Origin of the sequence: Mycobacteroides sp. CBMA 271 (genome assembly GCF_009729205.1) — a bacterium.
In the GTDB taxonomy this organism is placed as follows: domain Bacteria; phylum Actinomycetota; class Actinomycetes; order Mycobacteriales; family Mycobacteriaceae; genus Mycobacterium.
In genome coordinates this window covers 173,014-229,935 of the sequence record NZ_VTHB01000007.1, presented here as the reverse complement: position 1 = coordinate 229,935, position 56,922 = coordinate 173,014, and the positions used below count along the sequence as shown (strand labels likewise).

Here is a 56,922-nt window from a genome sequence, read left to right as displayed (position 1 = left end):
CCCAGAAATATGGCGTGGTGGCCTGGAACCGGGACATGTATGACACCGAAATCGTCGGTTGCCCAGATGAATCGGTGGTGGGCAAGTCGTTCGGGCAGGTGGCCGATGACCGAGGTGTGCAGCCCGTCGATGCCTTCCTTGACCTGGTTGCCGAGTACCCCGGGAAGGTGCGTTGGCATACGACTATCGCCAACGATCGGACCGACGTGCTCAACGAGGCCATCAAGTACCGGCATTTCCAGTTGGGTAACAACGACTCCGGCGCGCACCTGCGCAACATGTCGTTCTACAACGCCGGGCTCCGGCTACTTAAGCGCGTCAAAGACGCCTGCGAGGCGGGCAAGCCGTTCATGCCGTTGGAAGCCGCCGTGCACCGACTGACCGGCGAGCTCGGCGAGTGGTACGGCCTGGATGCCGGGCGGCTGCGTCTCGGCGACACCGCGGACATAACTGTCATCGACCCTGCGGGCCTTGATGATTCGCTTGAGGAGTACCACGAGGAGCATATGGCCGAGTTTGGGGTGTCCCGGCAGGTGTGCCGCAACGACGGGGCAATCGCCGCCACGGTCGTCGGCGGGCAGCGGGTGTACTCCTACGGCACCTTCGTCGACGGCTTCGGTAGCACGGTGAAGGCCGGGCGGTTCCTAGCCCGGTCATGATGCCGAGAAGGCAACCATGTACAGATTTGGGATGATTTGCGTACCTGAGTGCTTTCTCGGCAACTCATCGCGCTAGCTGAGCCAGCCCATGTTCGTGCCAAACGTCTCCGCCGTCGGGGACAACGAGCCGAGTTCTTTGGACCGCTGCACGTAGCCCTGAATGGCCGTCATGAACTGCATGGGGTTGTAGACGTCTTCTTCGCCGGCCCACTGCTTGTCGCCGGCGTAGCGGAATATACTGATATTCGTTGCTTCCCAGATGCTTCCGTCGCCGGGGTCCCTCATCCGGTTGACCAACTCGCAGATGACCCAACCGCGTTCCTCGTCGATCACGTGCCAGTTGGATAGATAGTGGGGCATCTCGACCCCGGGGAACTGCGACATCGTGTCGACCATGCACTCGCGGATCGCCTCGCGGCCCTCGAAGGTCCCGTAGGTGGGTTCGATGTACTTCGCGTCCTCGGCGAACAGGTCGGCGTACTTGGCCCATTCGCCCTTCGGGCTGATCTCGTCGACCACCTTCAGGTGGTGGGCGAACATGTTCTCCAGCTCATCGCGCGACCAGCGTCCCATGGCGGCGACACTAACACCGCGCGCCGTTCCCGATGCGGGCTTTTGCCGGTATCGACTCGTAATTGAAAGCGGGACACAGAAATTCGCGTGACTACAGTAGGCCGAGCTGTTCGAGGTCCTTCGCGTATTTGACGATGAGCTCCCGTGAGAGGTGGGGAATGTCGGTGCTTTGGGTGGTCCGGACGCCTTCCCGGAATCTGATCGCGGGCAGGAAGGCCCCGTTGTGTGCGTGCTGCGGATACCGGTAGGCGTGTAGCAGTGGTAGCAGGGAGTGCTGTTTCTGTTTTTCGGGCAGGCCGCGGATGGCGGTGTCGAAGCGTGCGAACCACTCGCTGTAATTGTCGATGCGCTGGATGGGATATCCGGCGTCGATGAGCCAGTCGACGAAGTTGTCCAACGAGATTCCGTCGGCATGAGGGTTCACCGAATCGTAGGTGTGGATGCCTTCCGAGGCAGCGACCCAGACGCCGAGGGCCGTGATGGCCGATGCCGTGAAATCCGCTGGCAGCCCGTCATAGTGTGAGACTGGGCGCTCGGCGGTCGCCTGTGCTTGGTAGAACGAGCCGGGGGCGATGCCGGTGGCGATCACGCTGAGGATCAGGCGGGTGAATTGGTCGGGGACATTGAGTTGTCCGGTGTAGCGGCTGTGAGCCAGGATCATGTCCGAGCGGAACACCGCGACGGGCAGGCCACAGAGATCGTGTGCCTCGCGCAGCAGCACCTCGCCGGCCCACTTGGCGTTGCCGTATCCATTGGCGTATCCCGCATCGATGGGCCGGACCGCGCTGATGGCGCGGATATCGGCAACCTCGTCAAATACCTTGGGGTCCACGGAGATCGCCACCGCGACAGTGGATAGGTACGTAACGGGCTTGATCTTGGTGGTCAGTGCCAGCTTGATGATCTCGGCGGTGCCCACGACATTCGGCCCGAACAACTGGCTGTAGGGCAGCACGTGATTTACCAGCGCGGCCGGATGGATGATGACATCGACGGTATCGGCCAGCCGCTGCCAGGTGTCGGCGTCCAGACCCAGGTTCGGGTCGCCGATATCGCCGGGAAGCACCTCCAGGTGTTTGTCCGCCAGCGATCGGAAGTGTTGCAGCAGTTCGGAGTCACCGCTGTCGAAGGCGTCTTCGAGCCGTTGATAGGCGGCCTGGGCGTTCTTCCCGCGGATGACGGCGATCAGGGTGCCGCCTGTCTTATCCAGGCGCTCAAGCCATTCGAGCGCCAGGAACCGTCCCAGGTAGCCGTTGGCGCCGGTCAGCAACACCGTCTGCGGAATCCCGACCGCTCGGGGTACCGAGGGTGCGGCTTGGAGGGTGGCCGGGTCGATGAACTTGTCCAGTGTGAGATCTGCGGCACGAATCTCGGTATGACCGATGCCGTGCACCGATTCGGCGGTGGGGCGTAAGGAAAGCGCAGAGTCCGACCCGCGACGTGTCTCGACAATGCGCGCGATGGTGGTCAGATCGTTGGCGGCGCTGACGATATCGCCGACCGGAATCTCAACGGCGAAGATATCGCGGAGTAGGTCCGAGAATGCCAGCGCGGATAACGAATCGCCGCCTAGATCGATGAAGTGGGCGTCCGGGCTCACGTCGCCTGCGGACAGCCCTAAGAGAGCCGTTGCCGCGCGCTGCACGGTATCGACGACGGGCTTGCCTTCGTGTCCTGCCGAGTGCAGGGCCTGCAGTTCGAGGGCCTGGGCGCTCGCGATATCGGAGTACAGCTGCTCCAAGCGGGCACCGTACTTCTCGTGCAGCTTGGGCCGCGCCAGCTTCGCGATCCCGGTGAGTAGACCGTTGGCGGCCGTGAACGGTTCGGTCTCCACCAGGAAGTCGCGCGGCACCTCGTAGGGCTGCAGCTCGGCATCGCGGGCGACCTGCTGTAGCGATTCGGCGATGAGGCGTTTGAGTGATTCGTCGTCGCCGCGGCTCAGTTCGAGTGTCTCGCTGGTCGGTACGACGACCGCCAGCAGGTAGGACCGTTCGCTGCTGCCGTAGACGCAAATCTGTTGCACCAGTGCGCTGTTGGCGTATTCGGCTTCCAGGTTTGCGATCGCCACGAACTCGCCCTGCGACAGCTTGATGACATTGTTGCGGCGGTCGACGATCTGGATCCTGTCAGGCTCGAGCTCGGCGACGATATCCCCGGTCTTGTAGTAGCCGTCGGGATCGAAGACCTCGGCCGTGACATCGGGACGCTTGAAATACCCGGTGAACACCGACTCCGCCTTGACGAGCAACTCGCCGCGCGGATGGGGTTTGTCGGTGGAGAAGTAGCCCAGCTCGGGCACGTCGGCGAGCTTGTAGTCGATGACGGGTGGACGCTGGATCCGGCCGTTGCGCACGATGACGCCGGCCTCGGTGGACCCGTAGCCGTCGGTGATCCGGGCATCCAGGCAGGATTCGATGAACGCGGCGAGCTCGTCGGAGAGGGGAGCCGAGCCGCAGACAATCGTCAAAACACGTCCACCGAAAAGGTTTTCGCGGATGTCGGTCTTAATCTCGGCGTCGAGGGCGGCCGGATCGGCCGCCGAATCCACCGCGGTGCGGCGGTCGACCTCGTTGCGGTAGCGCTGAAAGAGCATGTCGCACACCCTGGGAACAAGGGTGACTACGGTGGGGCGGGTGAGCGTGATGTCCTCGAACAGGGTGGACATGTCGCTGGATGCGGCAAAGTAGGCCAGGCCGCCGCAGGCCAACGCGGTGACCAGGCTGCCGCGTCCCATCACGTGACTCATCGGCATGAAATTCAGGTTGATCAACGGAATTTCGGCCTTGGAACTCAGCGTGTCGGCTCGCAGCCACGGTTTGGCCACCATTGTCTCGGTGTAGGTCGCCCCCTTGGGTGTACCGGTGCTGCCCGAGGTGTAAATCACCAAGGCCAGCGGGTCGGCGCCGTCCTCCGCAGTGAACAGCGGGGCGTCCGGCAGCGCCCGCCCGTGCCCGATGACCGCCGACATCACGTCAACAGAAATGGGCAGGTGGGCCTCGGAAATACGGCGCTGCGCCGATTCGAGGCTTTCCCGTTGACCATCGACTCCGGGGTGATAGTCGAATACCGCGATATGCCGCAGCGACGGTGTGGCAAGTGCCGATTCCAGTGCAGCATCCAATAATTCGGCGCTGACCGCCAGTACCGAGGGTTCAGATTCGGCCAGGATCGCGGTCCAGTTCGATGCAGGAGCACTGGTCTGCAGCGGTACCGCCACCGCCCCTAGATGGATACAGGCCAGATCGATCGCGGTGTAGTCGACGCTGGTGAAGCCGAGCATCGCGACGAAGTCTCCGGCCCGGACCGGATGGGTTGGATCGTGGTACCAAGCCGACGCCAGCGCGCGGGCCATGCCCCACAGCTCCCCGTAGGTGACGGTCTCGAACTCCGGCAGCGGGTGCAACGTCGATTGTCCGTTGTCGTCGGTGACGAGGTCCTGGGCCCGGTGCCCGAGGGCGGGCCGCTCGGCGTACCCGTCCATGATGGTGGCGACCACCTGGGCAAGCCGCAGACCGGGTACCTCGACCGCGGCATCTACCCCGGTATCGGGTTTGGCGGCGCGGAACTGCGGATCCTCGGCGAACAGACGTCTGACTCGATCACCCAACCGCTGGCGGCGGGCGTCCTTGGCGCTGTCCGTACTGGTCATAGGGCGAGCTTACGAAACCGCGGATTGTGTAAGCGCATGGGCTCGCCTGGACCTACAGCAGCCCCAACTGCTCCAGGTCCTTGGCGTATTTGACGATCAACGGTTGGGACAGGTGCGGAATGTCGGTGGTGCCGTCATGGCCCACAGGACCGATGCCCGCGGCCTGCACCGCATGCTGGAACTGCTTGGCCGGAACGACGCCGTGGTCGTCGGCACCCTGGGGCTGCCCGAAGGCGTGTAGCAGCGGCAGCAGTGAGTGTTGCTTCTGTTTTTCGGGCAGGCCGCGGATGGCGGTGTCGAAGCGTGCGAACCACTCGCTGTAATTGTCGATGCGCTGGATGGGATATCCGGCGTCGACGAGCCAGTCGACGAAGTTGTCCAACGAGATTCCGTCGGCATGCGGGTTCACGCAGTCATAGGTCACAAAGCCCTCGGCGCCGTCAGCCACCTGTATGCCCAACGTAGTGATGGCCTCGGAAGTGAAGTCACCGGGCAGCCCGTCATAGTGCGCTCGCGGACGCTCGGCGGTCGCCTGTGCTTGGTAGAACGAGCCGGGGGCGATGCCGGTGGCGATCACGCTGAGGATCAGGCGGGTGAATTGGTCGGGGACATTGAGTTGTCCGGTGTAGCGGCTGTGAGCCAGGATCATGTCCGAGCGGAACACCGCGACGGGCAGGCCACAGAGATCGTGTGCCTCGCGCAGCAGCACCTCGCCGGCCCACTTGCTGTTCCCGTAGCCGTTCGCGTACAGCTCGTCGACAGGGCGCACCGCACTGATGAGCCGGATATCGGACTCTTCGTCGAAGGTCGTCGGATCGACATATGCCGCGACCGCCACCGTCGACAGGTACGTGACGGGCTTGATCTTGGTGGTCAGTGCCAGCTTGATGATCTCGCCGGTACCCACGACGTTCGGCCCGAACAGCTGGTTGTAGGGCAGCACGTGGTTCACGAGCGCGGCCGGGTGCACGATGAAATCGACAGTGTCGGCCAGGCGCTGCCAGGTGTCGGCGTCCAGACCCAGGTTCGGGTCGCCGATATCGCCGGCCAGCACCTCCAGGCGTTTGTCCGCCAGCGACCGGAAGTGCGCAAGTAGTTCAGCGTCACCGGTGTCGAAGGCGTCTTGCAAGCGCCGGTAGGCGGCGTCGGCATCCTTGCCGCGGACGATGACGATCAGCTTGCCGCCGGTCTTGTCCAGGCGCTCAAGCCATTCCAGCGCCAGATAGTGGCCCAGGTAGCCGTTGGACCCGGTAAGCAGCACGGTCTGCGGGACCCCGACCGCCCTGGGTAGTGATGGGGCGGCCTTGAGAGTGGCCTCATCGATGAACTTGTCCAGCGTGAGCTCGGCGGCACGGATCTCGGTGTGCCCGGCGCCGTGCACCGTTTCGGCGGTGGGGCGCGTAGAACCCGAATGACGTTGATTGTCAATGAATGTCGCGATACCGCTCAGGTCGTTTGCGGCGCTGACGATTACGCCGACCGGCACCTCAACACCGAAGATGTCGCGCAGCAGATCCGAGAAAGACAGTGCAGAAAGGGAATCCCCGCCCAGATCGGTAAAATGAGCGTCCTCGGACAGTTCGGCCGACGAGACGCCGAGCAGTGCCTGTGCGGCCTTGAGTACGGTCTCCAGAGCGGGCTTATCGGGGTCGATGCCGTGCAGCGCCTTGAGCTCGGCTGACTGCTGCTCGGCGATATCGGTGTACATCTGCTCTAACCGATCGCCATAGTGCGTCTTGAGATTCGGGCGTGCCAGTTTGGCAATCCCGGTGAGCAGACCATTGCCCTGGGTGAAGGGCTGTGGCTCGACGATGAAGTCGCGCGGGACCTCGTAGGACTGCAGCTGGATCTCTTTAGCGATGTCCTGCAGCGAGTCTGCAATGGCTACCTTGAGTGCCGTTTCGTTACCGTTGGCGGTCGCGACGGCCTCGGGCGTCGGGACCACGACAGCCAATAGATAGGACCGCTCGCTGCTGCCGTACACGTAGATCTGGTGCACCACAGGGCTGTTGGCGTACTCGGCCTCCAGGTTGGCGATCGCCACGAACTCACCTTGGGAGAGCTTCAGGACATTGTTGCGACGGTCGATGACCGCGATGTTGTCGTGGGCGAGCTCGGCGACGATATCGCCCGTCATGTAAAAGCCGTCGGGATCGAAGACGCCGGCGGTCACCTCGGGGCGCTTGTAGTAGCCGAGGAACATGCCGTCGGTCTTCAGGAGCAGCTCGCCGCGCGGATGCGGCTGGTCGGTGGAGAAGTAGCCCAGCTCGGGCACGTCGACGAGCTTGTACTCGATCACCGGCGGGCGCTGCACGATGCCGTCGCGGAACACCATGCCGGCCTCGGTGGACCCGTAGCCGTCGGTGAGGTGTAGCTCGAAACAGGACTCGATGAACTCGCCCAGCTCCTCGGACAGCGGGGCCGAGCCCACCATGACCGCCAGCACCCGGCCACCGAACAGATTGTCGCGAATCTCGGCCTTGACCTGGGCGGCTACCGCATCAGCGTCTGTGTCATCGCCGGCGAGTCGTCGGTCCACCTCGGTCTGGAACCGCTGGAAAACCATGTCGCAGACTCTGGGAACCAGGGCGAGCGCGGTGGGCCGGATCAGCTCCATATCCTCGAAAAGCGTTGACATGTCACTGGATGCGGCGAAGTAGCCCAGGCCACCGGTCGACAGGGTGGAGGTCAGGGTGCCGCGGCCCATGATGTGACTCATCGGCATGAAGTTCAGGCCGATCATCGGCAGGTTCTCGGTCCCGGCCATGACGTCTTCACGAATCCACCAGCGGCGCACGATGTTTTCGCTGTGCATGGCGCCCTTCGGGGCTCCGGTGCTGCCGGAGGTGTAGATGAGCAGCGCCAGCGGATCGTCACCCGGGGCGTACAGCGGGGCCGCGGGAAGTTTTGCACCACGGGCGATCACGGAAGCGAGGGTCTCGATAGCGATGCCGGTTTCCGCGAGATGGGCGCTTGCCGCCTCGAAGGCCTCCCGCTGGTCATCGACCTCGGGGGTGTAATCGAACACCACGACCTGTTTGATCGACGGGGTGGCAAGTACGGATTCCAGTGCGGTACCCAGCAATTCGACGCTGACGGCCAGGGTATTGGGCTGGGCCTCGGCGAGGATGGTGGTCCACTGCGATGTGGGTGCGCTGGTTTGCAACGGTACCGCGACGCCACCGAGAATCATGATCGCCAGATCCAGCACGGTGTAGTCGATGCTGGTGAATCCGAGGGTGGCGACCAGATCTCCGCCCCTAACGGGATGAGCCGGGTCACGGTGCCAGGAGGCGGCGACAGAGGTTGTGCGGGACCATAATTCGCCGTAGGTGATGGTGTCGAAGCGGGGGAGCAGGCGCAGGGTGGCGCGTCCGTCGTCGTCGGCGACCAGTTCGCGCGCACGCTCGCCGAGGGCGGGGCGCTCGGCGTATCCAGTCATGAGGGTCGCGATGGCCTCGGAGAGGTGCAGGCCCGGGCGCAAGACCGCCTGGGCGACGGCGGGATCGGGCCGGGTGTCACGGAACTGTGGATCGCTCTCGCGCAGGGTCTCGATACGCCGGGACAGCCGCTCCAGCTGCGGGTCGGTCACGTTGGTCACGGTCATGGGGCAGCCTCGAATCGACAGGGTGGTCTAGGGGAGTCTGAAAATCAGATTACCTAAACTAACGATATATCTAGATATGGTATTCCTCACACCTGTCAATACAACACGTGCCGCAGTGTGACGAGGTAAATCGGCTCGAAGGCCTCGTCACACGGCTGCGCGATGCGCGCTACGCAGTTTCCGTTCGGGTGAACTCCACGATGTCGCGCCAACGGCTTCCGGCTGCGGACGCGAAGGTGAAGCCCTCCGGTTCGGCGAGTGCACGTAGTTCGGGGATTCCCAGGCGATCGGGGTCGAGGAAGATCTCGTGGAAGACCAGCCTCCCGCCGGGTTTCAGGACCTTGCGCAGCGATTGGATGCATGCCGTCTTATCTGGAACCTCACCGATCACGCTGGAGAGGAAGGCGACGTCAAAGGTGTTGTCGGGGAAGGGAAGCCCGTTGCTGGCATCGCCCGAATGAAATCCCACGGTTCGGTATCCGGCACGGTCGAGCTTGCGTTTGACCTTCTTGAGCATCTCGGGCTGCACGTCAAACAGGTCGAGATGCCCGGAGGGGAGTCGTTGGGCAATCTCCGCACTGAAGGCTCCCGGCCCCGGTCCGATCTCCAGCACTCGTTCGCTACCGCGCAGCGCCAACCGCTCGGCTACCCCGGCGGGATTCGCGAATTTTCGGTGAATCGGATTGTCGAGCAGGAAGGCCGCCTGGTGCGGAAAGGGGAAGTCGCCGACCCGGCGCACCTGGCGTATTGCGGTGTCCATCCATGTTGTAGGCATGAAGTAAGGGTACCCTTACTCGACCTTGGCTGGGGGCCTTGCTAGTGAGAGCCGCGCCCGCTGCCCGGTGACTGCGCGGGTGTGCTGTACGTCGGCGCTTCGCGTGTAGGTGCTTCCCGTGTCGGAGCTTCCTGTTCCCGCGTCGGTCGTTCCCGGGTCACGGGCGCCTCACGTTCCACGGGTGCTTGCTTCACCGGAGCCTCGGCCGTCGGTTGCGGGGCGGGTTCCACGGTCGCGCGCGGCGCGGGTGTCTCGTATGTCGGGGCTTCGTACGTGGGGGTTTGGTACGTCGGGACTTCGTGTGTCGGCGTGGTCCGCTGCTTGGTCGGTTCCGGCGCGACCGACGGCTCGGACGTCTCGACCGGTGGCGTGGTCACGGTCTGATGCGGTGTCGCCGGAGTCACCGGTGTGACGGGCGCCGGGGTGGTGACCGGTGTCGATGGCTCGTCCTTTGGCGTGGGCACCGGGGCTGCCGAGCTGGGTGCCGGGGTCGGCACACTCGTCGCGTCCTTGGGGGGAGCCGCAGGTTCGGACGTCGGGGTCGGCGAGTGTGACGGCGTCGTCGACGGCGCCGGGCCGGTGGTGCTCGTCGTCGCGCGCGGCTCGGTGGAGGGAGCCGGCGTGAGCGGCGGAACCGTAGGAAGTGACGGGGGTGTGAAATCCGCGGGCACTTCCTTGGGTGGCGCCACGGGTGCCGTCACCGTCAATGCCGGTGGGGCGGAAACCTTTTCCTCGACAGGAGTCGTCGAATCCGGCGACTTCTCGGGAGCGGGTGCCTGCTTGGCGAGCTCCTTGCTGAAGTTGCGGGTCGACTTGGTCGACAGCTCCTTGATGAGATCTCCCGACGGGCGGGCCGTCTTGTCCTCGGCCAGGAACTGCGCCAGCGACGCATCCAGGTTCACCACCGGCTCGGTCAGGACCGGGCGATCGGCGACGCGAGCCACGGGGGACCAATCGCGCTCTAACGGGTTGTCCCAGTTGCGATTGAGGTTCCAGTCCCGATATTGGGCGGGGTCGATTCCGTGCGACTGGTCCCAGAGGTTGCGACTGAACACCGGGTTGGTGTTCTGGAACTTCCACTCGTAGTACTGCCGGAACGGGTGGTGCCTGTCGTACCAACCCTGGTCACGGGGGTCGTCGTCGCGGTACTGGCCCCATTCGTTGCGGCCATCCCGGTCGCGGCCGTCGCGGTTGTATCCGCCCCAGTTGTAACCGTCCCAGTTATAGCTCCAGCGGTCATAACCCCAGCGGTCATAACCCCACCGGTCATAACCCCACCGGTCAAATCCCATGAAGTCATAGCCGTACCGGTTGAATCCGGACAGGCCCCAGTTGAACCAGTCCACGACGTTGTATCCATAGAGCAACATCCACGACGGGTCGAACCCGCCGAGATCGCCCAGGTTGGGAGTCAGGGGCGGAGCCATGGGTGCCGGCCAGTCGGCCACCGGGTCGACGGGGATGCCGGGAGGCGGGGGAGCCCAGTATGTCTGCGGAGCGGGGGCGGGTCCGCTGGCAGCGGCGGCGTAACCCCAGCTCGGCGGTGGTGACGGCGCACCTACCGGTGAGGCGTTGGCGGCCAGATTCGCGTCGGCGTTCACGCCCGGGGGTGCGGGCAACGCGGGCAGCTGTTGGGCCTGCTCAGGGGTGTACTGGCGCAGCTGTTGGTTCAGCTGCATGTAGAGGTTCTGCAGCGAGGTGCGCTGATCGGAGGCGGAGACGAACTCCAGTCCCCGCTTAGCTTCGTTCAGTGAGGTGCGGGCCTCGCTGAGCTGATCGGAAGAAGGCTGCTTGCCGTTCCCGAGGATGTCCTGAGCGTTCTTGAGCTGGGAGACCACCGCGCGCACGGCGACGTCTTGGGAATGGGTAGGGAAGGCGGTCCTGTTCAATGCCCACAGTGAACCGCCGGGCTGGGCGCCGTAGGCGGCTCCGAGAACCACCGCGATCAGCAGGCCGACGAGCGTTCCGAAGGCCGCGGCTCGCAGCTGGGACTCGCCCGGGGTGAACTTGCTCCACCGCGTGGGCTGCTCGGGGGCGTCTGTGTCCTCGCCGGGAAAGTCCAATATCCGCATCGACGTGTCTGCTGCGTCGGCAGGCGGAACAGTCGTCATCTCAACCTTCTGTGCTACTGGCTACCACTACTAAATACCCCCCCGACTCTAGGTATTCCATCGCCACCATAGGCGCGACCGTTACCGATTCTCAGGAATCTGGCAGGCCCCTCATCAGGATCTTTGCGGCGCAATCAGTCTCGATACATGGCCCACAGGCTCGGACCGGTGGACGTCGGTTTGATTTCTTCAACCACCTTGAAGCCGAATCGTTCGTACAACGGATTGTTTCGGATGTTGGAACTCTCCAGGTATGCGGGCCCCTCGATCTGATCGATCTGATGTTTGAGGAGCTCGGACCCGATGCCCTTGCCGGGGACCGCGGCCCCGATGGTCGCCAGGTACCAATGCGGGTGCTTGGGGCGCACGGCGGCGGCGGCCCGGGCGACGGCCACGCCGCGGAGGACACCCAACCGGATTGCGCCGAGCAGGATCGGGATGGCCCGCGTTCTCTGGGCGGCGGGCGGTTCCCAGCTCGGTGGATCCCAGTGGGCCGCCCCGACGGCCACGCCGTCCTCGTACAGCAGGTACGCGCCTTGTCCGGATCCATGCAGGGCCAGCGAGATCCCACGGAACATCGCCTCGTCGCGCCGAGGGTCGGCGTTGACCCAGCGGACCACGGGATCCTCGGCGAATGCCGTGGCGATCACGCGGTGGGCCGTGGCCTCGTTGGTGGAGTCGATGTCTCGGATCTCGCGGGTCATACGTGTTCTACGAGTCCGGACCCTCGAAGGTTCCCGCGATCAGTTATCCGCGCGGCGCATCACGAGAGCCGCCGCGATCGCGGTGCCCACGAGCAGGAGCGTCGATAGCCCGGCCACGGCGTGGATGCCATCGGTCCATCCGGTCCTGGCGAGCTCGGCCACGGCCACGCCTGCGTCACCACCAATGTCCTTGGCACGGGTCATGGCTTGCCCGAGCGTCTCGTGCACATGAGTGCGTGTCGTGAAGACCGCCGAGGCGAGCGCGCCGAACAATGCCAGCCCGAACGCGGTCCCGAGCTCGAAGCTCATCTCCGAGATGCCCGTCGCCTGCCCGGCCCGTTCGGTGGGGGCGGCATTGAGCGCGACGGCGGAGACGAAGGTGAACATCACCCCGGCGCCCGCGCCGACGATCACCGTTGCCGCGATGTAGACGCCCACCGGTCCGTGCGGGCCCAGCCCCAGCAGCACTGCATTGCCGACGGCCATCGCCAACAGCGAGACCACGAACGTCCAGCGCTCCCCGAGTAGACGTTCGATGCGCGCCGCGTCCATGGAGAAGTAGGCGACCGTGACCGCCATCGGCACGCCTAGGAAGGCCGCCGCAAGCACATCGAACCCGAGTACCGACTGTAGGTAGAGCCCGGTGAGGTAGGTCGTGGCACCGAAGGTGGCCATCGCGGCGATGGTGCCGACGATCGCCACGCTGAAGGTCCGGTTGCGGAACAAGTCGAGTGCCAGCAGCGGGTGCGGGTTACGCATCTGTTGGCGAGCGAACACCGTGAGGGTGACCACGCCGAGCATGCCGGTGACCGCAACTGATGGCGAGAAACCATGTGTTGCCACGGCTTTCACGGCGTACACCAGCGTCATGATGCCGATCATGGACAGCGCGACGCCGGCGAGGTCGAAGGGCTCCCGCACCGGGTTGCGATACTCGGGGATGAGCGCGTTCGCGGTCAGTAGCAGCACTATCAGTACCGGCACGTTGATGAGGAATACCGAGCCCCACCAGAAGTGGTGCAGCAGCATGCCGCCGATAACCGGTCCGACGGCCGCGCCGAAGGAGAAAGCCGCCGCCCAGATGCCCACCGCGAGCGCCTTCTGGCGGGCGTTCGGGAACATGACGCCGATGAGAGCCAGGCTGGCCGGCAGCAGAGTTGCCCCGCCCACGCCCATCAACGCGCGGGCCGCGATCAGCGCCAGCGGTGTGGGGGCGAAGGCGGCGAGCACCGAGGCGGCGCCGAAAAGAGTTGCACCCCACAGCATGAGGCGGCGACGTCCCCACCGGTCACCCAAATTGCCCATGGTGATGAGCAGTCCGGCGAGCAGGAACCCGTACACGTCGAGGATCCAGAGCTGCTCGGCGGCTGAGGGATTGAGTGACTCGGACAGCCGTGGCATTGCCAAGAACAGGACCGAGACGTCCATGGACACCAGGAACACGGGCAGCAGGAGGGTGGCCAGTCCGAACCACGTGCGGCGTCCGGCGCGGGTGCCCTCGGGGGCGGTCGCGTTTTCGGGCGCAGTGGGCTTGTAGCTGGTCATGGGGTATCGCTCCGGTATATATTTCGCGCGTACGGCGTACGCAGCAGACGGGTACACTGTACGCACATTGGTTCTTCTGGTCAATCGAATTGAGGGGTGAGCGTCGTGACGGAACCGCGCCTAACGCTGGAATCGATTGTCGCCAAGGCGATTGCGATAGCCGATTCGGACGGCCTGGCCGGAGTCTCGATGCGCAAGATCGCCGACGCCCTCGGCGTGGGAGCGATGTCGCTCTACCGCCACGTCGCCGACAAGGACGCGCTTCTGATTGAGATGACGGCGGAAGTGACGCGACGGTTCGCCTATCCCGAGAACATGATGGGCGACCCGGACTGGCGGGCCCGGGTGCGCGTCGCGGTCGACTATGACTTCAACCTCTACAGCACCCATCCCTGGGTGTTGCTGGCCTATGCGGTGCCGCGCGCCGGGATGCAGCCGGACACGCTTGGCTGCTTCGACTGGCTGTTGGAGGCATTCGGTCATCTCGGGGCGCAGCCGCCCGAGGCGGCCGAGCTGGTGTTCCAGGTGTGGTGCTATTCGCAGGGTGTGGGGCTGGGCGCGGTGGGCGGGCAGCTCGTCTCGCCGGGTGCGCGCACCGATTTCTCGGGTTTGTCGGAACTGATCGCGGGCAATGCCGGTGTGCCGGAGTCTCCGCGGTTGGCCGCACTCGTGGGACTGGGCGACCTTCCGCAGGTGACTAATCCGCGCGAGGTGATCATCAGGGGTGTCGAGATCCTGTGCGACGGCATCGCGCGGCGCTACGAAAAGCTATAGGTACGTGGTGAGAACGTCGGCCTCGGCACGCAGCCGCTCGGCGGCCTGCACCTGCCCGAGCGTGCCATAGCGAGCAGCCTCGGTGGCACGGTCGTCGATCTGCGTCTGCAGGATGGCCCGTACGTCGGTGGGGGAGAGTACGCGCCGGGCCGCTTCGGCAGCACCGAGACCCGTTGCCGCGCCTGCGATGTGTGCGTGACTCGGGGTGGTGTTCGATGTCTGGTCCACGGACTCGGCATTGTCGATCGCGGCGATGGCCGTCCGCAGCGCGCTGACGGCGCGGCTGTTGCGAGCCTTCATCGCGACGGCGAGATCGGCGCGCATGGCGGCGCGCACCGTGTGGGGGTCGTGGGTAGATGTCATGGGATATCGAGCGTATCGAAGCGGAACGGCGATGGCCACCGAAAACCGGCGGTGTCAATCGAATACGGGCAGGCCAACGCCGTCGTCGTACTCCACAACGTCCACCTCCGCGACGGTGCCGCCCGGTGTTGCGAGGATCCATCGTTCACCCGATTCGGCGTTCGCATCCTCGACGTCAAAGATCACGCGTTGACGCAGTTCGTCGGCGATGGCTTGCGCCACCGCCTCTTGGGGTCGGGTTACCGGCGAGGTGGGTGGCCAGATGATGCACAGCCCCATCTCGAATCCGTCCGTGTACTGGGTTATTTGGAGGTATCCGTCCGCATCATCGACGGGATGGTCGTCGGACTCCAAGAGGAGGCCGCACGCCGTCGCGCAGGCGCGCAGCACCGACGCAGCGGAGGCCGGCCGCTCCACGAAGAAGTTCATGTAGTTCTGGTCGGTCATGATTCGTCGTCGCGTGCTTGGTCTTCGCCTGCAGGGTTGCGCCACTCGGAGAACCGACGTCGCACGTCTGACGCGACATCGGTGACGCCCTGTCCGACGACGTTCACGACGCCGTCCAGGGTGGATCCGAAGTTGCGCAACGCGGAAATCAGCGGATCGGTCGAGGAATCGAAGTTGTCCTTGTATGACTTTGCCGCGGAACGGAAATCGGCGCCCAGGTCCGTCTGCGCATCGTCCTCGCGCAGCGGATAGCTTCCGCCGAGGATCACTCCATAGTCTCCGCGGTCGATCCATTTGCTCAGTTCGGCGGCCCGCAGCACCGAGAAGGGATGCGACTGAAGTTCGAGATTGAGCAGCTTGAGCACGCCGTCGCGCATGTCGCCGGTGCGCTCGTACTCGGCGGCCTGCGCCAGGAAGCGCTGGGTGTCCATCTCGTCCAGGCGGGAGCCGCCGGCCAGCTTCATCTCCACTCGGATGGCGGTGTCCACGTCCTGCCCGCAGAGCATCCCGGCACGGTCTCCGGAAAGCTCCGACTTGCGCTGCCACTCCATCAGCGCGGCGACGATGGCGCGCACGGCCCATCCGCCGATCGGCATCCAGCCGATGTTCCCGGCGAGGCGCATCAGGTGCATCAGCATGGTGCGGTAGACCGCGTGCCCGGAGAGGGCGTGGCCGAGCTCGTGGCCCACGATGAAGCGCAGTTCCTGTTCGTTCAGCAGATCCAGCAGGGCCGAGGTGAGGACGATGAACGGGCGGTCCATGCCGATGGTGAAGGCATTGGCATACGGCCCCTGAATGACGTACAGCTCCGGAGTCTCCGGGGCATCGAGGATGCGCGCACAGTCGTTGAGGGTGTCGTGCAGCGTGGCGAACTGCCGGTCGTCGACGCGGATCGCGGTGGCCAGATACATCAGCCGGTGCTGACGTTCGCGCAGCAAGGCGGCCAGTGCCTTGAGGACAGTGTCAAAGCCCTTCAGGCTGCGCAGTGTTTGCAGCGCGGCACGATCAGCGGGATGTTCCCAGGCGCGGGTGCTAATTCCGGGAAACTCGACATACGTGCGAGTGGGCAGATCGGACATAAATTCAACCTATCTGGTTACCGTGAATAACGCTCGTGATCGGAGCGGTTCTGGACGGCGACAGGTGTTAGCGGATGCCCTGTGGGCAGTGCCCGTGTCGAAGTCATGGGTCCCCCCCGGTTTTGCTTCTTGCTAGTCAGACGATTGTGCGACCGACTTAGTTCCCGGTGGGGGTGATCGTCGCACCGTGCTCGCGTGCGCGGTGCAGGGACTTCTCCCGAAACCGCTGGCGGGCCTCGTCGCTCCACCGTGTGGTCGGTTCGAACACCAGGGAGTCCACGGTGTACCCCAGCATGGTGAAGACGTACTCCAGGTACGGCTGCTGAAAATCGAGCAATTCGGGACTGCGGCCGTCATAGGCGCTACTGCGGGTGAGGATCAGGTGAACCGGTTTGCCGTTCCCCAGTACGCCGATATGTGTGCCGTTCTCGTCCAGGCTGAAGCTGAGCCGGGGCTGCACGATGACATCGATCCACGCCTTCAGCGGATAGGGCACATTCCAGTTCCACATCGGTGAGGAGATGACAATCCGGTCAAACCGACGTACCCGCTCCACCTCGTCGACGATGTCCTGCCATATCTGAACCTGATTGGCGGTGAGGTCTTTTCCGAACATCGGCGCCAACTTCGCGGTGGCGGCCTCGGCGCCGAATTGTGGGAACTCGGAGTTCCATAGGTTGAATCGCTCCACGTCTCCCGTCGCCGAGGGATCCGCAGCGTCGATGAATTCCGCGGCGAGGGCTGAGGACAGCGAGTTCTCGCCGTTCGGCGAGGCTTCCACCCATAACGTCTTCATCAGATCGCCTCAGCCTGCGGCAATTCCACGGTTGACATGCGCAGACGCTAACATACCTAAAGGTATGGAGATGGCCGGGCGTCGGTCTGGACGGCATGGAGGTTCACGAGACGATGAGTTCCACGCGCCTTTCGGCCGAGGACTGGCTGCACGCCGGGTTCGACATCCTGGCAGCGGAAGGATTGCGCGAACTCAAGATCGAGACGCTGTCGACTCGCCTTGGTGTGACAAAGGGCAGTTTCTATTGGCACTTCTCGGATATCGAGGCCTATCGGTCCGCGTTGATCGGCGCGTGGGGTGACGGACTTACCGAGGATCACCAGGAAATGCAGGCGCTCGCAGACCTGCTTCCGCGAGAACGTCTGACCACGATGATGTCGATGCTTATGCGCCCGCGACAGTGGGCGTTGGAGCGCTCGATGCGAGAGTGGGCGAGGACCAACCAGGCCGCCGCGGAAGGTGTTCGGGCGTCCGATCGACGTGTGCTGCGGGCCGCGCGGTCCGTGTTCACCGACAGCGGTTTCGATCCCGATACGGCGCGGCTTCGTGCCGAATTCGCCTTCGCCGTCGGAGCCGGGTACCTCTATCTGGGGCCTCGCGGATCCGAGCGCGCCTCCGATAGCTATCGCGCGGCACTGGTGGATCTTCTGCTCAAGCCGTAGAGGCGGTTCAGAACCACCCCTGCCGATTCACACTGTCCGTCAGTGACTTTCGACGGGGGTCCGTCCGGTGGCCGTCAGCTCACCGAAGAGCCGTAGACGGGATAACCCGCCATCGGGGTAGATGTCCAGGCGGATGTCGGTGACTGGCTGGTCGCTATCTAGTAGGAAACGGTGCCGGGTGTCGGGCTGCAGTCGAGTACGCGGCAGCAGCGGAACCCAGTCGCCCTGAGCGGTCAAGCCCAATAGCCCCGCCGCATCGGGACTGTTGCCGACGAAGTACGAGGTATCGATCTCGGCCAGCCGGATCACGCCCTCGCCGGCGAGCCGCACCTGTACCCAGTCGTTGGCGCTGTCACGACGGCGGGCGGTCTCCCATCCGTCACCCATCTCGCGGGCGATCCCAGGAAACAGCAAGTTCTGCGGCGAACTGTAGAACCGGTTGGAGCAGTCGGTGACAAGACCTCCGTTTTCGATGGCGGCCAGATCGAAGGGACCGGCATCGAGAAATCGTGAGTCGGGGCGGCCTCGGCCATGGACGCGTAACCGTGCGACCCCGCCGTCCGGGTACATCGTCAGCCGCACGTGTGTCCACCGCTGCGTTGAGCTGACGTCGTAGACGTTGCGGGTGTCGCCGTAGGCCTTCGTGCGTTCGACGATGCTGTGCCAGAAGGTGTCCCGGGCGATGTCCGCTGCTGGGGGATATCCGTCGATCTCCGCCGCATCGACCGAAATCTCCGGCGGGTAGTTGCCTTTGAACCAGGCGGTGTCGACGACCACACCCGCGATCACACCGGGAACGCCCAGCCGAACGATCGCGGAGTCATGGCCGGGATCACCGGCCGGGTCGCGCCGGCGCCGGGTCTCCCATCCGTCGTACACCTGCCCCTTATGGCCGAATGTCGCGGGCCGGTAATCCGCGGGCCCGGGTTTGATCAAGTTCTCCTTTTCGGCGAACAAGTCATCGTTGGTCCAGATCACCGCGCCGCCCAGCGGGCGCAGCGCCAGGTCGGGCAGCATCGTGAAATCGGGCAGCCCCGTAGGTGTATTGCCGGTCATCGCGGGTCGGTTCCTCCTGTCGCGGTCCGTTGTACGAGTTGGTCCAGTACCGCTCGGTCGCATCCGGGAGCAATCGCGGTCACCTCGTCAACCGTGTAGGCGCCGCAGTCCAGACCACGCAGTATTCCGGCCGCCAGCGCTTGCGCGGTCGCGGGCTCGTCGACCACCGCGCCGCCCTGCCGCCGCAGATAGGCATCGATACGTGGCCCGGCGACCGCCAGGGCCTGCGCGTGGAAGCCGTAGGTGGCTAACCACCGGGTGAGTAGATGTCCCGGGTGCATATCCCAGCCTTGCCAGTAGCCACGTTCGAGGGCGCGGGTGACCAACCGGTGGTGCCTGGTGATCGCGGCGGCCTGCTCGTCCGCGGATCCCTCGGGCATGACCTGTGTCGAGCCGTCGCACACCCACACGCCGGTCTGAGCTGCTGCCGCCATCATCACCGCCTTGGCGTGGTCGGCCACGGGATGTTCCAGGGACTGGTGGGTGGCGGCGATCCCGCATGCCGCGCTGTAATCGTAGGTGCCGTAATGCAATGCGACGAGGCGTCCCTGCGCCATGTGGATCGCCTTGGCCAGCGTAGCTGCGCCGTCGGCGCCCAGCACGGCCTGAGGGCTCTCGATCTGAAGCTCGAAACGCAGTGAACCACTGGGCAGTCCGTGCACCCGCTCCAGCTCGTCGAACAGGCGTAGGGCCGCGTCGACCTGAGCCAGCGCGCGGAACTTCGGAATCGTCGTCACGAATCCTCGCGGCACTCCCGACGCGCCGTCCAGCACCAGCTCCAGCGTGCGCACGCTTCGCCGCAAGTGCAGCGAGGTGAGGCCCTTGATCCGGATACCCAGTACCTGAGGTGGATTCGCCGCCGTCGACAGCGAGCGCAACGTGCGCCCGGCCTTGCGTGCGTCCGTGTCCTCGGTGCTATCCGCGCGCCAGCCGTAACCGTCCTCGAAGTCCAGTCGGAGGTCCTGGATGGGAGCGGTGGCGAGCTGCTTTAGGACACGGGGGAGGACGCCCTGGATATCGAGTGTGGCCAGCGTCTGCTCGTGGCGCCCGGCAAGCTCAAGCGCGGATGCCCCCCAGCGCTCGGGTGTCTGAGCGTCGGCTAGTCCCGCACTGACATAGGCGGTATGAACGGGCTGCGGTTGACCGCGGTCCTCGGGATACTTGGTCGCCAGATCAGCATCGGCAGCTGCCAAGAGTTCCGCGATGGGGGCGAGCCAATCGAGACCACTGGTATCTGATGGGTCCGATGATGATGCCGCTGACACGGGTCCCATGCTCGCAGACTCGTTGCGACAGCGCTCAGGCGTGTGCAGGTGCGGATTCCTCGTCGGACTCGTCCGCGACCTGTTCACCGGCGAGAACTCTGCGCATGCGGTCTTTATCGAGCTGGCCTTCCCAATTGGCCACCACTAGCGTCGCCACGCAATTGCCCAGGAGGTTCACCGAGACCCGCATCGAGTCCATGATTCGGTCGGCGCCCAGCAATATGGCCACCGCGGCCACCGGGATGGCGCCGTGACCGATGGCGGCCACCGTCGCCGAAAGCGCCAGAAACGACGAGCCGGGCACGCCCGCCATGCCCTTGGAGGTGAGCATCAGCACCAGCACGGCAGTGATCTGTTCACCGATGCTCAGGTTGACCCCGAGAGCCTGTGCGAGGAACAGCACGCAGATCGAGAGGTACAGGGTGGCGCCGTCCAGGTTGAACGAGTACCCGGTGGGTATCACCAATCCCGTTGTCGTCCTTGAGCATCCGACGTTGTTGAGCTTCGTCATGATGCGCGGCAGCACCACCTCGGTGGAGGCGGTGCCCAGGGCCAGGAACAACTCGTCCTTGATATAGACGATGAACTTCCATAGATTCACCCCGGCGAAGATCCTGGCCGCCGCTGCCAGCACACCGATGAACAGCAGTGCGGCCAGATAACAGGCACCGATGAGCTTTCCGTAACTGCCCAGCGCGCCGATCCCGTATTGGCCCACGATGTAGGCCATCGCCCCGAATGCCCCCAGCGGCGCCAGCCGCATGATCCACCCGATGATGGTGAAGAAGATGTGGCTGAGGTGGTCGATGAACTCGAGTACCACCGGTGGGCCCGACTCCCCGAACTTGGCCAGCGATAGCCCGAAGAGCACGGCGAAAAACAGCACCTGGAGCAGCGCGTTCTCGGCGAAGGCGGAGACGATGGAGGATGGGATGATGCCGAGCAGGAATTCGACGGTGTGCGGCAGCTCGCTGTTGTTGGTCTTCTTCGCGATGGCATCGGCCCCGGTCGCCAGCGTCCCGGCATCGATGTGGAAACCCGAACCCGGCTTGGTCAGGTTGCCCACCAGCAGGCCGAACAGCAGCGCGAAGGTGGTGACCGCCTCAAAGTAGATGAGGGCTTTAACGCCGATTCGCCCGACGGACTTGAGATCCCCGACATGCGCGATACCCAGCACCACCGTGCAGAAGATGATCGGGGCGATCAACATCTTGATCAGTTTGATGAAACCGTCGGCAAGCGGGCGCAGGTCGGCACCGACTCCCGGCCATTGCCACCCGATGATGACGCCGGCGACAATGGCCACCAGCAGCTGGACGAATAGCGACCGATACCAGGGCGGCTTGTTCGCCAGACGCACCATCTCGCTGGCGGGGAGCTCGAACGCGGCCGTCATCTGCGAGACCGTAACGACGGCCTGTTTATCGCATGTAAACGGAAGATTCGGCCCGTATTACGCCGGGCGTCGCCGTGAGGTTCGATAGGAGGATGCGCGCCGCAGAGTCCGATCCCGCTGACGGTGTCGTCGTCGGTGCGGTACTCGCGGCAGGGGCCGGCAGCCGTTTCGGAATGCCAAAGATCCTCGCCGAGAGCGGGCGTTGGCTTGACTTCGCGGTGACGGCTCTGGACCACGGTGGCTGCGGCGAGATCTACGTCACGCAGGGTGCCGCGCGAGCCGAGATACCTTCGCCAGCAAGGGGTATCGAGGTGCCTCGATGGCGCCACGGTGTCTCGGAATCTGTGCGCACGATACTGGACCTGCTGGGGCCGCGAGCGGACGTCGCGGGAGTGGTCTTCCACCTGGTGGACCTGCCTTCTGTCGGGCCGGAGACGGTGCGGCTGGTGCTACAGGCCGCGGGCGGGCGTCGCGAGGCGTTGGCGCGGGCGACATTCGCGGGCAGACCGGGGCACCCGGTCTACATCGGTTCGGAACATTTCGGCCCGGTGCTGGCCACCCTCACGGGCGATCGAGGGGCCGGGCGGTACCTGGCGGGCCGTACCGATGTGATCGATGTGTCGTGTGACCATCTCGGAGACGGCGCCGACCGGGACTACCGGCCGTAGATCAGGTGGGTAGGGGCGTGCCGCATGCCCGGGAGATAGACGCCGAAGCCGATACCCGCGCCCACGAACCAGGTGAAGCTCGCCAGATACGCGCTGCCCCAGAGGACGGTGCCTATAGCGACCAATGCTCCGGCGATGGTCGCGGTCACCGCGACCGGGTTGATGCCGCCGCGGTAGTAGTACGCACCGGAGGGGGAGAGGGTGAAGAGGTCGTCCACGATGATCGTGCGATGGCGCACGAGGTAGAAATCGGCGATCAGGATCCCGAAGAGCGGACCGATTACGGCGCCCAGTATGTCGAGTGTGTAGTGGATCGTGTCCGGGTTGTTGTAGAGGTTCCACGGGGTGATGAGGATCGAGCCGACGGCCGCGATCATCCCGCCGGTTCGCCAGCTGATCCGTGTCGGTGCGAGGTTGGAGAAATCGAAGGCCGGTGAAACAAAGTTGGCCACGATGTTGATGCCGATGGTGGCGATCGCGAAGGTGAGTACGCCCAACACGGCCGCTGTGGTGTTGTCGATCTTGTCCACGATTAGCACCGGGTCGGTGATGATGGCGCCGTCCGCGTCGCGCCCGATCACCGTCGCCCCCGCCGACACCGTGCACACCACCAGGACCGCGAAGAACACGAAGTTCAGTGGCAGCCCGAGGATGTTGCCACGCTTGACCTCGTCGAAGCTACGCCCATACCGCGAGAAATCGCCGAAATTGAGCATGGGGCCCGAGAAGTAGGACACCACCAGGGCTATCGCGCTCAGCACTGCTGCCGCCGCGGCAAATCCGCTCTTGGGCGGTCCCGATGCCAGGCTGAAATGCACATTCTGCCAACCGGCCTCGACAATCAGGTAGGCCGCGAGCGTCAGCATCACCACGTACACCGCGGGCCCGCAGACGTCGATGAACCTGCGGATCGCCTCCATGCCGTTCCAGAAGACGACCGCTTGCAGCACCCACATCAGCAGAAAGCCGCCCCAGCCGAGAACCGACAAACCAAGGAAGCCGTACTCGTCGGCATTGCCATAGCGGCTGAGGGAGGGCTGGAACTTCACCGCCAGGAGCACGAACGCCACTGAGGCCAAATAGGTTTGGATGCCGTACCAGGCCACGGCGATCAGGCCACGGATCACGGCGGGCAGATTGGCGCCCCGCACACCGAATGCGACTCTGGCGGTTACCGGGTACGGCACACCGGTCAGCTGTGAGGGGCGTGCCACCAGATTGCACAACCAGTACACCGCCACGATGCCGACGACCAGGGCCAGTAGCACCTGCCACGCCGAGATTCCCAGCGCGAAAAGACTTCCCGCGAAAACGTAGCCGCCGACGCTATGGACATCGGACATCCAGAATGCGAAAAAGTTGTAGCTGGTCCAACTCTGCGTCCGCAGCGGCGCCAGGTCACCGTTGGTCAATGCCGGGTCGTACCCGGGTTTGATCACGCTGTCCCCGGCGGCACTCCGCCCGGTGGGCGCAGCGATGGCATCGGCCGCGAGTACACCGGTCACAAGAACCTCCAAGGTATGTCGACCGGCAACGATGACGCCGGTGACACCCGAAACTAAGCGGCCGGTGTTGCCGCCGTGTTGCGCGAAGACAATATCTTCGCCGGACCAGAACCAGGTCAGCGGAATCTGATTCGGTGCGGTGATCCGATCGGCCTACTATCGTGCCCACGATGGCTCAATATGATGCCGAATCGGCGATACCCCGCGACATGGTGGGATACGGACGTGTGCCGCCGCATCCGCGGTGGCCCGGCGATGCCCGCATCGCGGTGCAATTTGTGCTCAATTATGAAGAGGGCGCTGAAAATAACGTCCTGGACGGATCGGCGGCCTCGGAGACATTTTTGTCGGAGATGGTGCCGGCCGAGGCGTTCCCCAATCGGCATATGAGCATGGAATCGTTATACGAGTACGGCTCACGTGCCGGGCTCTGGCGCGTTTTGCGGGTGTTCGAACGCCGCCGCCTGCCGCTGACCGTCTTCGCGGTCGCGCGGGCCTTGCAGCGCAACCCGGAGGCGGTGGCGGCGTTTGGTGAGCTCGGGCATGAAATCGCCTGTCACGGCCTGAGCTGGCAGTCCTATCAGCTGGTGTCCCCGGATGTTGAGCGTGAGCATATGGCGCAGGCCGTCCGAATCCTGCGTGATCTGACCGGCGAGGCTCCGGTGGGCTGGTACACCGGACGTGATTCCCCCCAAACCCGGCAGCTGGTGGTCGAGCACGGGGGGTTCGTCTATGACTCCGACTCCTATGCCGATGATCTGCCGTATTGGGTTCGCGTGCCCACCGATGACGGCGGCGCTGACCACCTGGTGGTGCCCTACACCTTGGACACCAACGATATGCGGTTCGCCTCGCCGGCCGGATTTCCCAGCGGGGAAGAGTTTTTCACGCATCTGCGCGATGCGTTCGACTACCTCTATACCGAGGGGGAGGCGGGCAGCCCGAAGATGTTGTCGGTCGGTCTGCACTGCCGGTTGGTGGGCCGTCCGGCCCGGACCGTCGCGCTCGAACGCTTCCTGGACCATGTGCAGTCACGGGAGGGCGTGTGGATCGCCAAACGCGTGGACATCGCCGAGCACTGGCGTCGGGTTCATCCGGCGGGTGTGCCGCCGAATGAATCAAGCAGTCCTGCATAGGATTTAAGTGCCGGCGGGGCGAACTCGCCCTGCCCCGACTTGCGTAGGCCCATCGCGACCAACGATTGCACCAGGTTCACCGCGGCGGCCACTCCGTCGATCACCGGTAACCCCAGCTCTGACGAGATGTCTCGACACAGGCCGGCCATCCCCGCGCAACCCAACACGATCACCTCGCTGCCATCGTTTTTCGCGGCGCTGCGGCAGCGTTCGATAAGAATCTCCTTGGTCTGCGGGTTCTCATCCAGGTCCAGTACTGCGATGTCACAGGCGTGTACACCCCGGCAGAAGCATGACATCCCATAGCGTTCGGCCAGATCCCAGGCGCGCCCCGCGGTGCGTTCCAGCGTGGTGACCACACTGAACCCCCGGCCGAGGTGACTGGCCATATGCATTGCGGCCTCGGCGATACCGAGTACCGGGCCGGCGGCCAGTTCCCGTGCGGCATCGAGGCCGGGATCGCCGAAACAGGCGAGTACGTACCCGTCGGTGCCTTCGGATTCCGCGCGGCGGATCTCGGCGAGCACGCCGGGCACACTCAGCGCCTCGTCGTAGTGGCTCTCGATCGACGCCGGCCCCATTTCCGGGTTCACGGTGGTGATATCGGTTCCCGGCCAGGCCGCCGACTCGGCCACCACCCCGATGCCCTTCGTCATGGCCTCGGTGGTGTTGGGGTTGATCACCCGTATCCGCATGGCCGACAGGGTACGTCGACGCGGTGAGTGGGGCACGGCATTGATGGGCACCACCCGCGCCATGAAACGTTCGCGTTAACTCTGCGTCGCCACCGATGGCGGTGGAGTGCGTCCACTGACAAAATCAGGTCGATGTCGCGCACATTCCGGTACCGAAGGCTGATCAATGAGCTGCGCGCCAACCGGTCCGGGCATAACCAGGGCAACGTGCTTGATGGGCTACGACGTGCCATCCTCGATGGTGCCGCCCCGCCCGGATCGGTGATCCCCATCAACGAGGTCGCCGACACCTATCAAATCAGCCCGATCCCCGTGCGGGAAGCTCTTAAAACCCTTGTGGCCGAGGGGCTTGTCGATCATCGGACCAACGGCGGGTATCGAGTGGCTCAGCTGACCCTTCCGGAGCTGCGTGAGATCTATTTCACTCGAGGCGTTCTCGAGCGTGCCGCGCTGACCCAGTCCGCGGCACTCGCGACGGCCGAGGATCTGGATGTCGCTCTGGCCGAGCACGAACAATTGCAGCGGGCCACTGTCGACGGCGATATGCGTGCGTTTCATCTGCATTCGCGACAATTTCACCGGGCGCTCGTCGCTCCGTGCGGTATGCACCGCCTGTTGCACATGTTCGAGGCCACGTGGAATCTGACCGAGCCGTTCCAGGTGATGCGGGCGGTGCCCGCGTCGGCGCAATTGCAGTTGCACGCCGACCACGAGGCGATGCTCACCGCGGTGGCGCGACGCGATACCGAGGCCCTGCTGGCCGTCGCGGCAGCCCACCATGACCGCCTGGAGTCGGTAATCGTCTCCGCCGCAGGGCAATTAGATGTGATTATCGACACCGAGCTTGGCCCGCCGGTCGGAAAAATATAGATACGCGGCAATATGCCCGCAACACAGCCGACTTAGCGTCGCTTTCGCCGCCGGCAACCGCGCCCGGAACACAGAAGGTTTGGAGGTTCTGCGATGAGTGCCGACACTACGCGAGCGACCTCGCCCGGGGGCAAACGCAGGAGAGTGCATCCTGTGGACGAGGTGCCCTCCGTGGGCAAGCTCGTCACCCTGGGTGTGCAGCACGTGATCGCGTTCTACGCCGGTGCGGTGCTCGTGCCGCTGCTGATCGCGCGCGCTATCGACCTGGACGCCGAGGCGCTGACCATGTTGATCACGGCCGACCTGTTCACCTGCGGTATTGCCTCGATTCTGCAGTCGGTGGGCTTCTGGAAGATCGGTGTGCGACTGCCGCTCCTGCAGGGGGTCACCTTCGCCACCCTCGCTCCGGTGATCAAGATCGCCAACGATCACGGCGGTGGCCGGGTGGGGCTGCTCACCGTCTACGGCGCGGTGATCGCCGCGGGCGCGTTTACCTTTCTTATCGCACCGTTCTTCGCCCGCCTGATTCGCTTCTTCCCGCCGATCGTCACCGGTTCGGTCATCACGATCATCGGGGTATCGCTGCTGCCGGTGGGTATTGGCGACGCCGTCCGCAACCCGCACAGCCCGGTGGCCGCCCACGATCCCGGCAACGGGCGCTGGCTGATGTACGCGGTGGGCACCATCGCGGCGATCGTGTTGATGCAGAGGTTCTTTCGGGGCTTCTGGAGCACGATCGCGGTCCTGCTCGGGCTGGTCGCCGGTACCGCCATCGCGTGGCTGGTCGGGGACACCGACTTCGCTCGCGTCGGCGAGGCGGACTGGATCGGATTCACCTCGCCGTTCGCATTCGGCGCCCCGCGGTTCGATGTCATCGCGGTGGTGTCGCTGATCGTCGTGCTGATGGTCACCGCCGTCGAATCCACCGGGGCGGTCTTCGCCACCGGCGAGATCGTTGGCAAGCGCGTGCGGGGCGCGGATATTGCCGCCACGGTGCGGGCCGACGGCATCGCCACCATGATCGGTGGCACCTTCAACTCCTTCCCGTACACGGCGTTCTCGGAGAATGTGGGGCTGGTGCGCCTCACCGGTGTCAAGAGCCGTTGGGTGGTAGCCGCCGCCGGGGTGATCATGATGGTGTTGGGCGTGCTGCCCAAGACCGCGAAGATCGTGGAGTCGATCCCGGCCCCGGTATTGGGCGGGGCCGCGATGACGCTGTTCGCGACGGTGGCCGTGGTGGGCATCCAAACCCTGGGCAAGGTCGACTTCAACGACCATCGCAACCTGATCATCGCCAGCACCTCCCTTGCGATGGGGATGTACGTGCAGTTCTCCCAGTCCTCGGGCGCGTCAACCGTCCTGGATCACGGCCGGGCCATTGCCGTCCCCGCGCTTCCGGGTATCGATCAGGCCGTTCCGGGACTGCTGCAGATCCCATTCAGCACCGGCATCACCATGGGCGCCATCACCGCGATCGTGCTGAATCTGCTGTTTTTCCACACCGGCAGCCGGGGCGTCGCGGTGGCTGGCGGGGGCTCCATCCGACTCGCGCAGGTCAACGAGATGACTCTTGAGGGATTCCGCGACACCTTCGGCGGCCTGGTGCAGGACGTGGATTGGGTCATCGACCGCGCCTACCGGCAGCGGCCGTTCGCCGACACCCATGATCTTCGCAGCGCCTTTCAGGAGGCGATGCTCACCGGCGATGACGACGAGCAGCTCGAACTCATCAGATCGTTCCCCGATCTGGGCGCCGAGGACGAAGCTGGGGAGATGGCGGCCGTCGATCACACCATCCTGCAGACGCTGGACGAGAACGAGCTGAGCAACGTGGTGAGCCTGGCCGATGCCTATCGCGAGCATTTCGGTTTCCCACTAGTGATTTGCGCACGCGAAACCGAGCGCTACGAGCGTCTGCTGCGCAATGGGTGGAGCCGGATGGAGAATTCCACCACCAGCGAGCGCGCGTTCGCTCTCATCGAGATCGCGAAGATCGCCAATTACCGGTTCGATGATCTGGTGGCCGATGCCAACCCCATCACTGCCGCTCGTTTCGGCCGCTTCGAGGATTTCCATGCGACGCGTTGACTGGCGGGGAATCGAGAGCTTCAACGAGCTCTCCGACAGCCAGGCGATCCATTGGCTCTACGAATGTTGCGCGTCCCGGATATGGGCGGTGCGGGTGGCGGCCGGACGACCGTTCCGCGACGAGCAGGCGCTGTACAACCGGGCGGACCTGATCCTGGCCGAGCTCACCGAGGCGGACTTGGACGAGGCGCTCGACGGGCACCCGAGGATCGGGGAGCGGTCCGACAGCGCGGCCTCCCAGAGTGAGCAGTCGGGCGTGACGGGCGCAGACGATGCTGTGCTGGCCAGGCTCAAGGAATGCAACGCGGAGTACGAGAAGCTTTTCGGCTATGTGTATCTGGTGTTCGCCAACGGTCGGCCCGCCGAGGAGCTGCTGGCGATTCTGGAGGAACGGCTCAAGAACGATCCGCAGAATGAGCGCCGGGTCATGAGAATGGAATTGGGCAAGATCAATCGCGGTCGCCTGGTGCGGATGCTTGGTCCTGCCGGACGGCATGCGGACGAATTCGAGAGGCAAGGCGAGTCATGACGGGATTGAGTACCCACGTGCTGGACGCGGTGTCCGGGCGCCCGGCGCAGGGGGTGCGGGTGACGCTGCTGGGTTCGTCGGGTGAACAACTGGGCAGCGCCACAACCAATCCCGATGGCCGGATCCGCGATCTCGCCGGGTCCGAGCTGGCCGCAGGGCGCTATCGACTGGTGTTCGACACGGGAACGTGGTTCACCGACAACGGGATCGAGGGGTTCTATCCGGAAGTGATCATCAGTTTCGACGCCGACGGCAGCGGGCACCTTCATGTTCCGCTGCTGTTGAGTCCCTACGCCTACTCGACCTACCGCGGCAGCTGAGAAAGGAAGCATCAATGGGAATCGTCCTGGGAGGCAACCAGTACGGCAAGGCCGAGAACCGGGTGGTCCGGATCTACCGCGATACCCCGCGCCACCAGATCAAGGATCTGAACGTGGGTAGCGCGCTGCGCGGTGATTTCGCTGCCGCCTACACCGACGGCGATCAACGCAAGGTGCTGCCCACCGACAGTCAGAAGCAGACCATTTACGCCTATGCCAAGGAAAAGGGTATCGAGACCATCGAGCGGTACGGCCTGGATCTGGCGTATCACTTCGTGGACGAGTATGAGCCGGTGACCGGCGCGCGCATCGAGATCGACGAATATGCCTGGGAGAGAGTTGTTGTCGATGGCCGCGAGCATGACCACACCTGGGCCCGTAAGGGTCAGGAGGTGCGCACCGCCGAGATCACCGTCGACGGCGTCGGCGCGCAACAGCGCACGTGGGTGATCGGTGGTCTCAAGGATCTGGTGGTGCTGAAATCGACGGGTTCGGAGTTCCACGATTTCCTGGAGGACAAGTACACGATCCTGCAGCCGACGACTGATCGGGTGATGGCCACCTCGCTGGTGGCCAAGTGGCGCTTCGTGGGTACCGATGTCGACTGGGATGCAACATATGTCGGGGTGAAGGCGCTTATTCTGGAGCGGTTCGCCACCGTGCACTCGCTGGCCCTGCAGCAGACGTTGTACGAGATCGGCAAGGCGATTCTGCAGACCTATCCGTCGATCGCGGAGGTCCGGCTCTCGGCGCCCAACAAGCACCACTTTGTCTACGACCTATCGCCTTTCGGGCTGGACAATCCCAACGAGGTGTTCCACGCCGACGATCGTCCCTACGGGTTGATCCAGGCCACGGTCGCCCGTGACGACGCCCCGGACGCCGGACCGGCATGGTCCCCGCATCTGTCCTGGTTGCTTTAGCGATCGCCCTCGAGGTAGTCGGTGATATCGCGCCCCCGCACCAGCACGGAGCTGATGGCAGGCTCTCGGAGTCCCATCAGCAGGCGAAACAATGTCTGCTCGGTGGCCAGCTGCTCGTCCTCGGTGCGGACGGCATGGGACAGATTGTCGGCCAGGGGTTCCCATCGTTGCGGATCGATGACCAGGAAATCTGCCTCCTTGCCTACGTCCAGGTTGCCGAACGTGTGCTCCCGATCCAGTGCCCGGGCCCCGGCCAGCGTCGCGGTGAACAGCAGTTCCGCCGGGTGTAGGGACACCGAGGCCGAGGCAGGTTCAGAGATGTGGACCTTGAAACAGTCGTTCAGGACGCGAGCCAACAGCCATTCGTCGCCGGCCCCGACATCGGTGCCGAGCGCGACGTTGACTCCGCTGGCGACGGTGCGTCGCCAGGGCATGGTGCCCGACCCCAGGAACAGCTGGGAGGTGGGGCAGTGCGCGATCGAGCTTCCCGTCTCCGCCATGCGGGCCAATTCCTGGTCCTGGCAGTGCACGCCGTGCGCCAGGATGCTCCTGCGGCCCAACAGGGTTGAGCCGCCTTTGCGAGAGCCTGGTAGGAAATGACCGTCATAGGTATCCAGATAGCTCTCGACGCCGTAGGTGGAGAGAGTGGTATCCACCTCGCCGGTGCCCGGGCGGGCGTTCTCGTTGAGGTGAGAATGGAAGTAGACACCCCCGCCGCGTACGCCGTCGTAGAGCTCGCCGAGTGCTGCGAGGGTTTCGGTGGTGACGGACAGCGAGAACCTAGGCACCAGTGCGACATCGGTGAGGGCATCCCCGTGCCAGGCCTCGATTTCCTGGGCACACAATGCGATCGCGTGTTCCGTCGTGGTGAGCAGCGGCCGGGCGCTCTCGGGCCCGACGGTCTGCACACCGCGCCCGCTGACCATCCGCAGACCCGCGGCACGGGTTGTGGTGAACAACGCCTCCTGCGCTTCCGGGAAGGCGGAGCCCATCACCATCGCGGCAGTGGTGCCGGCGGCGATGCGGCGGCGGCAGAACGCGACGGCCGCGCGCCGCGCCAATCCGGGATCGGACAGGCGGGCCTCAGCCGGAAAGATGCAGTGCTCCAGCCACTCCAGCAGCTGGCCGCCGCTATAGGAATCGGTGCAGTAGGTCTGCGGGAAGTGCATATGGGTGTCCACGAAGCCGGGCAGCAGGAAACCTCCGCGATGGTCACGCACGGTCCACGCGGTGTACGCCTGGGGCAGTTGCGCATACGGTCCGCAGTAGGCGATCACACCGTCGGTGTCCACCGCCAGTGCGCCGTCGGGAATCGACTGCAGGTGCGCGGGGGCATCGGTCACCGTGGGGGAGCCGGTGATGTGGAAGATGTGCCCGCGGTATATGGCAGCGGCGATCGGGTCCATGGCACCATAGTGCACAGTGCGCCTCGGTGGCGCAGCGCGAGGCGCGGCGGCGGGGTATCCCGATGAGTCCAATTCTATTGATCGAGAGCGTATTCGCCGCCACCGTCGATCAGGACAGGCGGGAGATCGACGGCGCGACGGTGGTTATCGAGGACGGCCGGATCTCTGCGGTGCTCGCTAGCGGGGAGCAGAACCCGTGGGCGGCATTGCCGGATGTGGAACGGGTGGATGGCCGCGGCGCCCTGCTGACACCGGGGCTGGTCAATACCCACCACCACCTGTACCAGTGGATAACCCGTGGGCTCGCCGCCGATCACACCCTTTTCCAATGGCTTACCGCGCTGTACCCGATCTGGAAGGGGATCGATGCGGACAACCTGCACGTGGCGGCGCAGGGCGCGCTGAGCTGGCTGGCGCTGTCGGGATGTACCACGAGCACCGATCACCACTACGTATTTCCCTCGGGGGCAGGTGATCTGATGGAAGCGGAGATCGAGGCCGCACGGGAGGTCGGGCTGCGCTTCGATCCCACGCGGGGCTCGATGGATCTGGGGCAGTCGGCGGGCGGCCTACCTCCGGACAGCCTGGTGGAGTCGATCGATGCCGCCCTGGAGGCCAGTGCCGCGGCCATCGCCCGCTGGCACGACCCGACTCCGGGAGCCATGGTGCGCATCGGGATAGCGCCGTGCTCGCCCTTCTCGGTGACTAGCGAGCTGCTGCGTCAGTCGGCGCTGCTGGCCCGCGAGCACGGCGTGCGGCTGCACACCCACCTGGCCGAGACCGTGGACGAAACCGCCTACTGTGCCGAGCGGTTCGGCTGCAGCCCCCTGGAATACATGGAAGAGCTGGGCTGGCTGGGGCCCGATGTGTGGTTCGCGCACGGTATCCACTTCGACGACAGCGCCATCGTCCGACTCGCGGGCACGGGCACCGGTATCGCGCATTGCCCGACCTCCAACGGGCGCCTGGGCGCGGGCATCGCGCGCACCCACGATCTGCTTGCGGCCGGGGTGCCGGTGGGCCTGGGTGTCGACGGCGCCGCCTCCAACGAGTCGGGTCGCATGTTGGAGGAGGCCCACCAGGCGTTGCTGTTCGCCCGTGCGGTCGGCGGGCCCACGGCACTGAGCACCCGCACCGCACTGGAGCTGGCGACACTCGGCGGCGCCCGCCTGTTGGGCCGCGCCGAAGAGATCGGCTCCATTGAGGTGGGCAAGTGTGCCGATCTGGTGCTGTGGGACCTGCGCACGCTGGGACACAGCGGGATCGACGACCCGGTGGCCGCCCTGGTATTGGGCGAGGTGCCGCCCATCAGGTGTTCGTGGGTCGGGGGGAAACAGATCGTCAGGAACGGGGAGATGCTGACCGTCGACACCGACCGGGTCGCCGCCGCGGTGCAGGCGGCGCATCATGGATTGATGAGCAGGGTGCGCTGATGGATCTGCACACCATCGACTCGGTGATGATTCCGCGGGAGCGCGCCGACCTTGGCGGCCTCGGGGAACAGGACGGTGTGCTGGCCGGCGGCACCTGGCTGATGAGCGAGCCGCAGCCGAGACTGCGGCGTCTGGTGGACCTGACAGGTATGCGGTGGCCGGACCTGGTGGTCGATGAGGCCGGTCTGGAGGTCGCGGCCACCTGCAGTATCGAACGCCTCATCACGGCGTCTTACCCGCCCGACTGGAGTGCCACCGTCCTTTTTGGGGAGTGCGCGCGTGCGCTGTTGGCCTCGTTCAAGATCTGGCGTACCGCGACCGTCGGCGGCAACATCTGCCTGGGCCTGCCGGCAGGGGCGATGATCTCGCTATGTGCGGCCCTGGACGCCGAACTGCTGATCTGGCGCCGGGACGGCAGCGACGAACGCTGCGCCGTTACGGAATTCGTGACGGGCATCAACGAGACGGTGTTGCAGCCCGGCGATGTGTTGCGCGCCATCACCTTTCCGGCTGTGGCGCTGGCGCAGCGGGTCGCCATGCGCAAACTTGCCTACTCGGCACTGGGCCGCTCCGGCGCCCTGGTCACCGGCAGGCTCGACGGCGACAGCATCGTGCTGGGGATCAGCGCTGGCACGCGCAGGCCGATCGTGCTGCGGGTCCCGCCGGAACCGGAACTCGCCTACCGCGCCGCCGCGGCGATCCCCGATGGGGAATTTCATACCGACGCGCACGGCACCGCCGATTGGCGTCGTGCGGTGACGGCCCAACTGGCTCGGGAGGTCGCGCAGGAGCTGACGGACGGGCGCCCGTGAAAGTCAACGGCCACCTCGTCGACACCAGCCCGCGGCCCGGGCAGTGCCTGCGCACGTTCCTGCGCGAGCACGGCCATAGCGAGGTCAAGAAGGGCTGTGACGCAGGGGATTGCGGCGCCTGCACGGTGCTGGTGGACGGGGCGTCGCAACACTCGTGCATCGTGCCCGCGCACCGTGTCACCGACGCCGAGATTCTCACCGTCGGAAGCCTCGGCGACGAGCATGGCCTGCATCCCTTGCAGCGCGGTTTCATCGACCACGCCGGGTTCCAGTGCGGCTTCTGTACCGCCGGGATGGTCCTGACCGCAGCGACGCTCACCCAGGACCAGACCGAAGACCTGGGGAATGCGTTGAAGGGCAATCTGTGTCGATGCACCGGCTACCGGCCCATTCGTGCCGCCATCTGCGGTGAAGAGGCGCCGCGCGACACCGTCAGTGCTCCCGCCGCCGCACGCGTGGTCACCGGTGCCGAGCCGTACACCATGGACCAGCTGCCCGCCGATGTGGGACACATTGCGGTACTGGGCAGCCCGCACCCGTCGGCCCGGATCGCCCGGATCGACATCGAGAAGGCGCGCGGCCTGCCGGGAGTGCGCGCGGTGCTGTGTTACCACGACGATCCGGGTGTGCCGTTCTCCACCGCGCGGCATCACGAGCGCACCGATGATCCCGATGACACATTGGTTTTCGACCGCGTGCTGCGGTTCGTAGGGCAGCGGGTGGCCGCGGTGGTGGCGGACTCGCCGACCATCGCCGCGCGAGCACTGGAACACATCGATGTCGAGTACGAGGTGCTGCCCGCGGTCTTCGACCCGGAGCTGGCCCAGCGGCCCGGGGTCCACCTGGTGCATGGCGGAAAGGGGCCCGGCGCCAGGATCGCCGATACGGCACGCAATCTCGTCGCCGAGGTGCACGGTGAGGTCGGCGATATCGCGGCGGCCGTGGCCCGCGCGCAGAAGAATGGCGCGGTGGTCAGCGGCAGCTGGCAGACCGCCCGCGTGCAGCATGTCCACCTGGAGACGCACGGCTGCGTGGGCTGGCGGGACGAGCGTGGACGCTACGTCCTGCGCACCAGCAGCCAGGTTCCGTTCCTGGTGCGCGATGAGCTCTGCCATGTCTTCGACCTTGCCCGCGAACAGGTTCGGGTATTCGCGCCCCGGGTAGGCGGCGGCTTCGGTGCCAAGCAGGAGATGCTCACCGAGGACTTGGTGCTGCTGGCGGTGCGTGCGACTGGGGCGCCCGCCGTCTACGAGTTCAGTCGCAGCGACCAGTTCACCATCGCTCCGTGCCGACATCCGATGCGGGTGAACGTGACCGCGGCGGCAAGGCCGGACGGCGTACTGACCGCGTTGGCCGTTGACGTGCTCTCGGATGCCGGGGCCTACGGCAATCACAGCGTCGGGGTCATGTTCCACGGCTGCAACGAATCCATGGCCCAATACCGGTGCGCTAACAAGAGAGTCGACGCAAAGGCCGTGTACACCAACAACATCCCGTCCGGCGCATTCCGCGGTTACGGGTTGGGGCAGGTGCTCTTCGGGATCGAATCGGCGCTCGATGAGCTGGCCCGCGAGCTGGGTATTGACCCGTTCGAGTTCCGGCGCCGCAACGCCATCGTTCCCGGAGATCGGTTCGTCAGCTGGGAGGTCGAGGAGGACGATCTCGAATTCGGTAGTTACGGCCTGGACCAGTGCTTGGATCTGGCGCAGCATGCCCTGGCGCAGGGTGCTGCTGATCCGGCGCGCAACGGGTCGCCCCTGCCTGCGGGCTGGAAGGTGGGGGAGGGCATGGCTATCGCCATGATCGCGACCGTGCCCCCGCGCGGCCATATGGCCGACGCGCGTGCCGAGCTGGACGCGCGGGGCCGCTACCGGATATCGGTGGGATCGGCCGAATTCGGCAACGGCACCACGACCGTGCACGCGCAGCTCGCCGCTGCCGTGCTCGGGTGTGTACCCGACCAGATCGACATTCATCAGGCCGATACCGATGAGGTGGGCTACGACACCGGGGCCTTTGGCTCGGCCGGGACGACCGTCGCCGGTCTGGCTGTGCACCGGGCAGCAGAGCTATTGCGAGACAAGATCATCCGATTTGTTGCGTCCAAAATGGCGGTGCCCGAAAGCAGATGTGTGCTGGGACGGGGCGGGGTGAAAATCGGCGAGGACCTGCTGGGCCTGACCGATATCGCGGCCTCGACGCCGCAGCCGCTGATGGCGCTGGGGCGTCACGAGGGCACTCCACGATCGGTTGCGTTCAACGTCCAGGCGTTCCGGGTCGGGGTGCATCCGGACACCGGCTCCGTGCGGATCCTGCAATCGGTGCAGTCCGCCGATGCCGGGGTAGTCATCAATCCGCAGCAATGCCGCGGGCAGGTGGAAGGCGGTGTGGCACAGGCCATCGGCTCGGCGCTCTACGAGGAGATCCTGGTGCAGGACGGCATCGTCAGCACGGCGACCTTGCGCAACTACCACATTCCGCAGCTGGTTGACCTGCCTGATACCGAGGTCTACTTCGCGGATACCTACGACACTTTGGGGCCGTTGGGGGCCAAGTCGATGAGTGAGTCTCCGTACAACCCGGTGGCGCCGGCATTGGCCAACGCTATCCGTGATGCCGTCGGTGTCCGGATGTATCGGCTGCCGATGAATGCGGCACGAGTGTGGCAGGCCTTTAACGGATCTGGGGGAGGGGAGCACTCATGAGGGATGTGCTCGGTGACATGCTTGCCTTACTCGAAAGCGGTGACGCGGTCGCACTGGCTCGCGTCGTGGAGGTCAGCGGCGCGGCGCCGCGCGAGCCGGGCGCGGCCATGATCGTGACCGGCGACGGCGCCGTCATCGGGTCACTGTCAGGTGGCTGCGTGGAGGCCGCGGTCATCGAAACCGCGCGCGAAGTGCTGGAGACGGGCCTAAGTGTGAGCGAGCGGTTCGGTATCGACGACGGGATCGCGCCCGGTCTCACCTGCGGTGGCGAGATCGAGGTCGTCACCGAATGCGTTGGCGCCGAACGATTGCCGCTGCTGCTCCGGTTGCATGACTTGGTGCAGTCAGGGCGGCCGATGGCGTTGGTGAGCACGCTGTCGGGAGCTCCCGACTGGGCGCTGGTGAGCCCGGGCGAGCCGGTCCCGTGGCCGCTGATCGACGGCGATATCGCGGCCCTGGTGCGTGCCGGGCGCAGCGCGGTGGCGGGAGCGGACCGCTGCGAGCCCGACCAATCCGCCTTGCCCCGGGTGTTCGTACAGGCATTCGCCGCGCCGCCCCGGATGATCCTGGCAGGGGCCAACGCCTTTGTACGGGCCTTGAGCCGCACCGGTAGTCAGCTCGGCTATCGAGTGACGGTGGTCGATGCCCGCGAGGTGTTCGCGACCCCGGCGCAGTTCCCGCACGCGCAGGAGGTGGTGGTCGACTGGCCGCACCGGTACCTACGTGGCGAGGCGGAGGTCGGGCGCGTCGACGCGCGCACCGTGGTGTGCGTGCTGACCCATGACCCGAAGTTCGACGTGCCGATGCTGGCGGCGGCGCTGACCGTTGGTCCGGTGGCGTTTGTCGGCGCATTGGGCTCGCGGCGCACGCATACCGACCGGGTGGAGCGGCTGCGCGAGCAGGGCCTCACCGAGGATCAACTGCGGCGGCTGCGCAGCCCACTGGGCCTGGACCTCAATGCCCGTACCCCCGAAGAGACCGCCATATCCATTGCCGCGCAGATCATTGCCGAGACATCGGGAGGCTCCGGGCGTGCGTTGAGCGACACCGACGGGCCGATCCACCGGTAGGGCGGACGATGTATCTGAAGGTATGCGTGAACGGCGCGCGGCGCAGGGATCAGCACCCCGCGATCCCGTACACGCCCAGGGAGATCGCAGCGGATGTCGCGGCGTGCCGCGGCGCGGGGGCAACGGCCATCCATGTTCATGCCAAGGACACCAAGGGGTTCGACTCGCTACTGGCGAGTGCTGTCGATCCGGTGATTGCGACCATCCGTGCGCGGTGCCCGGGCCTTCCGGTGGGTGTTACCACGGGCGCCTGGGCGATGCCTGACCCGGCAGCGCGCTGCGCGGCCATCAACTCCTGGGCCGAGCTGCCGGACTTCGCGTCGGTGAATTGGCATGAGGAGGGCGCGGCCGAGGTCGCCGAGGCCCTGCTGAACCGCGGCATCGGCGTGGAAGCGGGGTTATGGAACGAGACGTCCGCGCTGGCGTGGTCGAGCTCGCCGCTGCGTAGGGATTGTTTCCGCGTCCTGCTGGAGCTGCAGGGCGGCGTCGCCGGCACCGAGGTCGAACAGCAGGCAGTGCGGATGCTGACACAGGTTCGGGTGGCCGGTGCTGCAGATGTGCTGCTGCACGGTGAGGACTCGTCAGCATGGCCCATGCTCGACCTCGCGGCGGCGCGCGGTGTGGCCGCACGGATAGGCCTTGAGGACACATTGCGTCTGCCGGATGGATCGCTCGCCGCAAGCAATGCCGAACTCGTGACCGCTGGGAGTGGCCGGATGCGCGCCGCAATTTTAGGAGCTTCGGATGCGTGAGAGCCCCGTATGCCGCAGAGTGATAAGAACGTCGTCACGGCCGGAGGTTTGTCGATTTCCACGAAACTGAGAGTCGCGGGCCTGCAGTCGGCCGGGAACCCCGCGAACCCGGACGCGAACCTTGCCGAACTCGATAAGGTCGCAAAAAGGCTAGCCGGACAAGCAGATCTACTCATCACGCCAGAGCTGTTCGTGACCGGATACGACATCGGGGATCGTTTACCGGAACTGGTGAGTACCGATCATCTTGACGCGGTGCGCTCAATCGCCGAACAGAACAAGATCGCCATTATCGTGGGTCTGGCCGAAAGTGCTACTGCGGGAGCGCTGTACAACAACGCTGTCTTCATCGACGAGCGAGGCGCCGTGCGCGGTCGCCACCAAAAGACACACCTGTTCGGCGAGATCGATCGTGCGTACTTCACGGCGGGAAGCCAACCAGTGACCGTGGTGCAGTATCGCGGCGTCAACATCGGCGTGATGATTTGTTACGACGTCGAGTTTCCCGAGAATGCCCGGATGAGTGCCCTCGCGGGTGCGCACCTGCTCGCGGTGCCGACGGCACAGATGGCACCCTTCGAGTTCGTCGCCGATGTCGTGATTCGGGCCCGCGCCTGGGAGAACCAGATCTATCTGGCCTACATCAACCACGACGGTGTCGAGAACGCGACGACCTACGTTGGTCGGAGCAGCATCGTCGGTCCCGACGGGGATGTGCTCGACCGCATCGAATCGGGGACCGGCACGATCATCGCCGAGGTCGACACGGAGGTCGTGCGCTTAGCGCAGCGCGCCAACCCTTACCTCGCCGATATGCGTCCTGAATTGAATTCAGCCCTCACGGACAGGGGCTCGCGCGTCGTCTGATCTGACGGTCAATGCCTGGATTGGGGAAGCGGGCTAAGTCCTGTCGGCGTTGTCAGCTTGCCGATTGTTAGCCCATACCTGGCCGATGCGCCCCGATTCCAGGGTGGAAAACCATCAACTATCTGCGGTTATGCTGGTGCGCGATACTGGGATTGAACCAGTGACCTCTTCCGTGTCAGGGAAGCGCTCTCCCGCTGAGCTAATCGCGCCTGTCTTGAAACGAGGTGGAGACGGGAATCGAACCCGTGTGCACGGCTTTGCAGGCCGTTGCCTCACCACTCGGCCACTCCACCACAGGGGATGCTTGTCCACCTTCGAGCGGATGACGGGATTCGAACCCGCGACCCCAACCTTGGCAAGGTTGTGCGCTACCAACTGCGCTACATCCGCGCGCAACGGATGAGATCGTCACCCGGTGCGAAGTGAAACAGTAGTCGAACGGGAGGTTTAATCACAAATCCCTTGCGTGAGCGGCCCGTCGGCTGCCGGACTGCGGTCTTTCCGGCACCTCGTGCTAGCCTTTCACCTCGATTGATCAGCCATCACCGATCATCATGCGGTCTCGTAGCTCAGCGGAAGAGCACTCGCCTCACACGCGAGGGGTCGCTGGTTCGAACCCAGCCGGGACCACCATAAAGTTGCAGGCAGAAGAGTTTTTCTGGTTTGCCATACGCCGTGCCAACTAAGTGCCGATTGAGAATTTGACCCAGATCTGACCCAAACCGGACTATCCATCCGGCCTGGTTGGCAGCGCTTAGCGATCAAATGACGTGACGCAGCTGACAAGTCACGCCCCCGGACTCGCGAGAAGTGAGTACGTCCAACCCGGTACTCCGGGATGCTAGGGCGGATTGACGCTAAGCGTCAGAGCATCGTCTTCAGAGGCCATCCTGGGAGCAGATGAAGAGTCGTATGGATGTTGCCTAGCTCTAGCGCCCGTCCAACTCGGCCAAGAAGTCATCGATTGCCGGCCACGTCTCGTTTACACCTGCGGCCAGTGCCACTAGCCCGAGGTGGCTCGCCTCCACCGTGGTGAACCGGACGTCCGCCGACTTGAGCATCGCCACGCCGTTGTGAACACACTGCCACGGCGCGATGGCATCACGGTGGCTGCCGAACAGCTGGATCGGCAGTGTCAGGGCAGTCAGATCGAGGCCGTAGCCGGCCACATTGACCACGCCAGAGGCGATCTCATCGTGATAGATAAATCGGCCCCACATCTGCGATACCGCCCGTCCCGGATAACCGGGGAAGGCATCCTGAAACCGGTCGATCACCTCAGCCTTGGCCAAGGCTTCGGTGTTGTCCAGATTGTTCAGGAGGAACCAGGGGCGCTTGATTTCGCGGTTCCACGAGGTGGCGCGGTAGGCGGCCTGCACCACCGGAGCGGGAATGCCGCCCAAGGCCCGCAGCACCGTGGTGACGGCATAGCCATTGGTGGGCTTGGTGATTCGGCGGGCTTCGGGATATCCCGGGATTTGTCCGTAGTCCAACGGGGTGCCGATCGCGGCGATCGAGCGGATCGGTAATCCGCGGTCGGCCGCGGCGGTCAAGAGGCTCAGGGTGCCGCCCAGGCTCCACCCAATCAGGTCGAGCTGCGCTTTGCCGGAATCGATGAGTACCCGCTCGATGGCCTGCGGAATGATGTCGGCGAAGAAGGCCTCCAGGCCCAGATGCCTATCTGCCCAGCCGATTTCACCGTAGTCGACGACATAGGGCGTACGGCCCTCCTCGAGTAGGTGCGCGACCAGTGACTGACCCGGTGCGAGGTCATAGCATGTCGCCGAGGCTGCCAGCGGCGGAACCAAGAGGACTGGGACAGTGCTGGACTCACGCGGATCGTCAGTGCCGTAACGGCGCAATTGGCGATGCGGCTCGTCGAACAGCACCTCATGGCTGGTCGGCCTGGGTGGGTGCACACCGTCGCCGAGAGTGATGGCGAACAAGTTTCTTGCCGAGACCGGAATCGAGGCCATGATTAGTTCGTGCTCTCCTTCTTGTTGACACTGCCCGGCCTATTCATTGGCCCACCAAAGCCTTTCAGTAGACCGGTTGATATACAACGGTTTGTGGCGCGCACGACACATTGACGACGCGAGAGTATTGACCGGGGCTGGCCGCCTCAATCCGTCCGGCTGGCTTACGGGACCCTGCGCTGTTGAGGGCGAATTGGTCTTTGGCTGAAAGTAATTGGGGTCTCAGTTCGATCGAGAGGCCCACTGTATCTACATGCTCAATAAGTGTTGCTGGGTCGCATCAGGCCGGGTGGTGAATGAGCAAGGGCAGCACCGCTCGCGCACCCGCTTTCCGTAGATGAGCGGCCGCAACGGTGACGGGCCACCGGGTGGAGGTCGAGTCGATCACGAGCAGCACACACCGGCCTTTGATCATTTCTCGGAGCGAGTCGTCCATGCCGATCGCGTCACGCCAGTGGGCGGCCTCCGCCGCGCCGGATGAATTGCGGTCGGGAGCCGTACCCGCAGCCACCGGCATCGCCGCCTGCCGCAAACGACCGATCGTTGCAATTTGGTCGGTCACCGGCTGCACCGGATTGGGCGTACCGGTCAGCTGCAGCGATACCGCGATCTCCGGACGAGCGACCCATTCGTCGCGCCATCGGGCGAGGGTGGAGACTGCGGCCTGGGTCAGCGCCTCGATCGCCTGGGGATCGCCTGCATCTGCAGCGGTAATCACCCCGCTCCATTCGGGTGCGTCGGCGTGGACCAGTACGCGACCGGTCTCGGCAAGCAGGTCCGCTGGAATCTTGCCGCGAGCACCGAACTCTCCGCCGGGCCACATCTTGCGCGTTTCGAGCATCGTGGAGTTTGTACGCAGGGCGGTGGCGACCTTCTGCATTAACTCGGCGGGCGCGTGCAGGCCCAGCCCATCGGGTGTCTGCCCGAGGCAGACCGAGCAGCGTCCACAAGATGCTGCCTGGGGGTCGTCGAGCGATTCTGTGAGCAACTGCATGAGGCAGCGTTCGCTCCGCGTGTAAGCCTTCATGATGTTGGCCTCGCGGCGGCGCGTGGCGATGATGCCGTCATAGTGCGCTGCATCGAAGCGCCAGGGGCTACCAGTGGCTTGCCAACCGCCGTCGACCCGCTCCGCTGCGCCGTCGACGGCGAGCTGTTTGACCATGAGTTCGATTCGTGTGCGTCGAATACCTGTTTTGGCCTCAAGCGCGTTCACCGATGTCGATGCCACACCGTTGCGCGCCTCATCGGCGAGAGCGGTGAGCACTGTCTCCATCTGTTTGGGATCTGGAATCGATGCGGTGGTGAAGTAGTCCCAAATGCCGGCATCGGATTCCGATGGAAGCAGCACCACCGCTGCGTGGTCGATGGCACGGCCAGCGCGGCCAACCTGTTGGTAGTAGCTGACCGGTGACGGCGGCGAGCCAACGTGGATTACGAACCCGAGGTCGGGTTTGTCGAAGCCCATCCCCAGGGCGGAGGTGGCGATCAGAGCTTTGATCTGGTTTTCACGTAGCGCGTCCTCTAACCGAGCTCGCGTGTCCGCATCGAGTTGACCGGTGTACGCAGCGACTTTTGCCTGTGGGTGTACGGCGTGAATGCCGTCCACGAGGCGTTGCGCATCGGCCACGGTGAGCACGTAGACGATGCCCGATCCCGGTAACTCATCCAAGTGGTGAGCGACCCAGGCGTAACGTGCCAGCGGCGACATCGATGGCAGCACATTGAGTTGCAACGAGCGACGGGCTAGCGGTCCGCGCAGAACAAGCGTGGCATCGCCAAGCTGGGTGGCCACGTCATCGGTGACTCGCGTGTTTGCCGTTGCGGTGGTGGCCAGTACCGGCGTCTGCGGGTTCAGCCGGGTGAGCACATCCGACACCCGGCGGTAGTCGGGACGGAAATCGTGTCCCCAGTCAGATACCGCGTGCGCCTCGTCTATGACCAGTAGCCCCATGGAGCCTTCGAGTGCCGAAAGGACCCTGCGGCCAAACGACGGGTTAGCTAACCGTTCCGGTGACACCAGAAGCACATCGATGTCGCCAGCCACGAGCCGCGCTTCGATCGGACTCCAGTCGTCGAAGTTGGACGAGTTGAGAGTTGCGGCTCGCAGCCCTGCTCGGGCGGCAGCGGCGACCTGATCGCGCATCAGGGAGAGCAGCGGCGAGACGATTAGTGCCGGTCCGGCGCCTTCGGCACGTCTGATCGCTGTCGCGACCCAGTACACCGCGGATTTGCCCCAACCTGTGGCTTGGACCACCAGCACCCGGGCCGCAGGCTCCAATAGCGCTGTCACAGCGGTCTCTTGATCTTCCCGCAGCATCGCACCGGGACCGGCCAGCGCTTCTATCACCTCGCGAGCCTGATCCGCCCGGGCCCCGCTCAGTTGGCTCATGGTCCACATCCCTCGCGTTCGATTGCTTGCTGTCGTGGTCGGCTCGCCTTGACCTCACCGACTAGTCGGTGAGACAGCCGGTACGGCGAGAGGTGACCGGCATGGTGATTCGAGCACAGCCCACGACCTCCGGGGGACTGCACGCGGACCCTACTGGACGCTCCTTCTAATTGCGTGTGCGCAGTTGCAATGGGCCAGCGTCCACCAGCGTGAGTAGCTCGGGCTGCCGGATACCTTGGTTTGGTGATCATCTGGCTTAACGGCGGTTTCGGAGCGGGCAAGACGACGCTGGCGCAGGAGCTGCATCGGCGCCTCCCTGACGCGGTCGTCTACGACCCGGAAGACGTCGGCGCCATGCTCTGGAAGTGGTTGTCGCCCAACGACGATTTCCAGCATCTGCCGAGCTGGCGGGAACTGGTGGTCGCGACCGCGATCTCACTGCGCAAGCATCACGCGGACACTCTCATCGTCCCAATGTCGTTGATCCGCCAGGCCTACCGGGACCAGATCCTCCGCGGCTTGGCAGACGCTGGCCAGGACGTCCTGCACATCTTCCTTGAGGCCGACGCCGATGTGCTTCGGGAACGGCTCAACGCCAGGGCCCGCGCGATCGACCCCAGTAACGCTGTGTGGGCCGAGTCGGCGGTGGTGTTCGGACTGACCCGTGTGGATGAGGCCGTCGCTGCCGCCACTTGCCAGCCGGAGGGGACGCTGATGCTGCGCTCGGATCGGCTCACCCCAGCAGAATTGGCCGACGAGGTGCTTGCCAACGTCGGCTAGGGCGACACGCTTGGCGGTGGGATCGGGCAGCCGGCGCCGATCGAGGCGGTCTGGTTGTGGTGGTCGTATCGGGTCTCGTGGATTCCCCCTCGAGCCGCGGCGAATCGGACGACCTTCAGCCATGCGCCGAACATCGCGGAGTCGCTTTCCCGCGCCCTGGCTCGTTGCGCAGCGCGGGGCGTGCGGTCGAGCAGTCTGCGGAATCGGACATTGAGGTTCACGAACACGCTGGCGACGCGTATCCACGGTGCGAAGGTAACCGTGGTCAGGCTGGTGGCGCGAATCAGCGCCTTGGTCATGTCTGTGCCCCCGTAGTAAGCCATCAGCCCGAGTACTGGTGTCATCGCCGCGCGCGTGAGAGGTCCCGCACGCTCACCGTCGATCATTGTGGTGATCATGGTGTCGGTCCACTCGGATGGGCCCCCGGCGTGGGCAAGGGTGAAGTCCATCGCTTCCAGTGCCTGTGCACAGTTCTGGGGGATGAGTTCGTCGGCGACGCCGAATATGTACGCGATGTAACCCCAATACATCAGTACGGCATCGAGATCGCTTGTGGTGCAAGTGCGTCCGTGTGCGTGGTCGATCAACAACGGCTGCAGGCCGAAGGTGAGTGCCGCGGCCATCATCGTGGCATTGGAGATGGGATTGCCGTGATGAGCGAAGTGGTCATCCCCGCAACTGCGGCGCAGTCCGGCACGCACCTGCGCATGCATCAGTCGGACCCGCACGGTGTCCTTGAACGGATCGGAGGTTCGCGACATCGCGCCGCGGTAGGTCATGTTGTGGAACCAGGTCAGTGTTTCGAGATAGCGCCGGAGGGGGTCGTTCACCAGCCGTCCCGTTCGTCCGGTGGCGTTGGAGACCTCGTCGCCGACGAGGGTCCCGAAGCCGTCTCCGATGGCCATTCCGATCTTGCTTGCCAGCGAGGCGTTGTTCCACAACTGCCGTCCTCGCTCCCACATGTCTGGGTCGAACCAGGCGGGGGAATTGTCCAGCTGCTCGAATAGGTCGGTCAGTTCCCGTGGCGGGATATCGACAGAGCCGATGCCATGGTCGAGCGCCTGCTCCAAGATCGTGCGCCCTTCGCCCGCCCCCATGCGGCGGAACCGGTTGACGACGTTGTCCATCAATTCGTCGCCTTGCCATAGGTGATCCGTGTACAGGTCGGTCCACGCTGTCGCCACAGGCACGTCCTTGAAGTCCCTCCACGGCGCCAACTGCAGTCGACGAGGTGGGGACCAGATCGCATCGAATCTCACCCGGGGCGGTGCGGTGCGTAAGGGCATCCCGGGCCGCCAGTAATAGTCGTAGGGGTGGGGGCCGGTCGCTGCCGCGTCATCGACGCGGTTCCCTCGGGTTGACGACGATGTCATGCCAAAATCGTGACACGAGCTTTTACTCGCATACAATTCGCGTGATGACACCAGCGACGAGCGGCCAGCCAGGGATTCCGCGCCGTACCCCGCGGCAGGAACGCTCGCGTTTGATGGTTGAGCGAATCGTCGACGCGGGCCGCCAGGTCTTGATCGAGCACGGATATGAGGGCGCCTCCACCAACCGGATCGCGGAGGCGGCGGGCATCAGTCCGGGCTCGCTGTACCAGTACTTCCCGAACAAGGACGTCATCATCGCGGCCGTTGTCGATGAGTACGCAGACCGCATTACGGCGGCAGTCACCCACGAACTCATGGAGCAGGTCGGGAGGGCCAGTGACCTACACGCCGTCCGCCGAACCCTCGCAGTGCTTTTAGACACTATGAGTGAGCAGCCCGAGCTTCTTCGGGCGATGATCGAGCACACGCCGCGCCTCGGCCTCGGTAGCAAGATTGCGGACTTTGAGCGGCGGGTCGGTGAGCTTGCGGTGATGGATCTACGCGTCCGCTCCTCGACGTCGAAACACGCCAACGCCCGCATCTGGATTGCGATCCGAACCGTCGAAAATTTGACCATCCGATATGTACTCGAAGAACCTGCCATCGACCGCGACGAGTTTCTGGACGAACTCGTCGACCTGGTAGCCGGATACTTCCTGCGCGGCAACGGGTAACGCTGTTTTGCGTGTCCAGCGTCGACGGTGTTGCGATACTTTCCCCTCGGCGGGGCAATAAGGAGAATCATGGCGGCATTCGCGGCCCGCATCACCGCTACGGCTTACATACCTACGCGTGATGCCTTCGCGCGGTGGTGGAATTCGCCCACGCGCTACGACCTGGTGGTGTCGTACCTCTCCGCGCGCTCGCTGGTGGGTGCGTTGCGCCTTGTCGTGGGTGGCTGTGCCGGGGCGTTGGCCATCGTGCCCTTCGTGATGCAGTACTCGCCATTGGGGCCGCAGACGGTGTTCTGGCGATCAATCGACATTGTGGCCGCACTGATTGGCGCATTCTGGATGCTGCGGTGGTGGTTGGGTCCGCTGCCCAGGGAACGGGAATCTGCGGTGTTCGCGGTCACGTCGGTGGCGGCAATATGGATTGGCTGCTTTGCCGACTCCGACCACGTCACCGGCATGTTTGGCTTGGCCGCGTTGTCGCTGATGGCGATCTACATCTGCGCATTCCACGGCGCCCGGCTCATCACTCTCTACTTGGTGACATCGCTCCCGGGACTAGCCATCATGGCGATCATCGTGGCCGTGCAGCACGGCTGGGCGGTCGCCCTGGCGAAGTCGATCATTAGTGCGGCGCTGATGATCGGAGTGCCACCAATCATCCATTTCGCGCAGTTGGTGCTGACCAACGACGCTGCGGCGGCGGGGATCGACCAACTCACCGGGCTGCGCAATCGGCGCGGGTTCGACGATCAATCCACGGCACTGGTCACGGCGGCACGATCTAGAGAGGCCGAACTGAGCGCCATCATGATCGATCTCGATCGGTTCAAGAAGATCAACGACCTGTTCGGCCACACCGTCGGAGACCAGGTGATAGTGGCCACCGCGGCGCGCATCGAGGAGATCGCGGGCGACAGTGCGGTGGTTGGACGTCTTGGGGGAGAAGAGTTTTGCGTAATGGTCATTGCTCCGGCGCCGCAGGCGCAGACGCTTGCCGAGCGGATCCGGGCCGGAGTGGAATCGGTCGTCGCCGCCCCGGTCACCGGAAGTGTGGGTGTCGCGACCGCTCAACCGCTGGCATCGGCCGCGAGGGGCAGCGTCGTAGCATGCCTAGTCACTGACGCCGACCACGCGATGTACTCCGCCAAACGCAACGGCGGTAATCGCGTGGAGATCTGGCAGGGTTAACGCGCCGCGAACGGGTGTGAAACTCCATTCGGGATGGCCGTCACTACGCCAGGATTGAGCCATGGCCGAGATCGACTTCTCGCTACTGGATGTCCCACGACCTACACCGGTGGTCGATCCAGTGGCGTATCTGCGTACCGCGATCGCGTGGCATTTCGGTGACGACACCGGCTCACCGTTCTGGTTGCAGATCGCACGGACGTTGGACTTCAACCCGTTGACCGACGTGAATGGGTTCGAGGATCTTCGGCTGTTCCCTAACGTGGTCAACGAACTGCGGCTTGCGCCGATCGAAGACCTGATCCCGCGCGGCTACGGATTGCCGGCACCCATTCCGAAGATCTTTGAGTCGGGAGGCACTACCGGAGCACCCAAACGCACTGCACAGCTGCCGGACTGGGTTGAACAGGTCACCCAATGGCAGATCGAGGACTTCACCTCCGGCGGCTTCGTGGTGGGCTCGGGTCTGCTGTTCCTGATGCCCACCGGGCCACATGGGGTCGGCCACTTTTCGCGCGCGGTCAGCGAGCGGCTGGGTTCGGTGTTCTATCCGGTGGATCTGGATCCACGCTGGGTCAAGAAGATTGCCGCGCGGGGCGCCGCCGCAGAAGTGTCCGCATACGTAGAGCATGTCCTGGAGCAAGCCCGGTTTGTTCTGCAGACCCAGAAGGTGGGGAACCTGCACACCAGTCCACCGTTGTTGGGCGCGATCGCGCGCGACGACACCTTGGTGGATCTGGTGAATCAGCAGATCCGCTACATCCTGCTCAGCGGTGCCCACGTGGATCTGGACACCCTCGATCTGCTCCGTGAGGTCTTTCCGACTGCGGCCATCGCCATGGCGTTCGGCAGCACGATGATATTGTCCCAGACCAAGACTCGTGTTGACGGCGACGCCTTCGTGTTCGATCCACGCTCGCCCTACGTGGTGTTCTGGGTGATCGATCCGGACACGGGGGAGCGCGTCCCCTATGGCGAGCGCGGCCAGGTGGTGATGAACCACATCAGCAAGGGCATGTTCATCCCCAACAACCTCGAACGCGACAGTGCGATCCGCGTCCGTGGGCTCGACGGTCAGATCGGGGATTCGGTAAGCGAGGTCGCGCCCGTGGCCACCTTCGATGGCGAGGCCGTCATCGAAGGTGTCTACTGAATATGGTCGACGAGAAACCAAGCAGCACAATAGTTCAACTCGACGCGCTCGGACCCATCGGCGGGTACCGCACCCGCGCCCATGAGGTGATTGCGGACGTAATGGGCGTGCCCGTCGCCGAGCTGAGCATCGTGCCCGCGCTGTATGTGCACCGCAGCATCCAGGCGCAGCGCACGGTGAGACCGCTCTCGGCCGCGCACCGCGGCGTCGCTCTGGCAGAGGCCGCAGAGATCTTCGCGACCGCCGAGATCGGTGGCCTGGGCTTCGAGCAGTACGTCGGGATGGTCAGCCGGGTATCGGGCCTGCCGATCGCGGTGGCGCGGTCCAGTGCCCGCGGTGTTGCCGCGGCGGTACGCGGCGCTGTCGAAGCGGCGGCGCCCGCACGGCCGGTGGGCGCCGCCCTCGACTGGCGTGATGAGCCCACCCGGAGGGGAAGCGCGGTGTGGTCACGTCGCGGCGAGGTGCTCGCTGTCCACGCATCGGGAAACAGCCCGGGCGTGCACGGCGCCTGGATACAGGCGCTGGCGCTGGGTTATCGGGTCGCGATTCGTCCGTCGCGACGTGAGCCGTTCACCGGTCACCGGCTCGTCAACGCCTTGCGTCACGCCGGGTTTCGTCCGGAAGACGCGCTGTATCTGCCCACCGACCATGCGGGGGCGGCTGAGATCATCAGCGCCGCCGATCTCGCCGTTGTGTACGGCGGGCAAGGCATCGTCGACAAGTACGCGGCCGATCCGACGGTAATGGTGAACGGACCGGGCCGCACCAAGATCCTGATCACTGCCGAACAGGACTGGCGCGACTACCTGGACGTCATCGTCGAATCGATCAGTGGGCAGGGCGGAATGGCATGCACCAACACCACCGCCGTTCTTTACGAGGGTGATCCGCGCCCACTGGCGCAGGCCATCGCCGCCAGGCTCGCGACAATCGCGCCGCTGCCAGCCGCCGACGAACGCGCGACCCTGCCGACGCAGCCCCTCGATGCGGCCAAGCGCGTTGCCGATCATCTTGCGGTAAAGGCTCATTGCGCCACAGCACTATTGGGCGCAGACCAAGTGGTGGCAGACCTCGGTGACGGTTCGGCGGCCCTGCGGCCGGCGGTGCACCTGCTGGCACGACCCGATGTCGACACGCTGAACACCGAGCTAGCATTCCCTTGCGCGTGGATCTCGCCGTGGTCGCGGGCCGATGGTATTGCCCCGCTGCGGCATTCGTTGGTGATCAACGCGATCACCAGCGACGGGGAGCTGATCGACGCGCTCCTGGACGAGCCGACGGTGGCCAACGTCTACAGCGGCCAGCACCTCACCTCGTACGCCGCGCCCGAGATCCCGCATGACGGCTTCCTCGCCGATTTCCTCATGCGCACCAAGGGCGTCATCCGCGACTGACGATCATGGGCGACAATCTGAGGTAGCCGTAGGGCGATGGGGAGGAATGATGAAGGCGTTCACACGCAATGTCGACAACACGCCGTTCATAGTCTGCGCGATATTCGTTGTGGTTGGACTGATCTTCGCGGGCATTGGTGGTGCTGTCGGTGTCCACGAGTCAAGGTTCCAGCAGCACAGCGCTGTTACTGAGGGCCTGGTAATCGGCCAGGAGCCTCGCCGCAGCTGTGACTCCGACGGAGACTGTCACACATCGGACTATCCCATCGTGCGGTTCGAGGTCGAGGGGAAGCAGTTCACCTTCACCTCCAACACCTCAGGTCTGCTCTCCCCGAGAACCGGACGCGATGTGTCGGTTCGCTACAACGTCGCGAATCCGCAAGAGGCCGAAGTCAATTCGTTCGACGCCGCGTGGGGCCTCCCGCTGATCTTTGGCGTGCTGGGCCTGGCGCTTGTGGCGGTCGGAATCTTCGTGCCCTGGCATTTCCGCCGACGCGAGTAGCTACGGCGAAACCCAGGGTCCGTTACCGGCAACGGATTCGACGCGGATCCGGGTGAGATACCCGTCGGGGGAGTCCGGAGGCGGAAAGTGTTCGTCGGTGCCCAGCAGGGCAATGGCAAGCTTCTTGAGGAGCTCGGGCGCGCCACCCTCGACGACGCGCGCAGTACCCGTGACTGTCAGGTAGTCGCGTATCTGGCCGGGCCGGCTGGGCGCGAGGATGGTCACGGCGACATGGGGATCGCGCCGGATGTTGCGCAGCTTCTTGTATCCACCGGACAGGTGCGCGGCGACCAGCTCGTCCCCGTCTGCGCCGGATTGCAGGGCAACCCACACGACGGAAACCTGTGGGCTGCCGTCGGGGTTGATGGTGACGAGCGTGGCGTCAGCACCCGCGCCGATGAGTACGCGGGCGGCCTCGTTGAGTTCCATGTCCGATGTCTACTCCGTAGGCGCCGATTTCATTCCCGCACTGGGAGGACGTCGGATCACGTCGGTAGATTCGAGCCGTGGCCTCGGACGCGGATCGTGTGATCGAGCTTTACCAGCGCACCGTGAGCAGTTGGTCTCAGATCCGTGGCGATCAGGTCATCGAGAAGGCCTGGCTGGACCAGTTCTTGGCACTACTGCCAGACGAGCCCGAAGTTCTCGACCTTGGATGTGGCACAGGAGTCCCGATCGCCGGATACCTGATTGAGCACGGTTGCCAGATCGTCGGCGTGGACGGGGCCGCCGCAATGATCAGTATCTGCAAAAACCAATTCCCGGAACACGATTGGCATGTGGAAGATATGCGGACGCTGGCCCTGGACCGCGCATTCTGTGGAATCATCGCGTGGAACAGCCTCTTTCACCTTCCTGTTGGTGACCAAGAGTGGATGTTCCCGATCTTCTCGCGGCACGTGACAGGTGGCGGGGCACTCATGTTCACCACCGGTCCTTCGGCCGGTGTGAGCATTGGTACGTACCAGGGCGAGCGGCTCTACCACGCGAGTATGGACGAACATCGATACCGCATGCTGTTGAGCGAAAACGGGTTCGACGTGCTGGCGCACAAGTCCGAAGACCCGGACTGTGGTCGCCACACCGTATGGCTCGCTCGGCGGCGACAGGATTAGAGCTGGCAGTGCCCGGTCGACAACATTGTCAACCGGGCACCGTGTCGAAATGCGCCTACTGCAACGTGGTCGTGGTGTTCGTTCCGAACGGCACCTGCGGGTTGGTACCCAGCGGCGTGCGTGGGTTGGCGCCCTCATGGGTGGGCTCGTGGAACCCGCGGTCATACAGATTGGTGCTGGGCTGGGTGCAGGCCCCGCTGACGCGTGGTGCGCCACCGGCGCAGGCGGTACGGCAGCTGTGGTTGTAGGGAGTTTCCCCGGCCGAACACACCGGCGGGTCCGCGGCGGCAATCGGGGCGAGGTACATCGCCGCGGAGGCGCCCAGGGCGCCAGCGAACAATGCGACACGGGTGGGCAGTGAGACCATGCGGGTCAGCGCTCCTAACGGTGCATGAATGAAAACTGAACACCAGGTTACAGATGATAACTAATCTGTTGCCATAAAGATTTGCTGAATCCCAGATCGGGTGCCGACGATGCTCGATCCTCCCAGGAGACGCGCCAGGCATTCGGACACGCGCAATGTAGCTATCGGAAGCGCTCAGTTAACTAATAGCCTACCCGGGGAGGGTTATCGAACCGGAGGGGAACAGGCTTCGGGTCAGAGCGCGCGTAGATAACGCTGAGTTACTAACCGCTGTAGCTGCCGAGCTGCCACGTTGCCTGCACGCACCCACCAGAAAGAGGGCTTTGAGAACGCCGTAATCTCCACGGACACAACGTCGTTGGATGGATCAATGTTAACCGTGAAGGCCTCTTCGCCGGTTTCGGGATGTCCCTGCAACGTCCCGTATGCGAAACCGCGCCGATTCGGCTCGTCGACCACGTAGACAACGCGGCACAACGCCCAGAACGGCCAGAGTCGTGTCGCCACGTTCACGCCCTCGGCGGCCCCCGCTGCCGATGTCTGCACGGGCAGTCCAATCCCGCGTTGAATGCCGAAGAGCATCAGGCTCTGGGCGGCCTCGTCGAATCGAGCCCTACCCACCCCTATCTGCCGTGATTCGTGCAAATGGTGATACCCGGCGGGCAATTCACCGGCCGTCGCGCCGATCTCCGGGTAGGTGAACGGGAGCTGGCTCAACCGCGCGATATCCACCCCAATAACGTAGGGGAGCATGACCACCGAGGAAGCAGTAACAGCGCATGAGGGCGGCGGGTTCAACCTGCCCGATCCCACCCTCAAGGGCGGACCTGACTACGGCCGCTTCATCGACGCGCTGCGAACCCTGCAGGACCGCGCCCGCGCCGTCCTGCCTCCCGATGAGGTGGTCACGGAGCTGGCCGATCAACTCGAGGCCATGAACGATCTACTTGCTCCGCACGAGGTCTCCGAATGGGATGCCCCGTCGGGTCGACGCACCGACCTTCCGCTGCGCGGAAACATCCTCTTGGTTCCGATGACGGTCGACAGTTTTAGTGATGGGGTCCTTACGGGCACAGCCACTTTCGGCCGTTATCACTTGGGGCGCAACGGTGCCGTGCACGGCGGATGCCTTGGCTTGCTCTTCGACACCATCTTCGGGACCGGCACCATGCTGCTGACTGATATGCGCAAGCTGCGCACCGCCTACCTCAACATCAACTACCGCAAGGTCACGCCCATTGACAAGGAGCTGCAGTACGACTGCACCCTGGACCGGGTGGAAGGACGCAAGACGTTCCTGACCGGCAGGCTTCTCGACGGGGATGACGTGCTGGCCGAGGCTGACGCGCTCTTCATCAAGCTCAACCCGGGCCAGCCGTGACCGATAGCGCCTGGCGCAGGGCCACCCGCTGGTGGGCCCGGTGGCGTGATCGGGCGCGGGATCGTCCCTCGCTGGATATCGCCTACCGCATGGTCGTCGCCGTTGTCGGTCTGGCTGTGCTCGGGGCAGGGATCGTCGCCATTCCGTATCCGGGACCCGGATGGGCAATCGTGTTCCTGGGGCTGGCCATCCTTGCTACTGAATTCGCTTGGGCAGGAAAGCTGCTCCATGCGGTCCGGGCCCGATACGACAGGTTTATGGCCTGGTTCGCCACTCAGCCGCGCTGGGTGCGGGGGATCGGAGTGCTCTTCACGGCCGCCGTCGTGGCGGCGACGCTATGGGTGCTCGGCGCGATCGGCTGGGTCGCCGCGCTGCTCGGGGTGGAGGCGCTCTGGCTGAAGAGCCCGCTAGGGCTTGGCGCCTGACTTTCGCTATCGCCGGAGCGGAAGTGGCTAGATAGCCTCTCTCCAACGAAATATTGCCACTCGTGCTCTACGCTCGGCGAATGCAGACCGCGCCGCTGGATCGTTCCCGCGAGCCTCACTGCGTGGTCGTGCTCGCGCTGCCCGGAACTGTCGGGTTCGACCTAGCCACCGCCGTCGATGCGTTCGGTCAGGTACGACTGGACGACGGGTTCCGGCCGTACCGCGTGCTGGTCGGAGGGACCGCGCCGATTGTGTCGGCGGGCCCCTTTGGCATCGCGACGGATCACGGGCTGGAAGCATTTTCGGAAGCCGACACCATCGTGGTTCCGGCCCGTACCGACCTGCTGTCGCCACTGCCGGACGGGGTGCTCGATGCCCTGCAAGATGCGTACCGGCGCGGCGTGCGGATCGCATCCATCTGTGCGGGTGCATTCACGCTCGCACAGGCGGGGATTCTGGATGGCAAGCGGGCCACCACGCATTGGATGGCTGTGGACCTGTTTCGGCAGATGTTTCCGGCGGTGCGTCTGGATGCCGATGTCCTGTACGTCGACGAGGGGCAGGTACTCACCTCGGCCGGCGCCGCGGCAGGGCTGGATCTGTGCCTGCACATCATCGCGCGCGATCTCGGTGCTGCGGTCGCTGCCGAGGCGGCGCGGATAGCGGTGACGCCGCTGCACCGCGAGGGCGGCCAGGCGCAGTACGTCATCAGGAATCGCCGGCGGACCGAGGCCGGCCTCGGCGAAATGCTGGCCTGGATCGAGCACAACGCCCATCTCGAACTGTCCCTGGAGGACCTCGCCGTTCGGGCCTCCACCAGCGTGCGCAGCCTCAACCGGCGGTTTCGTGCGGAAACGGGACAGACACCCATGCAATGGCTGACCGGGGTACGGGTCCGTCACGCCCAGCAGCTGCTGGAACGCTCCGCCGAACCGGTGGAGTGGATTGGGCGCGAGGTTGGGTTCGGTTCACCTGCGAATTTCCGGGAGCAGTTCCGCCGGCTCACCGGTGTCGCGCCGCTGGCGTATCGGAACACCTTCCGGGCGCAGTCGGCTTAGGCGCCACGACCGCCATCAGGCTGGGAAGTCCCTGGTGCGGACCGATAGCATGAGTCCGCAACCCCGTCCTTAGGCACCTTTGGATAGACACCTTTAGATGACAAATGGAGAACTGCTGATGACTGCGCCCAACCCGTCTTCCCATGTGGCCCCGATCCGGGTGCCGGCCGGGACGACGGCGGGCACTGCGGTGCGAGAGGCGGGGCTCCCGGGCAAGGGTGAGGACGCGATCGTCGTCGTGCGCGTCGACGGGAACCTGCGGGATCTGTCCTGGATCCCGGAGGTCGACACTGAGGTGGAGCCCGTCGCGGCCAACACCGAGGACGGACGCAGTGTTATTCGGCACTCGGCAGCCCACGTGCTGGCCCAGGCCGTGCAGGACCTGTTCCCGGCGGCCAAACTCGGTATCGGCCCGCCGATCACCGACGGTTTCTACTACGACTTCGGGGTCGATCACGCCTTCACTCCCGAGGATCTGGCCGCTCTCGAAAAGAAGATGAAGCAGATCATCAAAGAGGGACAGCGTTTTTCGCGCCGTGTCTACGAGACTGTGGAAGAAGCTCAGGCCGAGCTCGCCAACGAGCCGTTCAAGCTGGAGCTGGTGTCTGATAAATCCGGGGCCGACGACCCGGAGGTCATGGAGGTCGGCGGCGACGAACTGTCCGCCTACGACAACCTGAATCCCCGTACCGGGGAACGCGAATGGTTCGACCTATGTCGCGGCCCACACATCCCGACCACCAAGCACATCCCTGCCTTCCGGCTCACCCGCAGCTCGGCGGCCTACTGGCGCGGCAACCAGGACAACGCCAGCATGCAGCGCGTGTACGGCACCGCCTGGGAGTCTCAAGAAGCCCTCGACCGCCATATGGAACTGCTGGAAGAGGCGCTGCGGCGCGATCACCGCAAGCTCGGCGTGGAGCTGGACCTGTTCAGCTTCCCCGATGAAATCGGTTCCGGCCTACCGGTTTTCCACCCCAAGGGTGGCATTATCCGCAAGGAGCTGGAGGATTACTCGCGGGCCAAGCACACCGCGGCCGGGTATGAGTTCGTCAACACCCCGCACATCACCAAGGAGAACCTGTACCAGACCTCCGGGCACCTGGACTGGTACTCCGACGGCATGTTCCCCCCGATGCACATCGACGCCGAGCTCAACGAGGACGGCACCGTACGTAAACCGGGACAGAACTACTACCTCAAGCCGATGAACTGCCCCATGCACCACCTGATTTACCGGGCGCGGGGCCGCTCGTACCGCGAATTGCCGCTGCGGCTTTTCGAATTCGGCTCGGTGTACCGGTATGAGAAGTCCGGCGTGGTGCACGGCTTGACCCGGGTGCGGGGTATGACCCAGGACGACGCACATATCTACACCACTCACGAGCAGATGCATGAGGAGCTGACCTCGTTGCTGAGGTTCGTGCTGGATCTGCTGTCCGACTACGGGCTCGATGACTTCTACCTGGAGCTCTCCACCAAGGACGAGACGAAATTCGTTGGCTCCGACGAGGACTGGGAAGCGGCCACTAAAACCCTGGAGCAGGTGGCGCTCGATTCCGGACTGCAGCTGGTGCCGGACCCGGGCGGTGCGGCTTTCTACGGCCCCAAGATCTCAGTGCAGGCCAAGGATGCGCTGGGCCGGTCCTGGCAGATGTCGACCATTCAGCTCGACTTCAACATGCCGGAGCGGTTCAACCTCGAGTACACCGCCGCCGACGGCACCCGCAAGCAACCGGTGCTTATTCACCGTGCGCTGTTCGGGTCCATCGAACGGTTCTTCGGTGTGCTCACCGAACACTATGCAGGCGCCTTCCCGGCGTGGCTGTCGCCGGTACAGGCGGTCGGCATTCCCATCGCCGACGCGCACGCAACGTATCTGAGCGACATTGTGTCCCAGCTCAAAT

The 56,922-nt window shown here is 64.6% G+C and carries 50 protein-coding genes and 4 tRNA genes (2 of these 54 cut by a window edge); 28 read left to right on the top strand and 26 right to left on the bottom strand.

Annotation, left to right across the window (positions count from 1 at the left end; translation table 11 throughout):
* Positions 1–659, top strand: partial view of an amidohydrolase family protein gene (locus FZI91_RS19155; protein ID WP_155940654.1) — the 3' end only. Its footprint begins 1,084 nt before the window's first position; the window shows 659 of its 1,743 coding nt (coding positions 1,085–1,743); its start codon lies beyond the left edge, outside the window; it ends in the stop codon at positions 657–659.
* Positions 660–731: 72 nt separating this feature from the next.
* Here the strand turns inward: FZI91_RS19155 and FZI91_RS19150 are convergent, their stop codons facing one another.
* The 7 genes from FZI91_RS19150 to FZI91_RS19120 all read right to left on the bottom strand — a co-directional run bounded on the left by FZI91_RS19150 (position 732) and on the right by FZI91_RS19120 (position 13,623).
* Positions 732–1,232 (bottom strand): nuclear transport factor 2 family protein, encoded by a 501-nt coding sequence (locus FZI91_RS19150; protein ID WP_155940653.1) that lies wholly within the window; start codon positions 1,230–1,232, stop codon positions 732–734.
* 91 nt (positions 1,233–1,323) lie between these two features.
* Positions 1,324–4,881: a carboxylic acid reductase gene (gene car / locus FZI91_RS19145; protein ID WP_155940652.1), complete on the bottom strand. Its 3,558-nt coding sequence runs from the start codon at positions 4,879–4,881 to the stop codon at positions 1,324–1,326.
* 52 nt (positions 4,882–4,933) lie between these two features.
* Entirely contained in the window at positions 4,934–8,488 is a 3,555-nt protein-coding gene (gene car / locus FZI91_RS19140; RefSeq protein WP_155940651.1) for a carboxylic acid reductase, read from the bottom strand.
* Between the two features lie 169 nt (positions 8,489–8,657).
* Entirely contained in the window at positions 8,658–9,248 is a 591-nt protein-coding gene (locus FZI91_RS19135; protein ID WP_162525977.1) for a class I SAM-dependent methyltransferase, read from the bottom strand.
* Between the two features lie 56 nt (positions 9,249–9,304).
* Positions 9,305–11,374: a hypothetical protein gene (locus FZI91_RS19130; protein ID WP_155940649.1), complete on the bottom strand. Its 2,070-nt coding sequence runs from the start codon at positions 11,372–11,374 to the stop codon at positions 9,305–9,307.
* Between the two features lie 134 nt (positions 11,375–11,508).
* Positions 11,509–12,078, bottom strand: coding sequence for a GNAT family N-acetyltransferase (locus FZI91_RS19125; RefSeq protein WP_155940648.1), 570 nt, complete (start codon positions 12,076–12,078; stop codon positions 11,509–11,511).
* Between the two features lie 39 nt (positions 12,079–12,117).
* Entirely contained in the window at positions 12,118–13,623 is a 1,506-nt protein-coding gene (locus tag FZI91_RS19120; RefSeq protein ID WP_155940647.1) for an MFS transporter, read from the bottom strand.
* A 105-nt stretch (positions 13,624–13,728) separates the two neighbouring features.
* Between FZI91_RS19120 and FZI91_RS19115 the strand changes: the two genes are divergently transcribed.
* A complete protein-coding gene (locus tag FZI91_RS19115; protein WP_162525972.1) occupies positions 13,729–14,397 on the top strand; it encodes a TetR/AcrR family transcriptional regulator in 669 nt (222 codons plus the stop codon).
* On the opposite strand, the gene FZI91_RS19110 is transcribed toward FZI91_RS19115, so the two are convergent.
* The 4 genes from FZI91_RS19110 to FZI91_RS19095 form a co-directional block, all read right to left on the bottom strand.
* Positions 14,392–14,760, bottom strand: coding sequence for a hypothetical protein (locus tag FZI91_RS19110; protein ID WP_155940646.1), 369 nt, complete (start codon positions 14,758–14,760; stop codon positions 14,392–14,394). The genes FZI91_RS19115 and FZI91_RS19110 overlap by 6 nt on opposite strands.
* Before the next feature lie 54 nt (positions 14,761–14,814).
* Positions 14,815–15,207, bottom strand: a complete 393-nt coding sequence (locus FZI91_RS23755) for a hypothetical protein (protein WP_162525971.1) — start codon at positions 15,205–15,207, stop codon at positions 14,815–14,817.
* On the bottom strand, positions 15,204–16,286 hold the full coding sequence (locus FZI91_RS19105; RefSeq protein WP_162525970.1) for a M48 family metallopeptidase: 1,083 nt from the start codon (positions 16,284–16,286) through the stop codon (positions 15,204–15,206). The genes FZI91_RS23755 and FZI91_RS19105 overlap by 4 nt, the downstream gene beginning before the upstream one ends.
* A gap of 157 nt (positions 16,287–16,443) precedes the next feature.
* Entirely contained in the window at positions 16,444–17,082 is a 639-nt protein-coding gene (locus tag FZI91_RS19095; RefSeq protein WP_155940644.1) for an FMN-dependent NADH-azoreductase, read from the bottom strand.
* A gap of 113 nt (positions 17,083–17,195) precedes the next feature.
* Here FZI91_RS19095 and FZI91_RS19090 point away from each other — a divergent pair, with 113 nt between their 5' ends.
* A complete protein-coding gene (locus FZI91_RS19090; RefSeq protein WP_155940643.1) occupies positions 17,196–17,744 on the top strand; it encodes a TetR/AcrR family transcriptional regulator in 549 nt (182 codons plus the stop codon).
* A 39-nt stretch (positions 17,745–17,783) separates the two neighbouring features.
* Here FZI91_RS19090 and alc read toward each other — a convergent pair whose 3' ends face one another.
* From alc to dctA, 3 genes are read right to left on the bottom strand one after another with little or no spacing between them, the layout of a single operon-like run.
* The gene (alc, locus tag FZI91_RS19085; protein WP_155940642.1) at positions 17,784–18,800 is read right to left on the bottom strand and encodes an allantoicase; all 1,017 of its coding nucleotides are present in this window, start codon (positions 18,798–18,800) and stop codon (positions 17,784–17,786) included.
* Positions 18,797–20,074: a DUF6986 family protein gene (locus FZI91_RS19080; RefSeq protein WP_155940641.1), complete on the bottom strand. Its 1,278-nt coding sequence runs from the start codon at positions 20,072–20,074 to the stop codon at positions 18,797–18,799. Before FZI91_RS19080 ends, alc begins: the two co-directional genes overlap by 4 nt.
* A gap of 25 nt (positions 20,075–20,099) precedes the next feature.
* Entirely contained in the window at positions 20,100–21,461 is a 1,362-nt protein-coding gene (gene dctA, locus FZI91_RS19075) for a C4-dicarboxylate transporter DctA (RefSeq protein ID WP_155940640.1), read from the bottom strand.
* Positions 21,462–21,553: 92 nt separating this feature from the next.
* Here dctA and FZI91_RS19070 point away from each other — a divergent pair, with 92 nt between their 5' ends.
* Positions 21,554–22,129 carry an NTP transferase domain-containing protein gene (locus FZI91_RS19070; RefSeq protein WP_155940639.1) on the top strand — a complete coding sequence of 192 codons (576 nt, stop codon included), beginning with the start codon at positions 21,554–21,556 and terminating at the stop codon, positions 22,127–22,129.
* Here the strand turns inward: FZI91_RS19070 and FZI91_RS19065 are convergent.
* On the bottom strand, positions 22,117–23,634 hold the full coding sequence (locus FZI91_RS19065; RefSeq protein WP_162526329.1) for an NCS1 family nucleobase:cation symporter-1: 1,518 nt from the start codon (positions 23,632–23,634) through the stop codon (positions 22,117–22,119). The two genes, FZI91_RS19070 and FZI91_RS19065, sit on opposite strands and share 13 nt — an antisense overlap.
* Before the next feature lie 209 nt (positions 23,635–23,843).
* Between FZI91_RS19065 and puuE the strand changes: the two genes are divergently transcribed.
* On the top strand, positions 23,844–24,770 hold the full coding sequence (puuE, locus tag FZI91_RS19060) for an allantoinase PuuE (protein ID WP_162526344.1): 927 nt from the start codon (positions 23,844–23,846) through the stop codon (positions 24,768–24,770).
* Here puuE and FZI91_RS19055 read toward each other — a convergent pair.
* Positions 24,725–25,465, bottom strand: coding sequence for an aspartate/glutamate racemase family protein (locus FZI91_RS19055; protein ID WP_155940636.1), 741 nt, complete (start codon positions 25,463–25,465; stop codon positions 24,725–24,727). The two genes, puuE and FZI91_RS19055, sit on opposite strands and share 46 nt — an antisense overlap.
* A gap of 132 nt (positions 25,466–25,597) precedes the next feature.
* On the opposite strand from FZI91_RS19055, the gene FZI91_RS19050 reads away from it, so the two are divergent.
* The 5 genes from FZI91_RS19050 (at position 25,598) to pucL (ending at position 30,195) form a co-directional block, all read left to right on the top strand.
* Positions 25,598–26,335 carry a GntR family transcriptional regulator gene (locus FZI91_RS19050; protein ID WP_155940635.1) on the top strand — a complete coding sequence of 246 codons (738 nt, stop codon included), beginning with the start codon at positions 25,598–25,600 and terminating at the stop codon, positions 26,333–26,335.
* A gap of 93 nt (positions 26,336–26,428) precedes the next feature.
* A complete protein-coding gene (locus tag FZI91_RS19045) occupies positions 26,429–28,423 on the top strand; it encodes a solute carrier family 23 protein (RefSeq protein WP_155940634.1) in 1,995 nt (664 codons plus the stop codon).
* Entirely contained in the window at positions 28,410–28,952 is a 543-nt protein-coding gene (uraD, locus tag FZI91_RS19040) for a 2-oxo-4-hydroxy-4-carboxy-5-ureidoimidazoline decarboxylase (RefSeq protein ID WP_155940633.1), read from the top strand. Before FZI91_RS19045 ends, uraD begins: the two co-directional genes overlap by 14 nt.
* Positions 28,949–29,272 (top strand): hydroxyisourate hydrolase, encoded by a 324-nt coding sequence (gene uraH, locus FZI91_RS19035; protein WP_155940632.1) that lies wholly within the window; start codon positions 28,949–28,951, stop codon positions 29,270–29,272. The genes uraD and uraH overlap by 4 nt, the downstream gene beginning before the upstream one ends.
* A 14-nt stretch (positions 29,273–29,286) precedes the next feature.
* Entirely contained in the window at positions 29,287–30,195 is a 909-nt protein-coding gene (gene pucL / locus FZI91_RS19030; RefSeq protein WP_155940631.1) for a factor-independent urate hydroxylase, read from the top strand.
* Here pucL and FZI91_RS19025 read toward each other — a convergent pair.
* Positions 30,192–31,580, bottom strand: coding sequence for an amidohydrolase family protein (locus FZI91_RS19025; protein WP_162526343.1), 1,389 nt, complete (start codon positions 31,578–31,580; stop codon positions 30,192–30,194). The genes pucL and FZI91_RS19025 overlap by 4 nt on opposite strands.
* Before the next feature lie 98 nt (positions 31,581–31,678).
* Here FZI91_RS19025 and FZI91_RS19020 point away from each other — a divergent pair, with 98 nt between their 5' ends.
* Genes FZI91_RS19020 through FZI91_RS18995 form a run of 6 tightly spaced genes read left to right on the top strand, consistent with a single transcriptional unit; the run spans position 31,679 to position 39,240 of the window.
* On the top strand, positions 31,679–33,034 hold the full coding sequence (locus FZI91_RS19020; protein ID WP_162526342.1) for an 8-oxoguanine deaminase: 1,356 nt from the start codon (positions 31,679–31,681) through the stop codon (positions 33,032–33,034).
* Positions 33,034–33,846, top strand: a complete 813-nt coding sequence (locus FZI91_RS19015) for a xanthine dehydrogenase family protein subunit M (protein ID WP_155940628.1) — start codon at positions 33,034–33,036, stop codon at positions 33,844–33,846. Before FZI91_RS19020 ends, FZI91_RS19015 begins: the two co-directional genes overlap by 1 nt.
* Positions 33,843–36,551, top strand: a complete 2,709-nt coding sequence (locus tag FZI91_RS19010) for a molybdopterin-dependent oxidoreductase (RefSeq protein ID WP_162526328.1) — start codon at positions 33,843–33,845, stop codon at positions 36,549–36,551. Before FZI91_RS19015 ends, FZI91_RS19010 begins: the two co-directional genes overlap by 4 nt.
* Positions 36,548–37,621, top strand: coding sequence for an XdhC family protein (locus FZI91_RS19005; RefSeq protein ID WP_155940626.1), 1,074 nt, complete (start codon positions 36,548–36,550; stop codon positions 37,619–37,621). Before FZI91_RS19010 ends, FZI91_RS19005 begins: the two co-directional genes overlap by 4 nt.
* Before the next feature lie 8 nt (positions 37,622–37,629).
* Entirely contained in the window at positions 37,630–38,373 is a 744-nt protein-coding gene (locus tag FZI91_RS19000) for a 3-keto-5-aminohexanoate cleavage protein (protein WP_155940625.1), read from the top strand.
* A gap of 9 nt (positions 38,374–38,382) precedes the next feature.
* Positions 38,383–39,240 carry a carbon-nitrogen hydrolase family protein gene (locus FZI91_RS18995; RefSeq protein ID WP_155940624.1) on the top strand — a complete coding sequence of 286 codons (858 nt, stop codon included), beginning with the start codon at positions 38,383–38,385 and terminating at the stop codon, positions 39,238–39,240.
* Positions 39,241–39,374: 134 nt separating this feature from the next.
* Here the strand turns inward: FZI91_RS18995 and FZI91_RS18990 are convergent.
* The 3 genes from FZI91_RS18990 to FZI91_RS18980 all read right to left on the bottom strand — a co-directional run bounded on the left by FZI91_RS18990 (position 39,375) and on the right by FZI91_RS18980 (position 39,630).
* Positions 39,375–39,449: transfer RNA gene (locus FZI91_RS18990), tRNA-Val, on the bottom strand.
* Positions 39,450–39,462: 13 nt separating this feature from the next.
* Positions 39,463–39,533 (bottom strand) — tRNA-Cys (locus FZI91_RS18985).
* A gap of 24 nt (positions 39,534–39,557) precedes the next feature.
* A tRNA-Gly gene (locus tag FZI91_RS18980) sits at positions 39,558–39,630 on the bottom strand.
* A 168-nt stretch (positions 39,631–39,798) separates the two neighbouring features.
* Between FZI91_RS18980 and FZI91_RS18975 the strand changes: the two genes are divergently transcribed.
* Positions 39,799–39,873 (top strand) — tRNA-Val (locus tag FZI91_RS18975).
* A 296-nt stretch (positions 39,874–40,169) separates the two neighbouring features.
* On the opposite strand, the gene FZI91_RS18970 is transcribed toward FZI91_RS18975, so the two are convergent.
* Together FZI91_RS18970 and FZI91_RS18965 are read right to left on the bottom strand one after the other, a co-directional pair.
* Entirely contained in the window at positions 40,170–41,216 is a 1,047-nt protein-coding gene (locus FZI91_RS18970) for an alpha/beta fold hydrolase (RefSeq protein WP_155940623.1), read from the bottom strand.
* 280 nt (positions 41,217–41,496) lie between these two features.
* Positions 41,497–43,605 carry an ATP-dependent DNA helicase RecQ gene (locus tag FZI91_RS18965; RefSeq protein ID WP_155940622.1) on the bottom strand — a complete coding sequence of 703 codons (2,109 nt, stop codon included), beginning with the start codon at positions 43,603–43,605 and terminating at the stop codon, positions 41,497–41,499.
* Positions 43,606–43,848: 243 nt separating this feature from the next.
* Here FZI91_RS18965 and FZI91_RS18960 point away from each other — a divergent pair, with 243 nt between their 5' ends.
* Positions 43,849–44,385 carry an AAA family ATPase gene (locus FZI91_RS18960; protein ID WP_162526327.1) on the top strand — a complete coding sequence of 179 codons (537 nt, stop codon included), beginning with the start codon at positions 43,849–43,851 and terminating at the stop codon, positions 44,383–44,385.
* Here FZI91_RS18960 and FZI91_RS18955 read toward each other — a convergent pair.
* Positions 44,382–45,758, bottom strand: a complete 1,377-nt coding sequence (locus tag FZI91_RS18955; protein ID WP_155940620.1) for an oxygenase MpaB family protein — start codon at positions 45,756–45,758, stop codon at positions 44,382–44,384. The two genes, FZI91_RS18960 and FZI91_RS18955, sit on opposite strands and share 4 nt — an antisense overlap.
* 44 nt (positions 45,759–45,802) lie before the next feature.
* On the opposite strand from FZI91_RS18955, the gene FZI91_RS18950 reads away from it, so the two are divergent.
* The 5 genes from FZI91_RS18950 to FZI91_RS18930 all read left to right on the top strand — a co-directional run bounded on the left by FZI91_RS18950 (position 45,803) and on the right by FZI91_RS18930 (position 50,669).
* Positions 45,803–46,432, top strand: coding sequence for a TetR/AcrR family transcriptional regulator (locus FZI91_RS18950; RefSeq protein WP_203448842.1), 630 nt, complete (start codon positions 45,803–45,805; stop codon positions 46,430–46,432).
* Between the two features lie 69 nt (positions 46,433–46,501).
* Entirely contained in the window at positions 46,502–47,620 is a 1,119-nt protein-coding gene (locus FZI91_RS18945) for a diguanylate cyclase (RefSeq protein WP_155940619.1), read from the top strand.
* A 61-nt stretch (positions 47,621–47,681) separates the two neighbouring features.
* Positions 47,682–48,773: a phenazine antibiotic biosynthesis protein gene (locus FZI91_RS18940; protein ID WP_155940618.1), complete on the top strand. Its 1,092-nt coding sequence runs from the start codon at positions 47,682–47,684 to the stop codon at positions 48,771–48,773.
* Between the two features lie 29 nt (positions 48,774–48,802).
* Positions 48,803–50,167 carry an aldehyde dehydrogenase family protein gene (locus tag FZI91_RS18935; RefSeq protein WP_162526341.1) on the top strand — a complete coding sequence of 455 codons (1,365 nt, stop codon included), beginning with the start codon at positions 48,803–48,805 and terminating at the stop codon, positions 50,165–50,167.
* 49 nt (positions 50,168–50,216) lie between these two features.
* Positions 50,217–50,669, top strand: a complete 453-nt coding sequence (locus FZI91_RS18930) for a DUF3592 domain-containing protein (protein WP_155940842.1) — start codon at positions 50,217–50,219, stop codon at positions 50,667–50,669.
* Here the strand turns inward: FZI91_RS18930 and FZI91_RS18925 are convergent, their stop codons facing one another.
* A complete protein-coding gene (locus tag FZI91_RS18925; protein WP_155940616.1) occupies positions 50,670–51,098 on the bottom strand; it encodes a PPOX class F420-dependent oxidoreductase in 429 nt (142 codons plus the stop codon).
* 77 nt (positions 51,099–51,175) lie between these two features.
* Between FZI91_RS18925 and FZI91_RS18920 the strand changes: the two genes are divergently transcribed.
* Positions 51,176–51,784, top strand: a complete 609-nt coding sequence (locus FZI91_RS18920) for a class I SAM-dependent methyltransferase (RefSeq protein WP_162526326.1) — start codon at positions 51,176–51,178, stop codon at positions 51,782–51,784.
* Positions 51,785–51,839: 55 nt separating this feature from the next.
* Here the strand turns inward: FZI91_RS18920 and FZI91_RS18915 are convergent, their stop codons facing one another.
* Positions 51,840–52,151 (bottom strand): hypothetical protein, encoded by a 312-nt coding sequence (locus FZI91_RS18915; protein ID WP_155940615.1) that lies wholly within the window; start codon positions 52,149–52,151, stop codon positions 51,840–51,842.
* Positions 52,152–52,385: 234 nt separating this feature from the next.
* Positions 52,386–52,883, bottom strand: coding sequence for a DUF1990 family protein (locus FZI91_RS18910; RefSeq protein ID WP_162526325.1), 498 nt, complete (start codon positions 52,881–52,883; stop codon positions 52,386–52,388).
* Positions 52,884–52,902: 19 nt separating this feature from the next.
* Here FZI91_RS18910 and FZI91_RS18905 point away from each other — a divergent pair, with 19 nt between their 5' ends.
* The 4 genes from FZI91_RS18905 to thrS form a co-directional block, all read left to right on the top strand.
* Positions 52,903–53,532, top strand: coding sequence for a PaaI family thioesterase (locus tag FZI91_RS18905; protein ID WP_155940614.1), 630 nt, complete (start codon positions 52,903–52,905; stop codon positions 53,530–53,532).
* Positions 53,529–53,957, top strand: coding sequence for a TIGR02611 family protein (locus FZI91_RS18900; RefSeq protein ID WP_309224149.1), 429 nt, complete (start codon positions 53,529–53,531; stop codon positions 53,955–53,957). Before FZI91_RS18905 ends, FZI91_RS18900 begins: the two co-directional genes overlap by 4 nt.
* An 80-nt stretch (positions 53,958–54,037) precedes the next feature.
* Positions 54,038–55,015: a GlxA family transcriptional regulator gene (locus FZI91_RS18895; RefSeq protein ID WP_155940613.1), complete on the top strand. Its 978-nt coding sequence runs from the start codon at positions 54,038–54,040 to the stop codon at positions 55,013–55,015.
* 118 nt (positions 55,016–55,133) lie between these two features.
* Positions 55,134–56,922: the 5' portion of a threonine--tRNA ligase gene (thrS, locus tag FZI91_RS18890; protein ID WP_155940837.1), read on the top strand. It continues 266 nt past the right edge of the window; only the first 1,789 of its 2,055 coding nucleotides appear in the window; the start codon lies at positions 55,134–55,136; the stop codon falls past the right edge of the window.

What these genes read in the sequence shown, in the direction of transcription:
- FZI91_RS18995 (WP_155940624.1), top strand. Translation starts at nt 38,383, where the DNA reads ATGCCGCAGAGTGATAAGAACGTCGTCACGGCCGGAGGTTTGTCGATT.
- FZI91_RS19045 (WP_155940634.1), top strand. Translation starts at nt 26,429, where the DNA reads ATGAGTGCCGACACTACGCGAGCGACCTCGCCCGGGGGCAAACGCAGG.
- pucL (WP_155940631.1), top strand. Translation starts at nt 29,287, where the DNA reads ATGGGAATCGTCCTGGGAGGCAACCAGTACGGCAAGGCCGAGAACCGG.
- FZI91_RS19095 (WP_155940644.1), bottom strand. Translation starts at nt 17,082, where the DNA reads ATGAAGACGTTATGGGTGGAAGCCTCGCCGAACGGCGAGAACTCGCTG.
- FZI91_RS23755 (WP_162525971.1), bottom strand. Translation starts at nt 15,207, where the DNA reads ATGACCGACCAGAACTACATGAACTTCTTCGTGGAGCGGCCGGCCTCC.
- FZI91_RS19125 (WP_155940648.1), bottom strand. Translation starts at nt 12,078, where the DNA reads ATGACCCGCGAGATCCGAGACATCGACTCCACCAACGAGGCCACGGCC.
- FZI91_RS19120 (WP_155940647.1), bottom strand. Translation starts at nt 13,623, where the DNA reads ATGACCAGCTACAAGCCCACTGCGCCCGAAAACGCGACCGCCCCCGAG.
- FZI91_RS18940 (WP_155940618.1), top strand. Translation starts at nt 47,682, where the DNA reads ATGGCCGAGATCGACTTCTCGCTACTGGATGTCCCACGACCTACACCG.
- uraH (WP_155940632.1), top strand. Translation starts at nt 28,949, where the DNA reads ATGACGGGATTGAGTACCCACGTGCTGGACGCGGTGTCCGGGCGCCCG.
- FZI91_RS18930 (WP_155940842.1), top strand. Translation starts at nt 50,217, where the DNA reads ATGAAGGCGTTCACACGCAATGTCGACAACACGCCGTTCATAGTCTGC.
- alc (WP_155940642.1), bottom strand. Translation starts at nt 18,800, where the DNA reads ATGACCGGCAATACACCTACGGGGCTGCCCGATTTCACGATGCTGCCC.
- FZI91_RS19150 (WP_155940653.1), bottom strand. Translation starts at nt 1,232, where the DNA reads ATGGGACGCTGGTCGCGCGATGAGCTGGAGAACATGTTCGCCCACCAC.
- FZI91_RS18945 (WP_155940619.1), top strand. Translation starts at nt 46,502, where the DNA reads ATGGCGGCATTCGCGGCCCGCATCACCGCTACGGCTTACATACCTACG.
- FZI91_RS19105 (WP_162525970.1), bottom strand. Translation starts at nt 16,286, where the DNA reads ATGTCCGATCTGCCCACTCGCACGTATGTCGAGTTTCCCGGAATTAGC.
- FZI91_RS18895 (WP_155940613.1), top strand. Translation starts at nt 54,038, where the DNA reads ATGCAGACCGCGCCGCTGGATCGTTCCCGCGAGCCTCACTGCGTGGTC.
- FZI91_RS18915 (WP_155940615.1), bottom strand. Translation starts at nt 52,151, where the DNA reads ATGGTCTCACTGCCCACCCGTGTCGCATTGTTCGCTGGCGCCCTGGGC.
- FZI91_RS19135 (WP_162525977.1), bottom strand. Translation starts at nt 9,248, where the DNA reads ATGGACACCGCAATACGCCAGGTGCGCCGGGTCGGCGACTTCCCCTTT.
- FZI91_RS18950 (WP_203448842.1), top strand. Translation starts at nt 45,803, where the DNA reads ATGACACCAGCGACGAGCGGCCAGCCAGGGATTCCGCGCCGTACCCCG.
- FZI91_RS18965 (WP_155940622.1), bottom strand. Translation starts at nt 43,605, where the DNA reads ATGAGCCAACTGAGCGGGGCCCGGGCGGATCAGGCTCGCGAGGTGATA.
- FZI91_RS19090 (WP_155940643.1), top strand. Translation starts at nt 17,196, where the DNA reads ATGAGTTCCACGCGCCTTTCGGCCGAGGACTGGCTGCACGCCGGGTTC.
- FZI91_RS19070 (WP_155940639.1), top strand. Translation starts at nt 21,554, where the DNA reads ATGCGCGCCGCAGAGTCCGATCCCGCTGACGGTGTCGTCGTCGGTGCG.
- FZI91_RS19005 (WP_155940626.1), top strand. Translation starts at nt 36,548, where the DNA reads ATGAGGGATGTGCTCGGTGACATGCTTGCCTTACTCGAAAGCGGTGAC.
- FZI91_RS19130 (WP_155940649.1), bottom strand. Translation starts at nt 11,374, where the DNA reads ATGACGACTGTTCCGCCTGCCGACGCAGCAGACACGTCGATGCGGATA.
- FZI91_RS19080 (WP_155940641.1), bottom strand. Translation starts at nt 20,074, where the DNA reads ATGGGACCCGTGTCAGCGGCATCATCATCGGACCCATCAGATACCAGT.
- FZI91_RS19050 (WP_155940635.1), top strand. Translation starts at nt 25,598, where the DNA reads ATGTCGCGCACATTCCGGTACCGAAGGCTGATCAATGAGCTGCGCGCC.
- FZI91_RS18905 (WP_155940614.1), top strand. Translation starts at nt 52,903, where the DNA reads ATGACCACCGAGGAAGCAGTAACAGCGCATGAGGGCGGCGGGTTCAAC.
- FZI91_RS19110 (WP_155940646.1), bottom strand. Translation starts at nt 14,760, where the DNA reads ATGACATCTACCCACGACCCCCACACGGTGCGCGCCGCCATGCGCGCC.
- puuE (WP_162526344.1), top strand. Translation starts at nt 23,844, where the DNA reads ATGGTGGGATACGGACGTGTGCCGCCGCATCCGCGGTGGCCCGGCGAT.
- FZI91_RS18925 (WP_155940616.1), bottom strand. Translation starts at nt 51,098, where the DNA reads ATGGAACTCAACGAGGCCGCCCGCGTACTCATCGGCGCGGGTGCTGAC.
- car (WP_155940651.1), bottom strand. Translation starts at nt 8,488, where the DNA reads ATGACCGTGACCAACGTGACCGACCCGCAGCTGGAGCGGCTGTCCCGG.
- car (WP_155940652.1), bottom strand. Translation starts at nt 4,881, where the DNA reads ATGACCAGTACGGACAGCGCCAAGGACGCCCGCCGCCAGCGGTTGGGT.
- FZI91_RS19000 (WP_155940625.1), top strand. Translation starts at nt 37,630, where the DNA reads ATGTATCTGAAGGTATGCGTGAACGGCGCGCGGCGCAGGGATCAGCAC.
- FZI91_RS18955 (WP_155940620.1), bottom strand. Translation starts at nt 45,758, where the DNA reads ATGACATCGTCGTCAACCCGAGGGAACCGCGTCGATGACGCGGCAGCG.
- uraD (WP_155940633.1), top strand. Translation starts at nt 28,410, where the DNA reads ATGCGACGCGTTGACTGGCGGGGAATCGAGAGCTTCAACGAGCTCTCC.
- FZI91_RS19055 (WP_155940636.1), bottom strand. Translation starts at nt 25,465, where the DNA reads ATGCGGATACGGGTGATCAACCCCAACACCACCGAGGCCATGACGAAG.
- FZI91_RS19015 (WP_155940628.1), top strand. Translation starts at nt 33,034, where the DNA reads ATGGATCTGCACACCATCGACTCGGTGATGATTCCGCGGGAGCGCGCC.
- dctA (WP_155940640.1), bottom strand. Translation starts at nt 21,461, where the DNA reads ATGACGGCCGCGTTCGAGCTCCCCGCCAGCGAGATGGTGCGTCTGGCG.
- FZI91_RS18970 (WP_155940623.1), bottom strand. Translation starts at nt 41,216, where the DNA reads ATGGCCTCGATTCCGGTCTCGGCAAGAAACTTGTTCGCCATCACTCTC.